This is a genomic window from Hymenobacter yonginensis (assembly GCF_027625995.1).
Taxonomy (GTDB): Bacteria; Bacteroidota; Bacteroidia; order Cytophagales; family Hymenobacteraceae; genus Hymenobacter; species Hymenobacter yonginensis.
Window position 1 is genome coordinate 57,357 of record NZ_CP115396.1, and the last position, 55,776, is coordinate 113,132.

Consider the following 55,776-nt stretch of genomic DNA (forward strand, 5'->3'; position numbering starts at 1 on the left):
CCCCGATGGCAGCGACCGTAGCGTCGGCTACTTCCAGCACGAAGCGGGCGCGGTTTTCCAGGCTGCCCCCGTACTCGTCGGTGCGCTGGTTGCTGTGGGGGTTGAGGAACTGCTCGAGCAGGTAGCCGTTGGCAGCGTGCAGCTCCACGCCATCAAAACCAGCCTCAACAGCCAGCTTGGCCGCCTTCGCGAAATCCTGCACCAAGCCTTTTACTTCCTCGGTCGTGAGGGCGCGGGGCGTGGGCTGGGGCTGCATCTGCTGCTGGTCGGTCCACATGTCGCCGGCGGCGGCGATGGCTGAGGGAGCTACTACTTCGGTGCCTTCGGGCATGTTCAGGGGGTGCGATACCCGGCCGGTGTGCATAAACTGCACGAAAATCTTGCCGCCTTTGGCGTGCACGGCGTCGGTGGTCAGCTTCCAGCCAGCTACCTGCTCCTGGTTGAACAGGCCGGGAATGCGGGCGTAGCCCAAGCCGTTGGCCGAGGGCGAAGTGCCTTCGGTGATGATGAGGCCAGCCGTGGCACGCTGGGCGTAGTACTCGGCCACCAGCGAGCCGGGCACGTTGGCCAGCGAGCGGGCGCGCGTCATGGGCGCCATGGCGAGGTGGTTCTCAAGCGTGAGCGAGCCCAGCTGGGCCGAGGAAAGAAGTTTGGAAGCCATAGGGCGAAAAATCAATGTAGGTACATGAACTGCTCCTAAAGCGTTAACCAGTCGAAAAGGTTTTGCCAGGAGCAAAAGAATTGGTGAAGCCATCCGGCCGGCGCACAAAAAAGCCCCTGCCCGGGCGGGCAGAGGCTTCTTCAGCGGTTAACAGAAGCCAGAGGGAAACTAAGCGGCTTCGGCGAAGCGCTTGTTTACTTCGTCCCAGTTGATGGCGTTGTAGAAGGCGGCCACGTAGTCGGGGCGACGGTTCTGGTACTTGAGGTAGTAGGCGTGCTCCCACACGTCGAGGCCCAGCAGCGGCGTGCCTTTGATGCCGGTGTCGGGCATCAGCGGGTTGTCCTGGTTGGGCGTCGAGGAAATAGCCACCGAGCCGTCGGCCTGCTTGCACAGCCAGGCCCAGCCCGAGCCAAAGCGCATGGTAGCGGCCTTCGTGAATTCTTCCTTGAACTTCTCGTAGCTGCCGAATGCCTTGTTGATGGCTTCGCCTACGGCGCCGGTTGGCTCACCGCCGCCGTTCGGGCCGAGGATCTGCCAGAAGAAGGAGTGGTTCCAGTGGCCACCGCCGTTGTTGCGCACCGCGGCCGGAGCCGAGGCAATGTTCTGCATCAGGTCTTCGAGGCTCTTGCCTTCCAGCTCCGTGCCGGCTACGGCATTGTTGAGGTTGGTAACGTAAGCCTGATGGTGCTTGCTATGGTGGATTTCCATGGTCTGCGCATCAATGTGCGGCTCCAAGGCGGCGTAGTCGTAGGGCAGTTTGGGCAGTTCGAAAGCCATAATGCTAGGGGTTTTGGGGTGAAAAGGGGAGAGTTGAAAATCAGGCCGTCATGCTGAGCTTGCCGAAGCGTCTCTACCGCTGGTTAACTCAATCGTGAGAACGAAGCGGTAGAGATGCTTCGGCAAGCTCAGCATGACGTTCTTTGGTACGCGTACGACACTAAAACCGCCGCAGCCCGCATTGGGTTACGGCGGCGGCCAAAAGTAGCCTATTTCCGCTTTCGGGCGAAGAACTCGCGCATAAGGCTGCCGCACTCCTCGGCCAGCACGCCGGGCACCACCTCGGCTTTGGGGTGCAACAGCTGGCCGTGGCGACGGTAGCCGAATTTGGGCTCCTCGGCGCCGTACACCACGCGCCGCAGCTGGGCCCAGGCGGTGGCGCCGGCGCACATCACGCAGGGCTCCACGGTCACGTAGAGGGTGCAGTCGGTGAGGTATTTGTTGCCGAGGTGGTTGGCGGCGGCCGTCAGGGCCAGCATTTCGGCGTGGGCCGTCACGTCGCGCAGCTTCTCGGTCTGGTTGTAGGCCCGCGCAATAATCTGCCCATCGAGCACCACCACGGCCCCAATCGGAATTTCCTCCTCGTCAAACGCGTAGCGCGCCTGCTTCAGCGCCTCGCGCATGTAGTGGTCGTCGGAGTAGATGGAAAGGGGCATTCGGTGGAAATGAGAAAGAACGTCATGCAGAGGCGCAGCCGAAGCATCTCGCGTGCTGACGTTGTAATAGTAACTCAACGTCAGCACGCGAGATTCCTCGCTCCGCTCGGAATGACTTAGATTACTTCACTAGCGAGATGCTTCGGCTGCGCCTCTGCATGACGTTCTGGGTTACTTCATCACAATGCTGTTCATCACGGCGCGGGCGGTGGGCTGCCACTGCGGCTGCTCTTCGGCGGGGGCCACGAAGGTGAACACCGTGAGCTGGTCGCCGGTGATGGTGTACTGCACCATCTGGTAGCGGCGGATGGGAGCCAGGTTGCTGGTGCGGCGGGTGTCGGCCACCGTCGAGACGAACTCCAGGGCCACGAAGTCGCGCTTGTTGATGGTGCGGATGTCCTCGGACAGGAATTCCACCTTCGAGTACATGTTCTGGATGCTGGCCTTGTATATTTTGAGCAGCAGGGCGTAGTCGCGGCTGGTGAAGGTGCTGGGCTTCTGGGCCACGCTGAAATCGACGCGGCCGCTGCTGTTGCTGAACACGGCCAGCGGCTTGCGCGGCGAGGGGTACTTCACCGCAATGCCGTCGTCGGGCAGGGCCGAAAAGCCTTCAGGCACGCCCACCGTGAGGTTTTTGGTGATGGCGGTCTTCTTGAGTTTGGGCGCGGCAAAGGCGGCCAGCAGCAGCACCGCCAGCAGCAGCGGCGCCAAGCGCAGGAAACGAGCAGGGATTTTCATAGGGCGCAAAGGTACGACGGAACCCCCGCCGACGGCCGGCAGGGTACCAAAAGGCTCCGAAGTCACAACGACTCCGGAGCCAGAAAAAGGGGGATAAGCACTTGTCATTCCGACGTAGGAGGAATCTGAGTTAACGTCGTTGATACGGAGCTGACCCAGATTCCTCCTGCGTCGGAATGACAGTGCCTGCTAGCGGCGCTTCTTGGACACCGGCGCCGACGGATACTTGATGCGGACGCTCTTCCAGTACACGTAGTTGCCGGTTTTGGCCTCGATGAGGTAGGTGCCGGCCGGAATGCGGCCTAGGTCTACCGGCTCGCCGGTGTTGTTCTGCGGGTCAAGCGCCATGGTGTACACGGGCTGCTTTTTGTAGTTGGTCATCACCAGCGTGCCGGGCTTGGTGAACTGCTGCGTGAAGCTGAGCATGATGCTCTGGCCGCTGGAAGCCGGAAATACGTCGATGCCCGACAGCGTTTCCACGCGCTTGATGGGGCCATTCAGCACGACGGGCTCGGCGTCGGTCTTGGACTTGGTTTTAATCTCGGTCCCGTTGGCTTCGGATTTGGTTTTTACCTTGGTCTGGGCCTGGGCGGCCGAGAAGGAGAGGAGCGTGGCGGCCAGCGCGAGCAGTACAGGGCGTTTCATGGGAAGCAAAAAAAAGAGGAGTTGGAGCAGATGCAGAACGAGTATGGAGTGGCGGTTTGCATACTCCGTGCCGAACTTACTGCATCGGTACGCAAATGCCGCTGCAAGGGCTGAAATCAGCTGTTAACCCCAATTCAACCTGCCTTTTGTCACATGGCGGCCCACGAATTTCTCGCCTTCTCCTGATTTTACTGGTTACCTTCGCCCTTATTAGTATGGAGTATTAAGTACGGAGTAGTGAGGGTTTTTGCCCCCTGCCGCCAGTACCACACCGCTAGTCGGGTACTCGATACTATCTACTCAATACTCATTACCAGACAACATGCTCCGGACGCACACCTGCGGCGAACTTCGCCCCGAACACATTGGCCAAACCGTCACGCTCTGCGGCTGGGTGCAGCGCACCCGCGACAAAGGCGGCATTCTGTGGGTGGATCTGCGCGACCGGTACGGCCTCACGCAGTTGGCCCTGGAAGAAGGCGTGGAAACCGCCGAAGTGCGCGAGCAGGCCCGCCAGCTGGGCCGCGAGTTCGTGCTGTCGGTGACCGGCAAAGTGGCCGAGCGCCACTCCAAAAACGACAAAATGCCCACTGGCGGCATCGAAATCCGGGTGGAAAGCATCGAGGTGCTCAACCCCGCCAAGCTGCCGCCCTTCCTGATTGAGGACGACACCGACGGCGGCGACGACCTGCGGATGAAGTACCGCTACCTCGATTTGCGCCGCGCCCCCGTGCGCCAGAACCTGATGCTGCGCCACCGCGTGGCCCAGGCCACCCGCCGCTACCTCGACGGCCAGGAGTTCATCGAAGTGGAAACCCCGGTGCTCATCAAAAGCACGCCCGAAGGTGCCCGCGACTTCGTGGTGCCGTCCCGCATGAACCCCGGCGAGTTCTACGCCCTGCCCCAGAGCCCCCAGACCTTCAAGCAGCTGCTGATGGTGTCGGGCTTCGACCGGTATTTCCAGATTGTAAAGTGCTTCCGCGACGAGGACCTGCGCGCCGACCGCCAGCCTGAATTCACGCAGATTGACTGCGAAATGTCGTTTGTGGAGCAGGAAGATATCCTCAACACCTTCGAGGGGCTGGTGCAATACCTGTTCCGTGAGGTGAAGAGCCTGGAAATCGGCCAGCTACCCCGCATGACCTACGCCGATGCCATGCGCTACTACGGCAACGACAAGCCCGACACGCGCTTCGAGATGAAGTTTGTGGAGCTCAACGACGTGGCCAAGGGCCACAACTTCCCGGTGTTTGAGGCCGCCGGCCTGGTAGTGGGCATCTGCGCCACCGGCGCGGCCAGCTACACCCGCAAGCAGCTCGACGAGCTGACCGAGTACGTGAAGCGCCCGCAGATTGGCGCTACCGGCCTGGTGTACGCCCGCGTGGAAGCCGATGGCTCCGTAAAATCGTCGGTGGATAAGTTTTACTCCCAGGAGGCGCTGCAGCAGTGGAAAGCCGCCTTCAACGCTCAGCCCGGCGACCTGCTGCTCATCCTGGCCGGCGACCCAAACAAGACCCGCAAGGCCCTTTCGGAGCTGCGCCTGGAAATGGGCCAGCGCCTCGGCCTGCGCGACAAGGACACCTTCTCGGCGCTGTGGGTATTGGATTTCCCGCTGCTCGAGTACATCGAGGAGGAAGGCCGCTACTTCGCCATGCACCACCCCTTCACCTCGCCCAAGCCCGAGGACGTAGCACTGCTCGATAACCCCGATACCATTGGGGAAGTGCGCGCCAACGCTTACGACATGGTAATCAACGGTGTGGAAGTGGGCGGCGGCTCCATCCGCATCCACGACCGCGCGGTGCAGGCCCGCATGTTCAGCCTGCTGGGCTTCTCCGATGAAGAGGCCAAAGCGCAGTTCGGCTTCCTGCTCGACGCCTTCGAATACGGTGCGCCTCCGCACGGCGGCATTGCCTTCGGCTTCGACCGCCTCTGCAGCCTCTTCGGCGGCGCCGACTCTATCCGCGACTTCATCGCCTTCCCCAAAAACAACTCCGGCCGCGACGTCATGATTGACTCGCCCTCGCAGATTTCGGGCGCGCAGCTGAAGGAATTGAGCATCAAGACCGACGTGGTAGGGAAATAAGAAAGAGGTAGCCAGCAACCAAAAAAAGCGCCACTCCGGCTTGGAGTGGCGCTTTTGTTTGAGCAGCAAGGTGCAGGAAGCCTACAGCTTCACATCCTTCTTGTTGTCCTCCAGGTCCCGGTCTACTAGCTCGTGGTAGGGGTCGAGGGCGACGGAGGCGGGCTTTTTGTTCACGATGAACTGCAGCTGGTTTTTGCCGGCTACGAAGCGGCGCTTTTCCAGCACCAGCGGCGCGGCGGGCTGCTTGTCTTTGCCGGGCTCGGGGAAGACGGCCACGGGCAGGTAGTCGCGCAGGGGGGCGGGGCGCTGGTTGCCGAGGCTGTCGGCGTAGAGCTTGGCGCTTTGCACCGTCAGGTTCACCTGGTAGCGGCCGTCGGGGAGCTTTTTGGCGGTGGCGTCGGTCACGCGGTTGTCGTAGAGCGTGATGCGGTCGAACAGGTCGGTGAGCAGGTTCTGCAGCGAGTCGGGGGCGGCGCGGCGCAGGTAGCCGACAAACTCCGGCGAATTGGTGTAGGGCGGCTGCTGGTAGGCCACAGCCTGCACGTACTGCTTCAGGGCGCCGTTCAGCTTTGCTTCGCCGAGGTAGTCCTGCAGGGCGTACATGGTCACGGAGCCCTTGCCGTAGTGGATGTAGGTCTGGTTTTCGACCAGCGCCAGCGGCACTTCCTTCTTGCGCTCAACGGCCCGGCCGCCCAGATAGCGGTTCATGTCGATTTTCATCCAGCGCTCCATGGTAGACAAGCCGTAGCGCTTGCGGGCCACCATCAGGGCGCTGTACTCGGCCATGGCTTCGGCCATGAGGGTGCTGCCCTGCACGTTGCCCCCGATAACCTGGTGGGCCCACCACTGGTGCGCTACCTCGTGGGCCGTCACGTAGAACGGATAGTCGAGGCTTTCGGGGTCATTTTCATCCACTTTGGCAATGAAGCCGATGCTTTCCGAAAACGGCACCGTGTTGGCGAAGCTCTGCGCGAAGCTCTGGTAGCGCGGAAACTCTAGAATGCGCAGCTGCCGGTGCTGGTAGGGCGAGAAGTTGGCCGAGCAGTAGCTCAGGGCCTCTTTGGCGCCGGCGGCCATGCGCTTCAGGTTGTACTCGTGGCCGGGCTGGTAGTAGATTTCAATGGGCAGGGTGCGCCCGCCGGCGGTGTCAACCCACTTGTCGGTGTACTTCTGGTAGCGCGCCGACAGGAAGGTGTAGAAGTTGAGCATGGGCCGGTCCATCTTGTAGTGGAAGTAGCGGCGGCCGTCTTTAGTCCATTCTTTCTGCAGGTAGCCAGGGGCCATGGCCGTCTGGTCGGCGTCGGTGCTGACGGTGGTTTCAAACCGGATCCAGTCGGCGTCGTTACTGATGTAGGTGTTCTGGCGGGCCTTCAGGTCGTCGACGCGTGCCATGCGCGGCTTGGGCTGCAGGCCGTAGGTTTTGCGGTCTTTGTCGCTGCTCAGCTCGGCTTCTTCGCGGTAGCCCAGGCCCGGCAGGTAGCGGCTGTTGACGAACGTGCCGTTGTAGACGATATCGGTGTTGGAATCCGAGTTGGGGAAGCCGCACTCCTGGTACGCGAGGCGGAACGTGAGCGGCAGCGAGTCGCCGGGGGCCAGGGGCTGGGCCAGGCGGTAGAGGCGCAGCTGGAACGTGGTATCCTGCAGGGCCAGCGTGGCCTGTCCGGGGGCGCCCAGGCTGATGGCCTGCACGCGTGGGTTCAACTCGGCCGGCAAGCTTACCAGCACCGTATCGAGGGGCTGACTGTGCTTGTTGACCAGCATGTAGCGGCCCTCGAAGTGCACGGCGCGGGTGCCGGGGAAGATGTCGGTATTCACGCTCACGGCCACGATGCGCGGCTGGCGCACGTCCTTGAGGCGGCGGTAGAGCTGCTCGTAGCGCAGCTGCAGCTGCTCGTTCTGCTTGGCCGTGCGGTATTTGTTGAGCACGTTGGTGTTGTAGAAGATGTAGGCGCCGGCCCCGAGGCTGATGAGCAGGCCGGCGGCCAGGGTGGCGGTGCTGCCCGCGCCCCAGCGGCGGCGGGCTTCCCGCAGGCGGTTGCCGGCGTCGGTGCCGCGCACCCACAGCAGGTTACCGAGCAGCACAAACAGCAAAGCCACGCCCGCCCACAGCAGCTTGCTCCACCAGAAGGCCGGCAGGAAGTGGCCGTAGCCGTTCATGTCGGAGTAGGGGCCGGGGCCTGGGCCGCCGCCGTAGGCCAGCAGGCGGTGGCCCAGGCCGATGTCGGAGCGGAAGATGTTGGCCACGTAGTAGAGCACCACCACGAAAAAGCCCAGGTACTTGTTGTTGACGACCACCTGCGTGAGCATGGCCAGCACGCAGATCAGCAGCAGATACGGCAGCTGGTACAGAAACAGCGCCTGGAGGTAGAGCCCGATTTCGTAGTGGAAATAGCCTTTGAAGGTCTGAATCAGCAAACCCACTACCATCACCATCAGCAGCAGCACCACCTGCACCAGCCCCAGGGCGGCCAGCTTGCTCAGAAACGGCACCCACGAGGGCACCGGCACGGCGTCGGCAATCTGGGCCACGCGGGCTTCCCGCTCGCGCCACACCAGCTCACCGGAGTAGAAGATGATGATGGCCAGAAAGAACAGGAAAAACGAGCCGCTGGCCAGCGTCAGGACTTCGTGCGTGACGGGGTAGGTGGTGGTATCGAAGGTTTTGCCTACCTGCGACACCATGGCCAGCAGAAAAATCACGCCCGCGCCCACCAGCGCCGCGAAGTAGCGGTTGCGTACGATGCCCCGAAACTCCAGCTTGGTGAGACTCCACCACTGGCGCAGGTGCATGGCGCCGCTGAAATCCTGGTGCACCGTGGGCAGGCGCAGCGTAGCGCCGGCCGGAGCCAGCGCCGCTTCGGGCAAGGCCGCCGCGGTGGCTTTGCGGGTTTTCTTCGACACCTTCTCGGAGGCCAGGCTGGCAAACCGGAACCGCACGTAGCAGAATGCCAGCAGCCCGAACCCGATGGCCAGCCACACGGCGCGGTTGAGCAGCATAAACGAGCCGAGCGGCAGCAGCTGGGTGTTTTTCTCGGCGGCCGTCCAGTAGCGGGTGGTGAAGAACTGCGCGCCCAGCCCGAAGGCATCGAGGGCGGCGGCTAGGTATTCGTTTTTGAGGTCGGAGGTGTAGGCGCTGGAAATCAGATAGCCGATGAGCAGCGCCACAGCCCCGATGTAGGTGCTCAGGATGTTGCGCGTGAGCGTGGCCATGGTGAAGAAGATGGCCCCCGTAAACAGCAGGTTGGGCAACACAATCAGCACAAACGGCCACACGTAGCTGCCAGCCGGCGCCACGGCCAGAAACCGGTCGGGCTCCACGCCGGGCAGTATGCTACCCACGGCCGCGCCCACCAGAATGCCGCTGAACACCAGCACCGCAATCAGGTAGGAGCCCAGAAAGCGCCCGCCCAGGTAGCCCCACTTGCTGATGGGCTTGGTGTAGAACAGCGGGTGCGCCTGGTACTCGAAGTCGCGGTAGACGGGGTTACCCATCAGCGACGAGGCAATGATAATCCCGAACACGCTCAGCACGCTGATGATAAGGGTCAGTGAGTAGGGCGAGTTTATTTTCACCACCTGCCCGTCGCCGCCAAGCGCGATGCTGACACCGCCGCCAAACGCGCCGCCCGAAGCCGCCACCAGCAGCCCCGCCATTAAGGCCAGCAGCCCGAAGTAAATCCAGGTTGCGGGGCGCCGCAGCCGGTATTTCAGCTCAAAAAGAAGTATGGGAAGAAACATGTGTTTAGTAGTTAGAAGAGAGTGGTGAGTTGACTGAACGTCATGCAGAGGCGCAGCCGAAGCATCTCGCCCGAGTGGTAATTCTGTCATCCCGAGCAGCGCTGGGTATCTCGGCAGTGGGTAGCATCAGTTACCACACCTGCGAGATGCTTCGCTCCGCTCAGCATGACGGTTACCTGGGCATCGTCAGCACACTGCGAGATGCTGCGAGAAATAGCTGCCGCGCCGCTACTGCAAAGCCACTTTCAATTCTGAATTCTTGATTTCCGCGAAATACACGTCCTCCAGGTCGGGCTGCACGGCCTCGAATCCGCTGTCGGGGGCCGAGTCGGCCAGCACGTGCACCACGGTTTTGCCCGCGAACAGGCGCGAGCTGATGACGGTGTGGGCGGCCTGCAGGGCGGGCAGCTCGGTTTTCTCCACCAGCTTCTTCCAGACCTTGCCTTTTAGCTCGTTCATCACCGAGAGCGGGTCGCCGGTGAGCAGCACTTCGCCCTTGTTGATGATGGCCATGCTGCGGCACAGGTCGCTCACGTCTGACACAATGTGCGTGCTCAGAATCACAACGCGGTTTTCGCCAATTTCCGACAGCAGGTTGTGGAAGCGGTTGCGCTCGGCCGGGTCAAGGCCGGCCGTAGGCTCATCCACGATGATCAGGCGCGGGTTGCCGAGCAGGGCCTGGGCAATGCCGAAGCGCTGCTTCATGCCGCCGGAGTAGCCGCCCACGTGCTTTTTGCGCACCTCGTAGAGGTTGGTTTGCTGCAGCAGCGCCGCCACCGTTTCCTTGCGCTCCTTGCTGTTGCCGATGCCCTTGAGCACCGCGAAATGGTCGAGCAGCTCCTCGGCCGACACGCGCGGGTACACCCCAAACTCCTGCGGCAGGTAGCCCAGCACGCGGCGCACGGCCTCCTTGTCGCGCAGCACGTCAATGTCGTCGAGCCAGATGCTGCCCGTGTCGGCGTCCTGCAGCGTGGCAATGGTGCGCATCAGGCTGGATTTGCCGGCGCCGTTCGGGCCCAGCAGCCCAAACATGCCGTTGGGGATGGTGAGCGTGACGCCCTTGAGCGCCTGCGTGCCGTTGGGGTAGGTTTTGGTGAGGTTGCTGATGGTAAGCGCCATGGTGGAATAGGAAAGGAAGAGTGGAGAGTTCAGGCAGATGAATCGAAGGAAGGGCGCCGGCATTACAGCCGACCGCTAACCGGATGCCGAAACCACGGCAACGGTTGCCCGCTGTGGAGGGCTTCTGGCTCAAATATCTACAATCCCCTATTCTCAGTCCTGCTTTTTATGACGACCACGTTTTCTGCGTGACCAACGCCCGGTTTTTGCCTGCCAACGGCGTTGGTCATGTTTATGCGGGCCGGTGGGGGAGGGACCGTAGTTTTGCCCCATGACACTTTCTGTTTTTGTCCGCTCGCGGGCCCTGCGGCACGGGCTGGTCTGGGTGCTGGTGCTGGCGCTGATTGGGCTGCTGGCCGTGCTGGAGCCGGCCGGTGCACCCGAGAAGCTACGGCGCATGGCCGTGCTGCTGCCCGTAGCGGCTTTGGTGATTTATGCTCATTTCTGGGCGCTGCGGAACATGCTGGAGCAGCGCCACTATGCCTCCTATGCGGCTACTACCATCGGTATTCTGCTAAGCGGAGCCGCGCTGCTGGTGCTGCTCAACCAGCTGGCGCACGTGGTGCAGACGCGGCCCGGCGGCCACACCACGTTTGCCTATCTGCTGGGGCTGGCCGCGGGCAATCTGGTGCTGGCGACGGTGCTGGCCACGCTGCCGCACTACGTACGCCGCGGCGTGCTGAGCCACTACCAGATGCAGGAACTGCACGCCCGGCAGCTGGAAACCGAGCTGAGCTTGCTGAAAGCCCAGGTCAACCAGCACTTCCTGTTCAACACTCTCAACAACCTCTACGGCCTCAGCCTGGCCGCCCCCGACCAGATGCCGGAGGCCCTGCTGCAGCTGGCCGGCCTCATGCGCTACCAGCTCGACAGCTCCCGCCAGCACCTCGTGACCGTGGGCACCGAGGCCGAATACCTGGCCAACTACATCGGGCTGGAAAAGCTGCGCCTGCGGCAGAACACGCACGTTGACTTCACGGCAGACCTGCCGCACCCCGACCAGCCATTGGCCCCGCTGCTGCTGCTGCCGCTCGTAGAAAACTGCTTCAAGCACGCCATCGGCCCCAGCGGCGACAACACCATCCGCATCACGCTTAGCCAGACGCCCACCGGCCTCACCCTGCGCACCGAGAACAGCATTCCGCCCCACTTCAAGCCCACGCCCTCAGGCCTGGGGCTGCCGAATCTGCGGGCCCGGCTGGACCAGTTCTACCCCGGCCCGCGCCACCAGCTCACCCTCAACGCCACCGTCACCCACTACACCGCCGAGCTAAGGCTGCAGCTGTGAGGTTGAAAAAGAACGTCATGCAGAGCGCAGCCGGAGGCGAAGCATCTCGCCAGTGTGGTAAAGCCAAAATCACAGAACGATTGAGTTACCATTGCACGCGAGATGCTTCGCCTCCGGCTGCACTCTGCATGACGTTCTTTTGTCATCGTTTTTATCCCCGCCTAACCTATGAATGCTGCTGCCCCGCTGCGTTGCCTGCTCGTCGATGATGAGCCTTTGGCCCACACCGTGCTGCACGCCTACCTCGACCGGCTGCCCGGGCTGGCCACCTGGGCCGGCAGCTGCTACGGCGCCGTGGAGGCCCTGACGCTGCTGCGCACCACACCCGTTGACGTGCTTTTTCTGGACGTGGACATGCCCGAGCTGACCGGCCTGGAGCTGCTACGTGCCCTGCCGCAACCGCCGCAGGTGGTGCTGTGCACGGCCCACGCCACCCACGCGCTGGAAGCCTTCGACCTGGGCGTGGTGGACTACCTGCTGAAGCCCATCCGCTTCGAGCGGTTCGTGAAGACCGTCACCCGCCTGCACACGCTGCTGGCCGAACGCAGCCCGTCACCTACGCCAGCCGCCCCGGCTTCCCCGCCCGCTGCGGCTTCCCCGGCCCCCGACTCGTTTTTCCTGAAAACCGACGCCGGCACCGAACGGGTGCGGTTTTCGGAGCTGCTGTACGTGGAAGGCTACGGCAACTTCGTGAAATGCCACACGGCTGCGGGCCGCACGCTGCTCACGGCCGAAACCATGAAGCAGATGGAAAGCAGTCTGCCCGCCACCCAGTTCCTGCGCGTGCACAAGTCGTATCTGGTGAACATGACGTGCGTGGAGCGCCTGAGCGGCAACAGCCTGCACGTGGGCGGCCGCGAGGTGCCCGTAGGCAGCACGTTCCGCACCGACGTGCTCCGCCGCCTGCAGCTGCGCTGAGGGAAGGCGGAGCGGCAGTAGCGCGAACTTTGTAGTTCGCGCCCCCGCGCCGCTGAAACGGAAGCGTCCGAACGGCGCAGGTGCGCGAACTACAAAGGTCGCGCTACTATGCTGATTGGCAGGTTAAATGCAGAAAAGTACTGGCGTCGGTTCCGGGTAATTCGGTACATTCAGCCCACCTGGCTCGTCCCGACTTATGAAACGCCCCGCTGACTTCTGGCTTTTGCTATTTGGCCTGCTCGGCGTGCTCCTGCTGGCCGGTTTCGGCAGCCGGGCCCAATCCGCGTCTCTGCGGTTTCGCACCTTCACGGCCGCCGACGGGCTGGCCGAAAACAGCGTCTATAGCCTCGTGCAAGACCAGCGCGGCTTCCTGTGGGTGGGCACCCAGGACGGCCTCTGCCGCTACGACGGCGTCGGGTTTCGCACGTTCCGGGCCGATGCCCGCCGGCCCACCAGCCTGGCCAGCAACTTCGTGCTTTCGCTGTGCCTCGATCCGCAGGGGCAGGTGTGGGTGGGCACCGGCGGTGGCCTGTCGCGCTACAGCCCGCGCACCGGGCAGTTCCGCACCTACCGCGCCGAGCCCGGCGACTCCAGCGGCCTGACCAGCAACTTCATCCGGGTGGTGTACTGCGACCGGCAGGGGCGGGTGTGGGCCGGCTCCGAAGACGGCCTGCATCAGCTGAACCCTGCCGCGCGCCGTTTCGCCGTGTTCCGGCACGCGGCCGGGCCCGGCAGCAGCCTCCGGCGCAACTCCGTGCGGGCCCTCACCCAGGACCAGGCCGGCCAGCTGTGGGTGGGTACCGGCGAAGGCGTCGTCAGCCGCCTCGATAGTACCCGTCGCCTGCTGCTGCCCGACCCACGCCTGCCGGCCACGGGTGCCATCACCAGCCTCTGCCCCGACCGCCGCGGCGGGCTGTGGGTGGGCGCCGAGTCCGGGACGTTGGCCTACTTGCCCCCGGCCGGTGGGGCTGCCCGCTTTTTCCGGCCGGGCCCAGGAGCGAGCAACTTGCCGGCCGGCGGCATCCGTAGCCTGCTCACCGATCAGCAGAACACGCTGTGGGTGGGCACCAACGAAGGTCTATGCCGCTACGAGCCCGCCACCGGCACCTTTCGGCGCGCCGCGCACGAGCCGCTCAACCCATTCAGTCTGCCTGAAAACACGGTGCAGACTCTGCTGCAGGACCGCGCCGGGCTGTTGTGGGTGGGCACCGAAGCCGGCCTCAGTCAGACCGACCTGCGCGCCCGCGACTTTCGGCGGGTGCCCGCGCCTGCTGCACCTGCACCGGTGTGGGCCGTCACGTCGGATGCGGCGGGGCGCCTCTGGATTGGCACCGAAGACCAGGGCCTGCTGTGCTACGAGCCCAATACAGGCCGCTACCGCAGCTTCCGCCACAATCCGGCGCAGCCCGGCAGCCTGGCCCAGGACTTTGTGCGGGCGTTGAGCTTCGATGCCGCCGGCCACCTGTGGGTGGGCACCCAGAGCCAGGGCCTCGACTGCCTGGAGCCGGGCGGCACCGCGTTCCGCCACTACCGCCACGACCCCGCCAACCCCACCAGCCTCTCCGACGACTTCGTGCGCTCCGTGTACCAGGACCCCGCCGGGCAGCTGTGGGTGGGCACCGAGGGCGGCCTCAACCGCCTCAACGCCACTACCGGCCGCTTCACCACCTACCGCCACGACCCCGCCCGGGCCACCAGCCTGCCCAACAACTTTGTGCGCGTGACGCTGCAGGATGGCCGCGGCCGCCTGTGGGTGGGCACCGGCGGCGGCGGCCTCAGCTGCCTTGACCCCGCCACCGGCCGCTTCCGCACCTTCCGGGCCGATGGCCGCAACCCCCGCAGCCTGAGCAGCAACTTTGTGCGCTGTCTGCTGCTCGATGGGGCCGGCACGCTATGGGTGGGCACCGAAGGCGGCGGCTTCTGTCGCCTCGACGATGCCGAGCAGGGCAATTTCACCACTTTCCGCGAAGCCAGCGGCCTGCCCAACGATGTGGTGTATGGCATGCAGCACGACCGCCAGGGCCACCTGTGGCTGTCGACCAACAAGGGCATTGCGCGCTTCGACCCCAAAACCGGCCGGTTTTTCACGTTCGACGAGCGCGACGGCCTGCCCCAGGACGAGTTCAACGCCGGTGCCAGCCACCGCGGGGCCGATGGCCAGCTGTATTTCGGCGGGGCCAACGGCCTGGTGGCGTTTCTGCCCGCCGCCGTGCGCACCAACCCCGTGCCGCCGGCTGTGGTGCTCACCGAGCTGCGCAAGTTCAACCGCCCGGTGGAGCTGCCCGATACGTCCATCACGGAGCGGCGCGTGCTGCGCCTGGCCCCGCAGGACTACTTTTTCTCGCTGGAATTTGCGGCCCTTAACTTTCGCCAGCCCGACAAAAACCGCTACGCCTATCTGCTGGAAGGCTTCGACCAGGACTGGATTGAGGCCGGCCGCCGCCGCGAGGCCAACTACACCAACCTCGACCCCGGCACCTACACTTTCCGGGTGCGCGCCACCAACAACGACGGCGTCTGGAGCCCGCGCGGGGCCGCGCTCCGCATCATCGTCACGCCGCCCTGGTACCAGACGTGGTGGTTTCGGATCGGGCTGGGCTGGCTGGGGTTTGCGCTGCTGTTTGTGGCGTACCGGCTGCGGGTGGGGCACCTGCTCACGCTGGAGCGGGTGCGCCACAGCATCGCCCGCGACCTGCACGACGATATGGGCTCCACGCTCAGCAGCATTTCCATCCTGAGCCAGATTGCGCGCAACCACCAGCGCCAGCAGCGCCCCGAGCAGGCCGCGGCCCTGCTGGAGCAAATTGGCGACTCGTCGCGCCGCATGCTCGACGCCATGGACGACATCGTGTGGGCCATCAACCCCGCCCACGACGGCCTCGACGACGTGACGGCCCGCATGCGCAGCTTTGCCTCGGAGGTGCTGGAGGCGCGCGGCATCGAATTCACGTTTCGGGCCGAGCCTTCGGTGCAGGGCCTGAAGCTGGATATGCGCGCCCGCCGCGAGTTCTTCCTGCTTTTCAAGGAAGCCATAAACAACCTGGCCAAGTACGCGCAGTGCCAGCACGCCCGCATCCGGCTGGCCTACCAGCAGGGCCTGCTGCACCTCACCGTACAGGACGATGGCGTGGGCTTCGACCCCACCAGCCCCGCCCAGGGCAGCGGCAACGGCCTCACCAACATGCGCAGCCGAGCCGCCGCCCTGGCCGGCCACCTCACCATCGAAACCGCCCCCGGCAAAGGCACCACCCTGCACCTGAAAGTGCCGCTGAATGATTGATTTTTTGGTGGTGGGGTGATGAAGCCAGAACGTCATTCCGAGCGGAGCGAGGAATCTCGCCAGTATAGTACTCACCAGCAAACAGGCTCACCAAAAAAAACTCGTCTGTCTCCCCCTCTCCACGGGAGAGGGGGCCAGGAGGTGAGGCGAACGTCAGCACGCGAGATTCCTCGCTCCGCTCGGAATGACGTTCTTCTTTTACCTGTCACCTGTCACCTGTCACCTGTCACCTCATCACGATTCACCTCATCACCTCTTTTCACATCATCATGTAGGCGCATCTGGTGGCCACAACGTGTATATTAACCGAACTCTTACCACCTGCCGGCTCAGCGCCATGGAAAACAGCATCCGCGTTCTGATTTATGAAGACAATGCTGACCTACGCACCAGTCTGGGCCAATTGCTGGCCGGTTCGCCGGGGCTGACGCTGGCGGGCGCGCTCAGCAACTGCACCCAGGCCGAAGCCGACATGGAGCGCCTGCGGCCCGACGTGGTGCTCATGGACATCGACATGCCCGGCTGCACCGGCATTGAAGGCCTGCGCCGCATTAAGGCCGTAGCCCCGACCATCAACGTGGTGATGCTGACAGTGTTTGAGGAAAACGACCGGGTGTTTGCCGCCATCTGCGCCGGCGCCGACGGCTACCTGCTCAAGAAAACCCCGCCGGCGCGCATCATTGATGCCATCAGCGAGGTGCGGGCCGGGGGCGCCCCCATGACACCCGCCATTGCCCGGCAGGTGCTGCGCCTGTTCCCGAAAACGCCGCCCCGTCCCGTCTCCGACGAGTCGCCGGCCAACCTGAGCGCCCGCGAGCAGGAGATTCTGGGGCTGCTGGTGGAAGGCTATAGCTACAAGATGATTGCCGCCGACCGGGGCATCAGCATCGATACCGTCCGCTCGCACATCAAGAAAATCTACGAGAAGCTGCACGTGCGCTCCATGACCGAGGCCGTCAGCAAAGCCCTGCGCCAGGGCCTGACCTGAAACCAGCACCAACGGGCGGCTACATGATTGTGCGATTGACAACGGTGGCGGAAAAGCGCAATTTCAACCCGACCAACAACCCCGGCCCCGGTGTTTCCGCCGCAGGCATTCGGGGCTGGTTGGGTACCCAAATGCCTGCCAATATGCCACATACGCGTCCGCAGCTGCTTATTTGCCTGCTGGGTCTCTGGATCCGGCAGCGCCCGGCCCTGGCCTGACTCCGGGCCAGAGCTGAACCCAGACCCCACCGGCCAGCACTGCTGCCGCCCGGTGTGCTGCGGCCGATGCAGGCCGGCAGGTTCCCGTCGCCGACAGGTGCGCCGCTTCCCGGCGTCCTGCCGACGACGGCTCCGGAACACCGCAAAAATGGTGCATACGCGGCGGAAAAGCCTATATTCGGCATCCGTCTACTGTGTTATCCGCCTTGTGTATGCGTCTGCTCCGCGACCTGAAGCTCGATGAGGTATTTGTGCTCGACATCGAAACCGTGCCCTGCGTCGGCTGCCACGACGACCTGCACGACATGCTGAAGGAACTGTGGGAGCACAAATGCCACGCCCTGCGCCGCGAGAAAGGCTGGATTTCACACCACGACCATATTGCCCCGCTGCCCGACAACCTGCACGCCGCTACGCTGTTCGAGCAGGCCGGTATCTATGCTGAGTTTGGGCGGGTGGTGTGCATTTCGGTGGGCCGCTTCCGCTACACCCTCGACGGTGAGCTGCGCTTCAGCGTGAAGTCCTTCTATGGCCACGACGAGAAAGAGCTACTCCGGGAGTTCAGCGACGTTATCAGCCACCGGCCGCACTTCCGGCTGTGTGGGCACAATGGCAAGGAGTTCGATTTCCCGTATCTGTCGCGCCGCATGCTCATCAACGGCCTGGCGCTGCCGCCGCACCTCGATACGGCCGGCAAAAAGCCTTGGGAAGTGCCCCACCTCGACACCATGGAGCTGTGGAAGTTCGGCGACCGGAAGTCGTTTACGTCGCTGAGTCTGCTGGCCGCCATGTTCGGAATTCCCACGCCCAAAGACGACATCCAGGGCAAAGACGTAGCCCGCGTGTACTACGAAGACAACGACCTGCCGCGCATTGCGCGCTATTGCCAGAAAGACATCATCACCACGGCCCGCCTGCTGCTCCGCTTCCGCGGCGACGAACCCTTTCCGGACGAGGCCGTGCAGTACGCCGAAGACCCTGCCACCGCCCTGCGCCGCGCCTGAGTCGTTCGAAAACAGCTTGGTCCATTAGTCAAATACTGAAGCGTCCCGAACTGAAGCTGGCTGGCTCCGGCATGTTCAAACATTACTCTTTGTGTAAAATAAATCAAATAAATAATTGAAATATTATAATTAAGATTTATCTTTTGGGTGAAGAAGGCTTTAGCGGGTAGGAAAAGATGGAAAACACACTCAATCAAACGGTACTGGACGCCTTTACCGACCAGGTAACTGATGACCTTGGCAGCCGCAATCAAGTGGCGGGGGCAGCCATTCGTAATGGCCTTAGCCATACGGTGCCGTTCTCACTCTACACGCTGCTCAACCGTGTGGAAGGCCCTTACGGCCCGGAAATATTCTGGCAGCTCAGCCGCGAGGCCTACGATGCCCACGTAACGGAACACCTGCCGGCCCTCGACCAGACTGGGTGGCAGAAGCGGGGCGAAGACCTGCTGCACGATTTGTTGGGCGACTCTTATACCAGCGTTTTACAAGAACAGTCCGCTGCCACCAACCTAGCGCCCGGCGTAGCGGCCCAGCTTCTGGGCTGCAGTACGGTGGCAGTCCTGGGCGTGGCCGGCGAGCATGCCCGCGAGCATAGCCTCGATCCGGTGGCGCTGGCCCTGTGGCTGCGGCAGGAGAAAGACCCGCTGCGGCGGGCGCTGCTCTCAGTGCCGCAGGCAGCTCCGGCGGGTGGCCTGGAAAAGCTGCCGATAGCACCGCCTGATCTGGCACCATATCCTGCCGCTGCCGCCTGGGCTACGGCGCCGGCCGGGCCAGCAGCAGGCCCCACCGCCCGCTGGCAGTGGGGCCTGCTGCTGCTGCTGGCGGTATTGCTGGGCTACCTATTCGGGCACGACCGGCTGGGCGCGCCTGCTGCGTCACTTGCCACTCCGGCTGCTGCAGTAACGCCAACACGGCCCGCGCCTTCTGCTGACACCAAACAGCCCGGCCGCTACGACGACGCCAGCGGCAACTATATCTACGACACCGGCCAGCCCATCATTCTGCGCCTGGCCGACGGCACTACCCAGAAAGTAGGGGCTAATTCCACTGAAAACCGCCTGTTTACCTTCCTCGCCGACCCCGCCATTCAGGTGGACTCCGTGAACCGCACCAAGGGCTGGATCAATTTCGACCGGGTGTACTTCGAGCCCGGTGCTACCACGCTCACCGACGAATCGTTCTTGCAGCTGCGTAATGTGGCCAGCATCCTCAAGACCTTCCCGACCTCGGTGGTGAAAATTGGAGGCTACACCGATAGCACCGGCAACCCGCTCAAAAACTTCCAGCTCAGCGAGGAGCGGGCCAAAACGGCCATGCTGGCCATGGCCGGCATGGGCATCGATATGAACCGGATTCAGGCCAAAGGCTATGGCGGCAAGTACTTCATCACGCCCAACACCACGCCCGAAGGCCGGGCCCTCAACCGCCGCATCAGCATCCGGGTGATTAAGAAGTGAGTATGGAGCGGTGGGTATTGAGTACTTAGTATGAAGTGCTGACCAAGTTCTTACTACTCAATACCAAGTACTCAACTCTTACTACTTAATAGTGCCGGGCGGGGTACGTTTGGCGGCTTCTGACTGGGCTAGCTCCAACGCCTTTCCTAGCACTGGGTCGCGCTGTTGCTGCATAGCAGATAGGGTGTTTTCTACCGTTACATCGGGCTGCACGCCCACGTCTTCCAGCAGCTGGCCGGTGGGCGTGGTGTAGCGCTGGTTCGACAGAGTTACCTCCAGGCCGTTGGCCAGCCGCAGGCTGTGCATATCGGAGAGCATACCTTTGGTGGCGGTGCCTATCTGCGTCACCTGGGGCAAACTGGTGAGGGCAATAGTCAGGTCCTCGGCGGCGCTGGCGGTCTGATCGGAGGTGAGCAGGATGACCGGGCCGGTGAAGCGCGGGCCGGCGGCGGGCGTTACATACACGGGCTGCGGCTCTGTGAACCGGTCGTAGCCGCCTGGCTGGCGCAGGGCTTTGTAGCTGGTCAGGACCCGTTCAGAGGCAAAATGGCCCGCCAATTCTACGCCGCTGTGGCCCCCACCGTCGTCGCGGACGTCCAGCAGCAGCACCTGGCAGCCACTCAGCTGCTTCAGCGCCTGCGAGAACAGCTTCTCCAGCCGCTGCTGGTCCTTCTTCTCCTGCGCGTCGGTGCCGATGGCTCCGCTGATATCGGCGAAGTTGCGGGTGAGGTGCAGGTAGCCTAGGTTGCCGCTGCGGCTGACGTAGAGCGGCTGTTTGCCTTTGAAATCAGGGCCGAGCCCTTTTAACGGGCCGAAGCCGGCTGCCTGCAACTGCTGCGTGGCCACCCGCCAGAAATCGGGTTGCACGGTCTTGAAGGTCTGCTTGAACGAGTTGCGGCGGCTTTCGCCCTTGAACAGGATGGTTTCGCCCCGGCTGATGGTGATGTGCCCATCGTGCAGCGGCGCCACCATGCGGCTGAGTATCTGCACCAGGGAATCCTGCGGCGTTTGGGCCGTGATACGGGGACGGTAGGCGCGGTAGGTAGCGTCCCAATCAACCTGCTTGAGCGGGAAAAAGGCGTACTGGTCGCGGAAGCCCTGCCAGAACTGCTCGAAGCTTTGCTCAGGTAAGCTGGAAGCGGCGGGCTGTTGGGCCGGAGCCGCAAAGGGGAACAACAGGCAAAGCAGAAAGCAAATGCGTTTCATAGCACAGATAAGAGCAGATGTGCGTGCAAGTAAAGCAAGTTGCCGGCAACTGTTCGTAGCGCAGTGCAGTGTGAAAACGGTGTAGAGACGCGACCCTTCGCGTCTCGTCGTTGAACGATGGGGAGTGCACGGACGCAATAACATCAGCAATGATGAGACGCAAAATATTGCGTCTCTACAACTCACGACGGAATATTCACCCGCATCACTGCGGAGGTAGCAATAAAAAAAGCGTCTCCGTCAGAGAGACAGAGACGCTTTTGCAGCTTATGGAAGCGTGGTGGCTTACAGCGCACCGGCCACCAGACCGGGCAGCACGCCCAGCAGCACCGTGAGGGCCGCCAGCAGCAGCAGCGCGCCAGCCTGGAACGTAGTCACGGGCACGGCTTCGGCGGTGGTGGCGTCGGTGTCGCGCATGTACATGGCAATGATGGGGCGCAGATAGTAATAGATGCTCACCATCGACATCACCACGGCAAATACCACGAGGCCGATGTAGCCATTCTCCACGGCGGCCGAAAACACGAAAAATTTACCGAAGAAACCACCCGTGAGCGGAATACCGGCCAGGCTCAGCATAGCTACCGTGAGTGAGAAAGCCAGCAGCGGGTTGGTTTTAGCCAGGCCGTTGAGGCCGTCGTAATCCTCGCGCTGGCGGGCATCAGCTACCAGCTTCAGTACTCCGAAGGCTGCCACCGTGGCTACCGAGTAAGCCAAAGAGTAGAACAGGATGCCGTTAGCCGAAGCACCTTCCAGCTGCCCGTTGAAGGCTACCAGGGCAATCAGTAGGTAGCCCGCGTGCGATACGCTGGAGTAGGCCAGCATGCGCTTGGCGCTGGTCTGGGCTACGGCGCCCACGTTGCCGATGAGCAGAGTGAGCACGCACATGGCGGTGAGGGTAGGCAGCCAGATGCCTTGGGCGTTGGCAGCCGGGAAGGCCTGCACCAGCAGCTTCAGGAAAGCGGCAAAACCAGCCGTCTTCACGATGGTGCTCATGAAGGCCGTAAAGAACGTAGGCGTACCCTCGTACACGTCGGGCGTCCAGAAGTGGAACGGGGCGGCCGAAACCTTGAAACCCATGCCAATGAACATCAGCAGCATGCCAATGTAGAGCATCGGGTGCAGCGTCTCGAAGCCGGGGGCGGGGTTCTGCACGGCGAAGCTGATTTTGCTCAGCTCGAAGGTGCCGGTAGCCCCGTACACCAGCGCCACGCCGAACAGCAGAATGCCAGTGAAGAACGCGCCCATCAGGAAATACTTGAGGGCGGCTTCGTTGGAGCGCAGGTTGCGCTTATCGGAACCGGCCAGCACGTACATGGCCACGCTCAGAATTTCGATGCCCAGGAACAGCATCAGCAGGTGGTTGTAGCTCACCAGCATGATAGCCCCTACCAGCGAAAACAGCAGCAGCGAGTAGTATTCAGCCAGGTTCGGCTCGCCGTCGAGCACGTACTTCTGGGAGAAGGGAATCAGCACCAGCGCCGTCAGCAGCACAATGCCCGTGAAAGCCACCGAGAAGTTGTCGATGGTGAGCATGCCGTTGAAGAACGACTGCGTGCTGCCCCAGTCGAGGAAGTTCACCGTCAGCACCCCGCCCAGGATGAGCATCATCACGGGCAGCAGCAGCCGGTTGGAGCGACGGAACCCGAGAAACAGGTTACCCAGGCCCAGAACGGAAAGTAGAATGATGGAATTCATTAGCAGAGAATGTAGTTGCCACGGGCTTGGCCGCAGACCACTAGCCGTTTAGCGTTTAACTACCTCGTTCAGAATGTTCATCACGCTGCCTTCCGACAGGTGCAGGAACGTGTTGGGGAACAGGCCAATCCAGAATACCAGCACGATGAGCGGCACCAGCAGGGCCAGCTCCGAGCCGGTGAGGTCGGTGAAGGTTTCGGTGAACGAGGAATCGGGGCCGAGCATCACGCGCTGGAACATGCGCAGCAGGTACACCGCGCCCAGAATGATGGTCACGCCGGCTACGGCACCCATCCAGTGGTTGAACTGGTACACGCCGCCCAGCAGCAGGAACTCGCCTACGAAGCCATTGGTGAGCGGCAGCGCCACCGTGCCCAGCAGCAGCACCAGGAAGCACACCGTCAGCACGGGCGCTTTACGGGTGAGGCCGCCCAGGTCGGCGATGTTGCGGGTGCCGGTACGGCGCTCAATGGCGTCGGCAATGAAGAACATACCTACCACGTTCACGCCGTGAGCCAGCATCTGAATGCTGGCACCCTGCAGACCCATCTGGGTGAGCGAGAACACGCCGGCAATCATCAAACCCACGTGGGATAGAGAGGAATAAGCAATCAGGCGCTTCACGTCCTGCTGACGGATGGCGATGATGGCGCCGTAGATGATGCCGATGATGGCCAGAATCAGTACCAAGTTCTGCCAGTAGTCAACGCCCATCGGTACCACCGGCAGCAGCCAGCGCATGCAGCCGTAGATACCCATTTTCAGCATAATGCCCGAGAGCAGCATGGTGGCCGGTGCCGGAGCCTCGGTGTAGGTGTCGGGCTGCCAGGTGTGGAAGGGGAAGATGGGCATCTTCACGGCGAAGGCCGCGAAAATCAGCCAGAACACCCACATCTGCGTATCGGCAGTCAGGTTCAGAGCGTAGAACGAGGCCAGGGCCGAGTTGTGAGCTGAGAGGCCGTCGGCCGAAGGACCAGTCTGGAAGTAGAGGTACACGAAGCCGGCCAGCATGAACAGCGAGCCGATGATGGTGTACAGGAAGAACTTGAACGTGACGCGCGCCCGGTTCACGCCGCCCCACACGCCAGCCAGGAAGTAAATTGGAATCAGGGCCACTTCCCACATGAAGTAGAACAGGAAGGCATCCTGGGCCGTGAACACGCCAATCAGACCGGTTTGCATGAACAGCACCAACGCGTAGAACACCGACTCATTCTCGAAGTTGCGGCGGAAGGCGCTCAACAGAATCACCGGCACCAGCACGGCCGTCAGCAGCACCAGCAAGAGGCTCAGCCCGTCCATGCCCACCGCGAAGTGGATGCCCGCCGAGGGAATCCAGTTCAGGTCGAAGCTGAATTGGCCGGAATTGTTGGCGTTGAACGTGAGGGCCGCGTAGGCCGCCAGCGCAAATTCAACCAGGGCCGCGCCCAGCGCCGGAACCCGGGCCGCACGGCCTTTGAAGAAGTGCAGCAGCAGGGCGGCCGCCACGGGCCAGAGTAGAAGAAGGACAGTCAGCATGCGTTATCTGGATGCGGATGAAGCCGGTGAAAAAGTCCGGTCCGGCCGTCAGTAGAATTAGAATTTCCCGAAGTTCAGCGCCATCACCAGCACGATACCTACCACCATCAGGATAAGGTAGGTTTCCACGGAGCCGGTTTGCACGTAGCGCAGGAGCTGGCCCCCGCCCATGGTCAGGCGGCCGAAGCCGTTCACAATGGGGTCGATGATGCCGTTTTCCACGTAGCGGAACAGGCCGCGCGAGAGCCACATGACGGGGCGCACGAACAGGGCGTTGTACAGCTCGTCGATGTAGTACTTATGGTAAATTAGGTTTTCAAGGAAGCCGCGCGACTCGCCGTCTTCCACTGGGCGCACCCCGCGGCTCACGTACTGCACGTAGGCCAGAATGATGCCCAGCACGCCTGCACCCACCGAGAGGCCGATGAGCATAAGCTCGGTGGCGTGGTCGGCGTGCACGCCGAAGGCAGCCGGGTTCAGCTGCTTGGAGTAAGTGAACAGCGGCGCGAGGTAGTTGGCCAGGTAGGCGTTTTCCTCACCCAGAAAGAAGGGGGCGTTCATGAAACCACCTACGGCGGCCAGAATAGCCAGCACGATGAGCGGCAGCGTCATGGAAGCCGGCGACTCGTGCAGGTGGTGCTTCTGCTCCTCGGTGCCGCGGAACTCGCCGAAGAAGGTGAGGAACAGCAGGCGGAACATATAGAAAGCCGTCAGGAAGGCCGTGAACAGGCCCACCGCGTACAGCACCTTGCTGTGCTCGAAGGCGTGCAGCAGGATTTCATCTTTTGAGAAGAAGCCCGAGAAGGGCGGGATGCCGGCAATGGCCAGGCAGCCTACGAAGAAGGTGATGAACGTAATGGGCAGTGACTTGCGCAGGCCGCCCATGCGGCGCATGTCCTGCTCGTTGCTCATGGCGTGAATCACGGAGCCCGCGCCCAGGAACATCAGCGCCTTGAAGAAAGCGTGCGTCAGGACGTGGAACAGGCTGGTGCTGTAGCCCATCACGCCCAGGGCCAGGAACATGTAGCCCAGCTGCGAAACGGTGGAGTAGGCCAGCACCTTCTTGATGTCGTTTTGGGCCAGGCCGATGGTGGCGGCAAACAGGGCCGTAGCCGCGCCGATGATGGCAATGACTTCGAGCGTATCGGGGGCCAGCGTGAACAGCACGTTGGCGCGCAGAATCATGTAGATACCGGCCGTTACCATGGTGGCGGCGTGAATCAGGGCCGAAACCGGGGTGGGGCCGGCCATGGCGTCGGGCAGCCAGGTGTAGAGTGGCAGCTGGGCCGATTTACCGGTAGCACCCACGAACAGCAGCAGCGTAATGGCCGTTACCACGCCCGTGCCAATCTGCAGGGTGCTGGCTTTCTGGAACACCTCGGCGTACTGCACCGAGTCGAAGGTCAGGTAAATCAGGAAGATGCCCAGCAGGAAGCCCAGGTCACCGACGCGGTTGATGATGAAGGCTTTCTTGGCGGCGTTGTTGTAGGCGGTGTTCTTGTTCCAGAAGCCGATGAGCAGATAGGAGCAGAGCCCCACGCCTTCCCAGCCGATGAACAGAATCACGAAGTTGGCGCCCAGCACCAGCACCAGCATGCTGAACACGAACAGGTTCAGGAAGCTGAAAAATTTGCCCACGTTCTCGTCGTGGTGCATGTAGCCGATGCTGTACACGTGAATCAGGAAACCCACGCCCGTCACGAGCAGCAGCATAATCAGGCTGAGCTGGTCGATCTGATAGCTGAAGGGAATCTGCATCGAGCCGACCGAAATCCAGTCGAACAGCGTGACGGTGTACTGGTACTGGAAGTTCAGGAACAGGAACACCGAAATGGCGAACGAGCCCAGCACCGCCAGGCTGCTGATGGCGCCGGCCACCGTGCCCGAAAGCTTCCGGTTGAGTAGCCCGTTAATCAAAAAGCCCAAAAACGGCAGCAGCGGAATAAGCACGTACAAAAACGTGGAGTACGGCGCGCCGGCAGCGGGGATTACAGTTTCTTGCATAAGTCAGGGACTTGGGGACTCAGGGATTTAGAGACTTGGACTGGTCAATGCCAAGTCCTCAAGTCCCTGTGTCCCTAAGGCCCTTACCTAGAATTTCAGGCGGTTGAGCAGATTAACGTCGGTGTTTTGCAGGTTCCGGTAGATCATCACGATAATGGCCAGGCCCACGGCCACTTCGGCGGCGGCCACGGCCATGATGAAGAACACGAAAATCTGCCCGTTGGGGTCGGCGCGGTAGGCCGAGAAGGCCGTCAGCAGCACGTTCACGGCGTTTAGCATCAGCTCCACGCACATGAAAATGATGATGGCGTTGCGCCGGGTAAGTACGCCCAGCACCCCGATGGAAAACAAAGCGGCGGCAAAGAAGACGTAGTACTGAAGCGGAACCGTTTGGATAACCTCGGGTATGTTCGGGTTCATGCGGAAGGGCTGACGGCGAAAAAGGATGCCTTACTTCAAGGAATGAGGTCAGGACAACTAGCCGGCAAAGGTATCCTGAAAATTGGAAAACGCCACCCTTTAAATTGACCTGTATGGTCATAGGCGGGCGCGAAGATTAGCTGCGCAGGTTGGCTACGGACCGGCATTTGCACCTTTTTGTGAATAGGTGCGGCGGTGCCCGCAGGCAAACCGTACTTTAGCATTTCCGCAACCCTACTCTTTCACCTATGAGTATTACCATTGGCAGCTTAGCTGAGCTGCAGCAGTACGAAGGCCAGGACCTCGGCACTACGCCCTGGCATATTATCACGCAGGAGCAAATCAACCAGTTTGCCGCCGCCACCCTCGATTTCCAGTGGATTCATACCGACCCCCAGCGCGCCGCCACCGAGTCGCCGTTCGGGGGCACCATTGCCCACGGCTACCTCACGCTGTCGTTGCTGCCCTACTTCTGGCACCAGCTGGTGCAGGTGGAAAACCTGAAAATGCAGGTGAACTACGAAATCAGTGAGTTCCGCTTCAACCAGGCAGTGGTAGTGGGCAGCGCCGTGCGCCTGCACGCCAAGCTGCTGGCCGTAAAAGACCTACGCGGTATTGCCAAAGCCAATATTGGCGTAACGATGGAAATCGAAGGCCAAAAAAAGCCTGCATACACCGGCGTTATTACGTTTCTGTACCACTTTTTGTAGGAGGAATTTTCCGATCAAACGTGTCATTCCGAGCGGAGCGAGGAATCTGGGTACAAACCGTTGTGGCGAGTTATCCAGATTCCTCGCTCCGCTCGGAATGACACGTTTAGACCAGCCCGATAAAATTTCCGCTCGCCAGTAAAGTATCTTCCGGCCTTCCACGTCTGTGTCAGCAGAATGGAAACCTTAGCTCTACCACTCGACGCTGCACGCATGACGGCCGGCCACCAGGACCTGCAGATACAGGAAGCCGTGCGCACCCAACGGAAGCGGCTGCTGGCGTTTATCCGCCGCCGCATCCCTAACGAGGCCGAGGCCGAAGACGTGCTGCAGGACGTGTTTGCCGAACTGGTGGAAAGCTACCGGCTGATGAAGCCCGTGGAGCAGGCCGCCGCCTGGCTGTTCCGGGTGGCCCGCAACAAAATCACCGACCTCTACCGCCGCAAAAAGCCCGTTTCGCTGGAAAACGAAATGGCCGCCTTTGCCGCCGACGGCGACGAAAACACCCTGCTGCTGGCCGACATCCTGCCCGCCGTAGACGACGCGCCCGAAAACCGCCTGCTGCGCGAAACCCTCATGGAAGCCCTCAGCGACGCCCTGGCCGAACTGCCCGCCGCCCAGCGCCAGGTCTTCATCTGGCACGAGCTGGAAGACAAAACCTTCCGCGAAATGGAGGAGGAAACCGGCGTCCCGCTCAAAACCCTGATTTCGCGCAAGCACTATGCCGTGCAGCATCTGCGCAAACGCCTCCGCACGCTCTATACCGAGTTGTTTACGGACTAACCAGTACGTCATGCTGAGCATGCCGAAGCATCTCGCGTGCTGACGTTGCAATGCTATTCTTACATCAGCACGCGAGATGCTTCGGCATGCTCAGCATGACACGCTTTTTTAACACCCAATTCCCATGAACCGCTCCTTCCGCCTGTTACACGGCCTCAAAATACTGCTCCTGATTACGCTGTTCCTGGCCGTGGCCGGCTACGTAACCATGCGCCTCTGGAACTGGCTGCTGCCCGACCTGTTCAACCTGCCCCTCATCAGCATCTGGCAGGCGCTGGGGCTGCTGGTGCTTTCGCGCATTCTGTTCGGGGGCTGGGGCGGCCGCGGCCACCGCGCCGGCTGGGCCCGCAAGCGCCGCCAATGGAAGCAGCAGATGGAAACCCGCCTGGAATGCCTCACACCCGAGGAAAAGGAGAAGTTCCGCCAGAAAATGGAAGGCGTCTGCACCGGCCCCGCCTGGATGCGCCGCCCCAGCCCGGAAACGGAGTAGGCGGTTTTGGATACGCAGCAAAGCAGCAGCGGCACCTGAGGAATCAGGTGCCGCTGCTGCTTTCACTCGATGATAAGGCCTAGTTGCTCATCAAACTGTGCTTGTTCCTCTTTGGTCATTCTATTGCGCATAAGCCGAATTGAATACCCTCCTATTAGCTTGCCAGCTTTCGTGTAGTTCCAATCGGTAATTGAGTCCTTGTGAATTGCTACTTGCTGGCCAAATTTTACTGCGGTAGTAAAGTCAGGCTCATTGTCTATGACTCCGAAAATAGAATCTCCACTGGCTTTCACATCTGTTAACCAGATATGCTCATTGGTGCCATCTGGAATCGGAAAGGCTGCCTTAACACCAAAATTGTAAGTAGTCGTATCGCCACTGGATAGAGCAGTCAAAAACTGATTTACTGTCTTACGGCTTTTGTGCATCGCTTCAGCCATTTCCGGGTCATCGGATTTGGCGAAATACATTTGCTTACTGGCATCCCAACCAGTTTCATTATCAGCAGACTGACAATTATTTAAAAGAAAAGCGGCCATCCCGAGAATCACTGCGTGATGTCTCGAAGATGGCCGCCGCTTAGCTAGGATCTTCACCTGAACTTCCGTTAGAAATTCCGCTCGCCTACTTCGCGCTTACCGAGCATTACAGCACCCACCATGGCTACCAGGAACAGCACGGAGGCCAACTCGAAGGGCAGCAGGTAATCGGTGTAGAGCTTCATGCCCAACTGGTCCACCATACCGATCTGCGAGTTGAACGCGGTGCCGGCTGCTACGCCGGTGGGCGTTACGTCTTTCAGGGCGGCTACGAGGATGAGCAGGAGGGAACCTCCGGCTACGGCCGCGGCAATCTTGGCCAGGGCCGGCTTGTGCGGCTCCGTGTCTACGTTCAGGTTCAGGAACATAATCACGAACAGGAACAGCACCATGATGGCACCGGCGTACACGATGATGTTCACGGCCGCCAGAAACTGCGCATTCAGCAGCAGGTAGTGCCCCGACAGCGAGAAGAACGTCAGAATCAGGAACAGCACGCTGTGCACCGGGTTTTTGGCAAACACCACCCCCAGCGCGCTCAGTAGCGCCACGAAGGTCAGAAAGAGGAAGATTGGGGACATGGAGAAGTGTATTTTGTCATTCCGAGCGGAGCGAGGAATCTGAATGGAACTGCTGAACAGAATAACTCAGATTCCTTGCTCTGCTCGGAATGACACGAGAATCATTACGCCTGCTGCAGCTTGCCGCGCAACGTGGTAGCCTGGTCGGCCGTGAGCTGGATGCCGCGCACGGAACGCTCGTCCGGCGATACGGGCTCCACTAGGCGGTCCTTGCCGTAGATGAACTCGTCCCGCTCGTAACGTGGCGGAGCCATCTTGTCGGGCTGGAGGTAGACGGCGGCTTTAGGGCAGGCTTCCTCGCAGAGGCCGCAGAAGATGCACCGCAGCATGTTGATTTCGTAGCTGATGGCGTACTTCTCCTCGCGGTAGAGGCCTTCTTCGCCCTTTTTCCGCTCGCCGGCCACCATCGTAATGGCTTCGGCGGGGCAGGCTACGGCACACAGGCCGCAGGCCGTGCACCGCTCCCGGCCCTGCTCGTCGCGCTTGAGCACGTGCAGGCCGCGGAACGTGTTGGAGAAGGGCCGCACCTCCTCGGGGTAGCGCACGGTGGCCTTCTTCATGAAGAAGTGGCGCATCGTGATGCTCAAACCCTGGAAGATGGCCGGCAGGTACGCCCGCTCGGCCAGCGTCATCGGCTTCTTTTCTAGCTTCTTGGCTCGGTTGGTGAGTTGCATATAGTCAGTTACGAAAACTGTCGGAATGATGGGCCGTCATGCAGAGCGCAGCGAAGCATCTCGCATGCGCCGCTAGCTGGTAGCACAACGTCAGCACGCGAGATGCTTCGCTGCGCTCTGCATAACAGACGCGGGTAATTGAAGGTACTTAAATCACCCCGAACAGGATGAGGCCACCGGTGAGGATGATGTTGAAGACGGCCAGCGGGATGAGGATGGTCCAGCCCAGACGCATCAGCTGATCGTAGCGGAAGCGCGGCAAAGTCCAGCGAATCCACATGAAGAAGAAGATGAAGGCGAAAATCTTCAGGAACAGGCCCACGGTACCCAGCAGCGTAATCAGGTTCTGGGCCGAAGCCAGCTCCCAGCCCTGGTTGCTCACGAACCAATCGCGCAGCTCGTACTGGAAGGGGAAGTTGAAGCCGCCGAAGTACAGCACGCTCATCACGGCCGACACCACGAAGATGTTCACATACTCCGAGAACAGGTACAAACCCAGCTTCATCGACGAATACTCGGTGTGGTAGCCGCCCACCAGCTCAGTTTCGCACTCGGGAAGGTCGAAGGGCGTGCGGTTGGTTTCGGCAAAGGCGCACACCAGGAAGATGATGAAGCCCAGCGGCTGTTTCACGATGTTCCAGACGTGCCACTCACCGGCTGCCGACTGCTGCAGCGTGATTTCGCGCAAGCTCAGCGTGCCCGAAATCATCAGCACGGCAATCAGGGCCATGCCCATGGCCAGCTCGTAGCTGATGTTCTGCGAAGCGGCGCGGATGGCGCCCAGCAGCGAGAACTTGTTGTTGGAGGCCCAGCCGCCAATCATCACGCCGTACACGCCCAGCGACACCACGCCGAACACCCACAGCATACCGATATTTACCTCAATGCCCTGCAGGAAGAACAGGTTGTTGCCGAAGTTCATGATGTTGCCGAACGGAATAACCGCCGACGACATCAGGGCCGTAATCATGGCCAGGCAGGGGCCGAACACGAACAGCGCCTTGTTGGCACCGCCGGGGAAGAATTCTTCCTTCGTGAACATCTTCACGGCATCGGCCAGCGGCTGCGCCAGGCCGTAGGGACCGGCGCGGTCGGGGCCCACACGGTCCTGCAGGAATGCGGCAATTACGCGTTCCGCGTAGGTGCAATACGTCGCAATCAGCAGCGAAAGCGCGAATACGACGAAGATGACAATGGATTGCCAGCCTAGTGCGGGTAGTTCAATCATATTATTTTGAGGTGTTAGCCTTAAGGACGTCTGTCATGCTGAGCTTGCCGAAGCATCTCTACCGGAGGTAATCAGTTAGTCCTGCAACGAAGCGGTAGAGATGCTTCGGCAAGCTCAGCATGACGTGCTGGGGTTAGCTACCGAGTTTCAGCGGTGGATTCTTTTCCAGGTCGCGCTGGGTGCTGGCGGGCAGGTCGGCTACTACCGATTGGTTGAGGACCGGCAACTCGTAGTGGTTGGCCGAAATAACCGAAGAACGGTCGATGTGGGCGGGGCCCTCGATGGTCCAGTCGGAAGTTTCCTTCTTCTCGAAGCGGCACTCGTTGCAGATCCACTCCTTCACTTCGCCGTACTGGTCCTTGCGGGCCGTGGTGCGCAGCACGTCGTTGCCTTTGTACCAGAGCACCACGTTGCCGGAGCACTTGGGGCAGTCACGGTGGGCATTCACGGGCTTCGTGAACCACACCCGAGACTTGAAGCGGAACGTCTTATCGGTGAGGGCGCCTACCGGGCACACGTCGATGACGTTGCCGGAGAAGTCGTTGTCGATGATGTTCTCGATGTAGGTGCCGATTTCGGCGGCGTCGCCGCGGCCTAGTACACCGTGCACGCGGTTGTCGGTAATCTGGTTGGCCGTGTACACGCAGCGGTAGCACAGGATGCAGCGCGTCATGTGCAGCTGAATCAGCGGGCCGATGTCGATTTTCTCGAAGGTGCGGCGCTCTTCCTGGTAGCGGGTGGTGCTCACGCCGTGCTCGAAGGCGAAGTTCTGCAGATCACACTCGCCGGCCTGGTCGCACACGGGGCAATCCAGGGGGTGGTTGATGAGCAGCATCTCCACGATGCCCTTGCGCACGTCCAGCACCTGCGGGTTGGTGGTGTTTTCCACCACCATGCCATCCTGCACCGGCGTTACGCACGAGGCCACCAGCTTGGGCATGGGGCGCGGGTCTTTGGCCGAGCCGGCCGCCACACGGACGAGGCAGGCGCGGCATTTACCGCCCGAGCCTTTCAGCGGGGTGTAGTAGCACATGGCCGGGGGCACGATGCTGCCGCCAATCTGGCGGGCCGCATTCAGGATGGTGGTTCCGTCCGGAACTTCCACCTCGATGCCGTCGAAAGTAATTTTAGCCATTGAAGTTATGTCGTCTTTAGGTCGTCATGCTGAGCGTAGCGCAGCGAAGTCGAAGCATCTCTACCGCAGTGGTAATTCAAATAACTCAACGAAGCGGTAGAGATGCTTCGGCAAGCGGACGCCAGATGAGGCATGACGTTCAGTTATACCAGCACAGTTCCGGCCCGGTACACCGCGCCGGGCTGGGCGGCTTCCTTGGCGTGGGTCACGTGCCACTCAAACTCGTGGCGGAAGTGGCGCACGGCGGCGGCAACGGGCCAGGCGGCAGCTTCACCGAGGGGGCAGATGGTATTGCCCTCGATTTGCTTGGCCACGCTCACCAGCAGGTCGATGTCCTCCATGTGGCCGTGGCCGTGCTCGAGGCGGTGCAGCACCTTCTCCATCCAGCCCGTACCCTCGCGGCAGGGCGAGCATTGCCCGCACGACTCGTGGTGGTAGAAGCGGCTGAAGTTCCAGGTGTTGCGCACGATGCAGGTCGTCTCGTCCATGGCAATAAAGCCACCCGAGCCCAGCATGGTGCCCGTCACGAAGCCGCCGTCGCTCAGCGACTCGTAGGTCATCAGGCGGTTTTCACCGGCGGCGGTTTTCAGGATCAGCTCCTTAGGCAGAATCGGCACCGACGAGCCACCGGCTACCACGGCCTTCAGGTCGCGGCCTTTCCAGATGCCGCCGCAGTACTCATCGGAGTAGATGAATTCCTCGACGGGCAAGCCCAGCTCAATTTCGTAGATGCCGGGCTTGTTGAGGTGGCCGCAGGCCGAAATCAGCTTGGTGCCGGTGCTCCGGCCCACCCCGATTTTGGCGTACTCGTCGCCGCCCTCGTTCACAATCACCGGCACGGCCGCAATGGATTCTACGTTGTTCACCACCGTGGGGCGGGCGTAGAGGCCCTGCACAGCCGGGAATGGGGGCTTATTGCGCGGGTTGCCGCGCTTGCCCTCCAGGCTTTCCAGCAGCGCGGTTTCCTCCCCGCAGATGTAGGCGCCACCGCCGGGGTGCACGTGCAGGTCCAGGTCGTAGCCCGAGCCCAGGATGTTTTTGCCCAGGAAACCGGCCGCGTAGGCCTCAGCAATGGCTTTTTCCAGGATGCGCAGCACGTACAACAACTCGCCGCGGATGTAGATGTACGAGGTGTTGGCGCCCAGCGCGTACGAGCTCGTAATCATGCCCTCGATGAGCAGGTGGGGCAGCTTCGACATCAGCTGGCGGTCCTTGAAGGTGCCCGGCTCCGATTCGTCGGCGTTGCAGACGAGGTAGCGCGGCACGCCCTCGGGCTTGGCCAGGAAGCTCCACTTCATGCCCGTGGGGAAGCCTGCGCCGCCGCGGCCCCGCAGGCCCGACTTCTTCACTTCTTCCACCACCTCATCGGGCGTCATCGTTTTCAGGGCCTTCTCCACCGAGCGGTAACCGCCGTGCTTGCGGTACACCTCCAGGGTGTCGATGCCTTCAACGTTAATATGTTCGGTCAGCAGTTTGCGTCCCATAGGTTCAGAGCTGAAAGACGTTAGTTGTTGGCCACTGCGTTCGGGAGGCCGGTTTCTTCCCAGGGCAGGGCGGGGCGGTGCACCTGGTTGCGCAACTCCGTGAGCATGGCGTCCACGGCTTCCGGGGTATCAAGCTGCTCGTAGTATTTCTCGCGGACCTGCACGATGGGGGCGAAGCCGCAGGCGGCCAGGCACTCCACTTCCTTCAGGGTGAACAGGCCATCTTCCGAAGCCGGACCGCCTACTTTGGCGCCCGTGATGCGCTCCAGATGGGCCGTCAACTCGTCGGAGCCGCGCAGCATGCAGGGGCCCGTGCGGCAGATTTCCAGCACGTGCTTGCCAACTGGCTTGAGGTTGAACATGGTGTAGAACGACGACACCTCGTACACCTCAATCGGGGCCACGCCCAGCACTTCGGCCACCAGATACTGCACTTCGGGGCTCACCCAGCCGCCAAATTCGGCCTGGGCAATGTGCAGCACCGGCAGCATGGCCGATTTGCGGCGCTCCTCCGGGTATTGCTTGCAGATGCGCGCAATTTCAGCCTGAGCGGCTTCGGAGAATTGCGGCTTGGTAGCAGTCGATTCCATATCAGTTGTATTCAGCAAAAAACTACGCGTCGAGCTCCCCGGCAATTACGTTCATCGACGACAGCGTCACGATGGCGTCGGAGAGGGTCTGGCCCACCACCATTTCGGTGTAGGCCTGGTAGTAGATGAAGCAGGGCCGGCGGAAGTGCAGGCGGTAGGGCGTGCGGCCGCCGTCGGACACGAGGTAGAAGCCCAACTCGCCGTTGCCGCCTTCCACCGAGTGGTAAACCTCGCCCACGGGAGCGTCAATCTCGCCCATCACAATCTTGAAGTGATAGATGAGGGCTTCCATGTTCTGGTACACGGCCTGCTTGGGCGGCAGGTAGAAGTGCGGCGCATCGGCGTGGTAGGGGCCTGCGGGCAGATTTTCCAGCGCCTGCGTGATGATGCGCAGGCTCTGCCAGATTTCCTCGTTGCGCACCATAAACCGGTCGTAGGTGTCGCCCTTGGTGCCCACCGGAATTTCAAACTCGAAGTCCTGGTAGCTGGAGTAGGGGTTCATCACCCGCACGTCGTAATCGACGCCGGCGGCGCGCAGGTTGGGGCCGGTGAAGCCGTAGTTGAGGGCGCGCTCGGCCGAAATGCCGCCCACGTCCACCACGCGGTCCATGAAGATGCGGTTGCGGTTGAACATCTTCTCGAACTCCGCCATCACGGCCGGGAAGGTCTTCAGCCAGGCGCGCAGCTTGGCAATGGCCACGTCGGAGAAGTCGCGCTCCATGCCGCCTACACGGCCCATGTTGGTGGTGAGGCGGGCGCCGCTTACTTCTTCGTAAATCTCGTACACCTTCTCCCGCTCATCCATGAGGTAGAGGAAGCCGGTGAAAGCGCCCGTATCCACGCCCAGAATGCCGTTGCAGATCAGGTGGTCGGTGATGCGGGCCAGTTCCATCAGGATAACCCGAATGTACTGGGCGCGCTTCGGAACTTCCACGCCGAGCAGCTTTTCCACCGTCATGTGCCAGCCCATGTTGTTGATGGGCGACGAACAGTAGTTCATGCGGTCCGTCAGGGGCGTAATCTGGTAGAAGGGCCGGCGCTCGGCAATCTTCTCGAAGGCGCGGTGGATGTAGCCGATAGTGGGCACACCCGCCACAATCCGCTCGCCGTCCATCTGCAGAATGTTCTGGAAGATGCCGTGGGTAGCGGGGTGCGTGGGGCCCAGGTTCAGCGTGGTGAGCTCCTGGTTGAAGTCGTTGACGGTCGGGGCCAGCGGGTTCAGCCGCGGCTCCTGCTCCCGGGCCGACTCAATGATTTTATGGGTGCCTTCCAGCGTGTCGTTTACTGCCATCTGGTTTGGTGCTTAGTGCTCAGTGCTTCGTGCTTAGTAATCAGGTCTGATTTTGTTGCCTATGCACCAAGCACAAGGCACTAAGCACTAAAAAACTATCGTCCGAAGAACAGGTCGGTTTTGTCTTCGCGGGTGCCGTCTTCCAGGGCGTATTCCTTGCGCATCGGGTGGTAGTCCATGTCCTCCACGTTGAGGATGCGCATGAGGTTGGGGTGGCCGGGGAAGATGATGCCGTAGAAATCGAAGGCCTCGCGCTCCATCCAGTTGGCGGTGGCGTAGAGGTCGGTCAGGGTCGGGGCAACCGGGTCGGCAATCGGGAAGAAGATCTTCAGCCGCAACCGGATGTTCTGGGTGAGGCTGTGCAGGTGGTACACCATGCCGAGTTCCTGACCGGGCCGGTCGGGGAAATGCATGCCGCACATCGTGGTCAGGAAGTTGAGCTGCAACTCCTCGTCCTTCTGCAGGCTTTCAATGATGTCGTGAATCCGCTCCCGGGTGGTGGTGGCGGTCAGCAGGCCGTAGGGCTCCTCCACATCGGTGAAGGCGTCGGCCCCGAACAGGCGGTGCAGCAGAGCCAGCAGCTGCGCGTTTTTCTGCGCGGCCGGGTCCTGGGCGGCAGCCTGTTCCTGAGCCGGGATGGATTCGTTCTGGTCAGCCATTTCTGAGTACTTAGTATTGAGTATTTGGTATTGAGTATTGAGCTGCCGACTATGAAAAGTCTAGCTACTCAATACCCAATACTTACTACTTACTTGATGTTGTACGACGCCAGCAGGGCCTGATACTCGGGCGAGTTGCGGCGGCGGAAGGATTCGTTTTTGGCCAGGTCCTGAATGCGCATCAGGCCGTCGAGCACCTGCTCGGGGCGGGGTGGGCAGCCGGGCACGTACACGTCCACCGGAATGATCCGGTCGATGCCCTGGAGCACGGAGTAGGTGTCAAAGATACCGCCCGAGGAGGCGCAGGCACCCATGGCCAGCACCCAGCGGGGCTCGGCCATCTGCTCGTACACCTGCTTCACGATGGGCGCCATCTTCTTGGCGATGGTGCCCATCACCATCAGCAGGTCGGCCTGCCGGGGCGAGAAGCTGGGACGCTCCGAGCCGAAGCGGGAGATGTCGTAGCGGGAGCCCATGGTGGCCATGAACTCGATGCCGCAGCAGGAGGTGGCGAAGGGCAGCGGCCAGAGTGAGTTGGCGCGGGCAATGCCCACCACTTTCTCCAGGGAGGTAGCAAAGAAGCCGGCGCCTTCGAGGCCGTCGGGCGCGTCTACCGTTTTGATTTCAGGAACTCGGGTATCCATGAGAGCAAGTCAGATTTGGGAAGCGGCGACGCTTCAGAAAGGCAACATCCGGCCGGGGCCAAAGGTTGCCGCCACCAGGGCTTAACGGGCTTCGTTCCAGCGTAGAACGCCTTTTTTGATAACGTAGGCGAAGCCAGCCATCAGCAAAGCCAGGAATACAATCATCTCGTAGAAGCCGGTGGTGCCCAGCTGGCGGAAGTTCACGGCCCAGGGGTACATGAAGATGACTTCCACGTCGAAGAGCACGAACAGGATAGCCGTGAGGAAGTATTTCACCGAAATCGGGGTGCGGGCGTTGCCCACCGACTCGATGCCGCACTCGAAGGCTTCATCCTTCACCACGCTCTTGCGGCGCGGGCCCAGCAGGTGAGACGTAATCATGGCGAAGGCCACGAAGGCCACGGCCAGCACAAACTGCACCACGATGGGCAGGAAATCCTGGGGCTGATATTGGGTCGGAACGGCGAGAAGCATAGGCTGCGACAAATAAACGCCGCGTAGAAACGGCATGGGAGGCAAAGGTAGGACCTAGCCGGTTGGGAACAAAGGTGAAATAGGAGGGTAGGGGAAAGGCGTATATTCACTCTATCCGCTAGATTCAGACGATGAAACCATTCTACGAGTCATTTGTGCCTGGGCAGCTGTATTCGGTACCCGAGTTCTTGGCGTTGGGACAGCAGGGCGAAGACCGGCACGAATTCTACGACGGGCAGGTCTGGCCTTTTCCGGCTGATACGCTGCGGCACAACCTGCTGGTGCAGAACTGCTCACTTCCTCTGTTTGTACAACGTAAACAATTTGGCCTCGACGTATTCAGTACCGGCATGATGCTGGAAGTGCTACCCGGTCGCTACTACACTTATCCCGACGTAATGCTATTAGATACCGCGCCGTATTCTGGCCAAGAATGCGTGTTGCAAAACCCACTGGTACTTATCGAAGTGCTGGACCCGCTGTGGGCAGAGTGTGACCAGGCATGGAAGTGCGCCCACTACCGCCACCTCGACTCGCTCCAACAGTATGTCCTGGTTTCACAAACGCAGCAGTTCGTGGAATCCTACCGGCGCACAGCGGCGGGAGAGTGGCGCTACGAGGCGTCTATAAAACCGGATGATATGTTGGTTATTGCTGATACTGGCTTGCAGTTGACGTTGCGGGAAATCTACGATGAGGTGGCAGTGCCGCTGTTGCAGCCGCAGCTTCCGGATATTCGCGAAACAATAAAATAACAGCCTAATGAGCGACCATAGCATTGCAATTGTACCACAGGTATCCAGTTACCCTAACAGAGTGGCGAAGGCAAAGGAACTGCTAAACTGGCTGGTTGAAGATGATATAGTTAAGCCTACGCTTACATCCTGTGTTTTAGGATTTGATGGGGGTTACGCAATATCAGGGGGTGCTGAGAAAGTAATTGGGTCGGCCAATAGACATACTTTTAGTTTAGATGTAAATGGACTTGAGATTATCACTGAAAGACACATCTTCGATACTGGTGGTAATGGAATAGAAGAAATTTACTGTCCGGCCTGTCAACAAAATCTGGCAGAAGAGGACTTGGGTTTTCTTGAGAACTGGTATGAGGGCAATCTAAATGACGTAGCTTGTCCAGTTTGCGACACTACGAATAGCATCCATCAGTTTCGGTTTACGCCTCAGTGGGGCTTCAGTGACTTGGGCTTCAAATTCTGGAACTGGCCTGACTTAACCGACGATTTTGTAAGCAAGTTTCAACAGAAGTTGGGTGTCAATGTCTCTGTCATTTATCAACGTATATGAATGCAAAAGGCCGCCCCGGTTTCACGGAGCGGCCTTTTGCATTCAAAACCAATCGGCCTACAGGCCCTTGTCCCGGTTCAGATCCTCCTTGGGCTCGGAGCCCAGGAAGGGGTAGCGGTAGTCTGTCACGGGCACGAAGGTTTCCTTGATGGCGCGCGGCGACACCCAACGCAGCAGGTTCAGCATGGAGCCGGCCTTGTCGTTGGTGCCGGAGGCGCGGGCGCCGCCGAAGGGCTGCTGGCCGACTACGGCGCCGGTGGGCTTGTCATTGATATAGAAGTTGCCGGCCGCGTGCACCAGCTTCTTCGAGGCGTGGTCGATGGCGTAGCGGTCCTGGGAGAAGATGGCGCCAGTGAGGGCGTAGGGCGAGGTCGTGTCTACCAGCTCCAGCACTTCTTCGAACTTGTCGGCGTCGTAGATGTGCACCGTTACCACGGGGCCGAACAGCTCCTCGCACATGGTCACGTACTTGGGGTCTTTGGTTACGATGACGGTGGGCTCGATGAAGTAGCCCTTCGACTTGTCGTAGCCGCCGCCGGCCACGATTTCGGCGTTGGCATCGGCCTTGGCGCCGTCGATGTACTTGGCCAGCTTATCGAAGGATTTCTCGTCGATAACGGCGTTGATGAAGTTGGAGAAGTCCTCCACGTCGCCCATCCGGAACGAGGCCAGGTCTTCCTTCACGTAGCCCAGGATTTCGTCGGCCAGGTTCGAGGGCAGGTACACCCGCGAGGCGGCCGAGCACTTCTGGCCCTGGTACTCAAACGCGCCCCGGCTGATGCCGACGGCCACGGCCTTAGCGTGGGCCGAGGGGTGGGCCAGGATGAAGTCCTTACCGCCGGTTTCACCCACGATGCGCGGGTAGCTCTTGTAGGAGGCAATGTTCTGGCCGATGGTCTTCCAGATGTTCTGGAACACGCCGGTGGAGCCGGTGAAGTGGATGCCGGCAAAGTCACGGTGCTTGAAGATGACCTCGCCAGCGGTGGGGCCGTCCACGTACACCAGGTTGATAACGCCGTCGGGCACGCCGGCTTCCTTAAACAGCTCCATCAGCACCTGGGCCGAGTAGATCTGGGTGTTGGCGGGCTTCCACACCACCACGTTGCCCATCATGGCCACCGAGGCGGGCAGGTTAGCGGCAATGGAGGTGAAGTTGAAAGGCGTGAGGGCAAACACGAAGCCTTCCAGCGGGCGGTGCTCCAGGCGGTTCCACATACCGGGCAGGCTCTCGGGCTGCTGCTGGTATATCTGCTGCATGAAGTGCACGTTGAACCGAAAAAAGTCGATCAGCTCACAGGCCGCGTCGATTTCGGCCTGAAAGGCGTTCTTGCTCTGGCCCAGCATGGTGGCCGCGTTGATGCGCGCCCGGTAGGGGCCGGCCAGCAGGTCGGCGGCTTTCAGGAAGATAGCGGCGCGGTGCTCCCAAGGCATTTCGGCCCACAGCGGGCGGGCGGCCAGAGCCGCGTCGATGGCCTGCGCTACGTGCGAGGCGTCGCCTTCGTGGAACTGGCCCAGCACGTGCTGGTGGTCGTGGGGCGGGGTAATATTCTGCTTCTTGCCGGTGCGGATTTCCTGGCCGCCGATGTGCATCGGAATGTCGCGCTGCTGCTGCTTGAGCTCCTTGAGGGTCTTGAGCAACTCAATACGCTCCGGCGAGTTGGGTGCGTAGCCCTTCACGGGCTCGTTGATCGGGGGCGGGACGTTGAAAAAGCCGTTGGCCATAATGAAGTGCTGGTTTGGCGTGATGGGTGGTGGGGAAGAGCAAAGGTAGAAAGCCCGGTCTTATTCGCGGTGGTACTGGCGCACGGAGTCCTGCTGTAGCTGCATCCAGTTGCTGTTATCGGTAACTACCCAATGGCCAGTCATCTTCTTTAGCTCATCGAGCTTTTTTCGACGGCGGTTTATCAGGTAGGCGGCGGGTAGCTGGGGTGCTGAAGGAGTGTATTGCAGCACGATGGTGTCGCCCATCAGCCGGAACTGGCCTTCTGCCTCAGCAGCGGGCAAGGATAAATGAAAGCCACCGTCTTTATATAGGTCCAAAGCCCAGATTCCGGCGAAGTTGTCAGAATAACCCGCTAAGATCCTTGGACGAACCGGAGTTGGCCAAAGCAGATAGGTGAGCAGAAAAAAAACACCGAGGAATAAGAGCTTTTTTCTCATACTCGAATAATAGCGTCAAAGTAATGGATGCTCAACGTGCCAGGGTGCATTAAAGGCAGTCGGGGCTACTCCGAGTTGCTGTAGTATATCATACAACTGCGCCTCGTCATTGGCATAGTAGGCCGCACTGCTCACGATGGCGAAATCCTCGTCTCCAGCTTCCGCATACTTCGCTAGAAGTGCCGTGTCAAACTCATTATCCGTGATGTAATAAAGGTGTGGCGGATGCGCGATTATACTACAAGTATTGATATTGGAATGAATGGCTACCCAACGTCTGAAGCCTGGCGCGGAAGAGGATGCTTCAGCAGCAATAGGTTGCCGAAGCATCTCAATACGATTCCAGACTTTGATTGGAATGCGTTCCATTACCAAAGTGTGTAATAAGCCTACAGACGCTGCAGCAGCGCCCGCACCTGCCATTCCAGGTCGGCAACGGAGCCCGTGTTGTGCAGGGTGAAGTCGAAATGGGTGTAGTGGTCGAGGGCGGTTTCGGAGGGGTGGTCGTCGTCGCGGGTGCCGTCGCCGCGCTGGTGGAGCGGGTCGCCTTCCACGCGCACCATCAAGCCGCCGCGGCTGCGGATGAGGTCGGCTTCATTGGGAAAGCGCACGTCCGGAATCAGGGTGTGCTGCTCGGCCGGTAGCTGCGAGAAAAACGCCTGCACCCAGATATCGGGCTCCCAGAGGCGCAGTGCTAATCCGACCTGCTGGAGCATCTCGCCGCGGGTGCGGCCGAAGGCAGGCAGCTTCTCGGCCTTTCCTTGCTGGGAGAAATACGGGGCCGTGCCCTCGCCGGCCAGTGCCGCACACACGGCTTTGATGGGCTCGCCCACCGAGCGGATATGCCAGCGCTGCTGGGGTTGCAACTGCTGCATGAGGCGGGCCACCGTGTCTTTACCACTGCCGCGCCGCCCCGAAAAACCGATTAGTCGTGTCATCGGGGGCAAAGGTATACTGCCTGTCATTCCGACGCAGGAGGAATCTGGGTGAAGGTATTGAGACAAGCTCACTCAGATTCCTCCTGCGTCGGAATGACAGGTGGCTACAGAATCTCCTTCAGCTCGCTCAGGGAGCTGATTTCGTAGGTAATCTGGTTGAAGTGGCGGCGTTTGGCGGGATTGAAGTACACCTGGTCGAGGCCGGCGTTGTAGGCTCCTAGCACGTCGCACTCCAGGTTGTCGCCAATCATGAGGCTTTCTGCGGCGTTAGCACCGGCGCGCTCCAGCGCGTGCTCGAAAATGCGGGTATCGGGCTTGAGGTGGCCGCAGCACTCCGACGTCACGATTTCCTCGAAATACTCTGTGAGCTGGGACGCATCGAGCTTGAGGTACTGGATGTCGCGGAAGCCATTGGTGATGAGGTGCAGGCGGTAGCCTTTGTCGCGCAGGTAATCCAGCACCTCGTAGGTGTACGGAAACACGGCCTTTTTCAGGGGCAGCAGGTCGGTGAACTGCTCCGAGATGCCCGCCGGCGAGTCTTCCTCCCGCAGCCCCAGTTGCACGAAGGTGCGCGGGAAGCGGGTGGCGCGCAACTGCTGCTGGTTGATTTTGCCGCCCTGGTACAGCCGCCACAGGCCGTGGTTGATATCAGAATACTCCTTAATAAACTTCTCCACCGACACCCCGTGCCGGCCGATGTTGTGCTCAGCGAACAGGTGGCGCAGGGTTTCATCGGCGTTGGTTTCAAAGTCCCACAGCGTATGGTCGAGGTCGAAGAAGAGGTGACGGTATTTCACTGGTGATGCGTAAGGAAGGTGATGAGGTGAATAGGGGAGGGGAGAACGTCATGCAGAGGCGCAGCCGAAGCATCTCGTTCGGATAGTAAGCAATAGCACCACAACGTCAGCGCGCGAGATGCTTCGCTCCGCTCTGCATGACGTTTAGGGAAATCAGTCGACCTGCAGCCGTTCCACAATCCGGCCTTCGCCCAGGTGCTCGTGCACGATGTCGGCGGCGTCTTTGGGACGGACGTTTCCGTACACGGTGCCTTCGGGGTGGATGATAAGGGCGGCGCCGGGGCCTTTCTTGCACTGCTTGCAGAGGTCGAGACAGTTGCAGGTTTGCACCCGCACTTTGCGCTTCTCGCCGCCGCTGAGCAGCTTTTTCAGGCCCTGCTTCTTGAGTTCGGATTTCAGGGCTTTCACGACATCCTTGCCCACCTCATCCTTCTGGGCAGTGCAAACAAACAGGCGGGTAACGGGCGCAACAGATTTCACTGGCAACAAATAGAAACGAAAAGATACCTCCCGAAAGTCCCGGGAAAAAATCAGCGTAAATATCTGCGCCACTCAGTGATTCCCGGTCCAGCGGCGGTTTTGCAGCTTATACGCGGCCAGCTCCCGGTTCGACCAGAGCGTCTGGTAAATCTTCTGGTCGTGTTGCAGCTGCTGGTCGCGCTCCATGTAGCCGAGTAGCTGCTGCACGAAGTCCAGGCCTTCATCTTTCAGATAATAGAATACCCAGTTGTCGAGGCGGCGGAAGCTGACCAGGCCGGCATTTTTGAGGAACGCTAATTGCCGGGAGGTTTTGGTCTGGGTGAAGTCCAGCACCTGTTCCAGGTCGGAGATGCACATTTCCTGGTTGCGCCAGAGCAGATGCAGAATTCGCACGCGGCTTTCGTCGCCGAAAGCTTTGAATAGTTGCTGGCCGAATGCAACGCTGAAGTGTTTGAGGCGCATCTTTAGACGAAGAAGTAGCAAAAGTGAACCGGAACCGGCCGGCGCGAATTTACCTCAAACCCGGTAGCGGCCCCCAAAAGTGCCGTATACTTGTAGTCTGTAATACCCTGTATGTCTGTAGTAGTTCGATTTTCTTTGCGGCTGGCCGCCTGTGTGCTGGTAATGCTGGCCTGCTGGCTGCTGCCGACTGCCGCCCGGGCCCAGGGCCAGCAGCGCGTGGTGCAGTTCACGGGCATCGTGGCCACCGGCGACTCGCTGCTGGGTGTGCCCGGCGCCACCGTGTTTGTGCCCAAAGCCGGCCGTGGCACCGCCACCAACGCCTACGGCTACTTCTCGCTGCCCGTGCTGGCCGGCGACAGCATTATCATCCGCAGCCTGGGCTACCGCAACCAGTACGTGGTGATTCCGCCCGACTACCCGCGCCAGAGCTACTCCGTGATTGTGCAGCTGCGCGAAGACGTGACCGTGCTGCCGGAGGTACGCATCTTCCCTTACGCCACCGAAAAGGCCTTCAAGGAAGCCTTCCTGGCCTTGCGCCTGCCCAAGGAGCGGGGTTCCAGCTCCGCCGAAAACCTCAACCAGGACATTCTGCGCCGCATCTTCAACAACGCCCCCGTCACGAGCATGGGCAACTACCGCCAGACCATGCAGATGCAGCAGCTGGAGCAACAGCGCCGCATGGGCATGGGCCCTTCGCAGTATTCCAACAACCCACTGCTCAATCCTTTCAGCTGGCTGCAGCTGATAAAGCAGGTGAAAGACGGTGAGTTCAAGAAGAAGGAAGGCGTCGATTACTAAGTTGGATGGAAAGCCCGTCCTGCCGAGCGGAGCGAATCACTTAGCCAGTCTAACTTCCCAAGCAAACACAAAGCCCCTGACGTCCGCACGGACGTCAGGGGCTTTGTGCTTCGTCAGGGCATAATGCTTTGGCTAGGTTGAATGCCGGGTGCTGCTCGCCACGACAGTGCCTGCTTCAACCCTATGACCCAATATTCAGTACAGCCACTGTTTGACCTTCGACTTTGCTATGGATACCAACCTGCCGCGTACTTCCCAACCTCGTATCGTGATTATCGGCTGCGGCTTTGCCGGGCTGCGGCTGGTCAAGGACCTGGCCGACGCGCCCGTGCAGGTGGTAGTCATTGACCGTAACAACTACCACAACTTCCAGCCCCTGCTCTACCAGGTAGCAACCGGGGCGCTGGAGGCCGACAGCATTGCCTACCCCATCCGCAAGATTTTCGCGGGTCAGCAGAACTTCTTCTACCGCATGGCCGACGTGCAGCGCGTAGACCCGGCCACCAACACGCTCACCACCAACATCGGCGACATCCGCTACGACCACTTGGTGGTGGCCACCGGCTCGCTCACCAATTTCTTCGGTCTCACCAGCATCGAGCAGAATGCCATGCAGATCAAGAGCGTGCCCAATGCCCTGAACCTGCGCAGCTACCTGTTTCAGAACTTCGAGAAGGCCATTCTCACCGAAGACCCCGCCCGCCGACAGGCCCTCATGAACGTGGTGGTGGTGGGCGGCGGCCCCACCGGCGTAGAAATCTGTGGCTCCCTGGCCGAGATGCGCAAGGACGTGCTGCCCAAGGACTACCCTGAACTCGACCTCAAGCAGATGGAAATCTACCTCGTGGAATCGGGCGGGGAGGTGCTGGGGCCGATGAGCAAGGACTCGCAGGTGCAGGCCAAGGGCTATCTGGAGGAAATGGGCATCCACGTGCGCCTCAACACCCAGGCCAAGCACTTCGAGGACGGCAAACTATACTACTCCGACACCGAATTTATCCGCACCGAAAACCTGATCTGGGCCGCCGGCGTGAACGGGGCGGCGCTGGAAGGTCTGCCCGAAGCCGCTGTAGCCCGCAACAAGCGTGTGAACGTGGACACGGTGAACCGCGTGCTGGGCTTCCAGAACGTGTACGCCATCGGCGACGTGGCCAACCTGGTGACGGAAGAAATGCCGCGCGGCTACCCGATGCTGGCGCCCGTGGCTATTCAGCAGGCCGAGCAGCTGGCCGACAACTTCAAACGGCTGCTGCGCGGCGAAACCCTCAAGCCGTTCAAGTACACCAACAAGGGCAGCATGGCCATTGTGGGCCGCAACCGCGCCGTGGTAGACCTGCCCGGCGACAAACACTTCGGCGGCTTCTTCGGGTGGCTCACCTGGCTATTTGTGCACCTGATGACGCTGGTGGGCTTCCGCAACAAAGTCGTGACGCTGGTGGGCTGGGCCATCAGCTACTTCAGTTCCGACAAGGCCCTGCGCCTCATCATCCGCCCCTACAAGCGCAACGACTTCAAAGCCGACAAAGGCCTGGCCACCGCCATCCACAACGCCGCCACGCCCCAATACAACCCCTCCGTACCCGCCCCCAACGCCCCGGTAGTGGGCGGCTAAAGAAAACGCAACGCAAAAATCCGTTTCGCGCCGAGCGAAGCGAGTAACCAGGTCTGCGCCAGTTGGCACCGTTCCGGCTACTTGCTTCACTCGTCGCGAAACGGATTTTTGCGTTACGCTGGCTGCAGCACCGCCAGCAGCTCCCGCACCTGGGCCGTGAGGCGGGCGGGCTCGTCGGTGTCGAGCAGGCGGGCATCGAGGCCGACGCAGGTGGCGCCGGCGGTTTTCCACTCCGTGAGGCTTTCGACGGTTGGCTGGATGCCGCCCGTGACCATGATAGGCACCTGGGGCAGCGGGCCGCGCAGAATGCCGAGGTAGGCGGGCGTGAGGTAAGCCGAGGGGAACAGCTTTACCAAGGTAGCGCCCAGGCGGTGGGCCTCATACACCTCGTTCAGCGTCTGGGCGCCTGGCAGCCAAGCCAGGTTGTAGCTGCGGCACACGGCGGCCACATCGGGGCTGCACACGGGCTGGATGATGAAGTCGGCGCCGGCCTCAATGAAGCGGCCGGCTTCCTCGGCCGTGAAGATGGTGCCCGCGCCCAGTAGCAGATCCGGGAAATCGGTTTCCACGAAACGCTGCAGCCGCTCGAAAATTTCCGGCGCCTGGGGGCCGCGGTTGGTGAACTCAAACAGCCGTACGCCGGCCGCGTGGCAGGCCGCCAGCACCCGCCGGGCGTAGTCTTCCTGAGCGTGGTAGAACACCGGAATCAGCGGGTGCTGGCGGGCTTGCGTGAGGGCGTGGGCGGCGGTAAAGCGGGGCATTTATGGTGGAATAATGGGTTGGTGGAGTGACGGATTGTCATCCTGAGCTTGCGAAGGATCTTGTTACGGTAGAACGGCCCGTTGGTACGGTAATCGTTCAGGTACAAGAAGGTCCTTCGCAGGCTCAGCATGACAATCCGCCACTCCACCAACTCATTATCCACCAGCTAAATGGCAAACTCGCTCAGCGCGCGGTAGACGTCATACACGTTTTTGTCGCCGCGGAAGGTTTTGCTGATGGGCTCGGTCTGGCCGCGCACCCAAATTTTTAGTTCGGCGTCGAGGTCGAAGTGGCCGGTGGTTTCCATCGAGAACCGCTCGATGCTGCGGTAGGGTAGGCTCAGGTACTCGCGCTTCTTGCCCGTTACGCCCTGCTTGTCTACCATGATCAGGCGCTTGGTGGTCAACACCATCAGGTCGCGCAGCACGGCGTAGGAGTTGCGCACGGTTTCGCCGGGCGAGAGCAGCTGGCTCAGCTCCAACTGAATTTCCTGGGCATCAGTTTCAGAAGCATTGCCCAGCAGGCCGTCGAGAAGTCCCATGAGAGTAGTGAAAAGTTGGAGTGGAAGATGGCGGTAAGCTAAAGAAAAGAGCCGGACTACGCTGTAGGCCGGCTCTTTTGCTATGTTCCTGAATAGGAAGAATGCGGAGGCTTAGTTGGTGCCGCCCGTGCTGCTGCCAGCGGGCTTCTGCTCCATCTTCTGCATTGAAGTCTGCTGCTGCTGCATGGGGTTGGGCTGCGTGCGCTGCTGCTGCTCAAACAGCTCGAAGCGGGAAGGAGCTGCCTGTTGCGGCCAGGCGTTGTTGCTCAGGTCGATGTCGGCGGTTTCCAGATTGGGGTCCAGCACAAAGCTCACCACGGGCTTTTCGGTGATGAACACCTTGGTTACCTCGGCGTTGTTTTTGCGCCAGATTTCGGCCGGAATCGTCATCTTTTCCTGTTTGCCGTCCTGGTAGGTCATCTGCACGATAACAGGCATCGTGAGGCCGCCCAGGTTCTTGAGGCTCACTTCGTAGAAGTTCAGGCCGGCGTTCAGGCGCTGCTGCTGCTCGGCACTCAGGCCTTTCACCATTTGCTGGTAGCGCTGCTTGTCGGCGTCGGTGGTGGCCAGCGGGTCGTAGGTGTTGTAGAAGTCCTTCAGCTCGGGCTTCTCGTCCACGAGGGTGCGCTTGATGTCCTGCAGGTTGCGCTGCTGCGACAGAGTTTGGGGCGCTTTGTTGATCATCTCACGCTTGCGCGCGTTTTCGATTTCCGGGTTCTTGGAGTCCACCGAGTACCACTTCACGCCCGTAATGGCCAGGTCGGAGGCGTCGGTGGTGTAGAACCAGCCGCGCCAGAACCAGTCGAGGTCGGTGCCGGAGGCGTCTTCCATGGTGCGGAAGAAGTCAGCGGGCGTGGGGTGCTTGTAGGCCCAGCGGCGGGCGTACTCCTTGAAGGCGTAGTCGAACAGCTCGCGGCCCAGAATGGTCTCGCGCAGGATGTTAAGGCCGGTAGCGGGCTTGGCGTAGGCGTTCGGCCCAAACTGCAGCACCGACTCCGAGTTGGTCATAATCGGGGTCTGCAGGTTTTTGCCGGTGCGCATGTAGTCCACAATGTTCTTGGGCTCGCCGCGGCGCGACGGGTAGTTCCGCTCCCATTCCTGCTCCGTGAGGTACTGCGTGAACGTGTTCAGGCCCTCGTCCATCCAGCTCCACTGGCGCTCATCCGAGTTAATGATCATCGGGAAGAAGTTGTGGCCCACCTCGTGAATAATCACCGAAATCATCCCGTATTTCCGGTCGGCCGAGTAGGTGCCGTCCTTCTCGGGGCGGCCGCCGTTGAAGCACAGCATCGGGTACTCCATGCCGCCCACCGGGCCGTGCACCGAAATAGCCACCGGATATTCGTAGTCGATGGTGTACTTGGAGTAGGTTTTGATGGTGTGCGCCACCACTTCTGTCGAGTACTTGCCCCACAGCGGGTTACCCTCCTTGGGGTAGTAGCTCATGCACATCACCGGCTTGCCTTTCTGCATGATGCCCATGGCATCCCAGATGAACTTGCGCGAGCTGGCCCAGGCAAAGTCGCGCACGTCCTTGGCGGCGTAGGTCCAGGTTTTGGTGCCTTTGGCGCGGCCGGTTTCGGCCTTTTCGGCTTCCTGCTGGCTCACGATGAGCACCGGCGTCTTGGCCGTTTTGGCTTTCTCGAGGCGCTGGCGCTGGGCGCTGGTCAGCACTTCGTTGGGGTTCTGCAGCACGCCGGTAGCGCCCACCACGTGGTCGGCGGGGGCGGTGATGCTCACGCGGTAGTCGCCGAAGGGCAGGGCGAATTCGCCGTTGCCGAGGAACTGCTTGTGCTGCCAGCCCTGGTTATCGGAGTACACAGCCATGCGTGGGTAGAACTGCGCAATTTCGTAGAGGTAGTTTTTGTCCTCGGCGAAATACTCGTAGCCGCTGCGCTGGTTGATTTTCAGCTGGTCGTTGATGTTGTAGCTCCACGAAATGCTGAACGTGACGGCCTGCTTAGGCCGCAGCGGCGTGGGCAGGTCCACGCGCATCATGGTGTGGTTGATGACGTAGGGCAGCGCCTTGCCGCCCTTCATCTTCACCTCCGAAATCTTGAACCCGCCCTCAAACTCGCTGCGCTGCAGATACTCCATCGCCTGGAACGGCATCCGGTCCTGGATCTGGCCCACCTGCGTGGCCGTGGTGATGGAGTTTTTGTCGAGGATGTTCTGGTCGAGCTGCACCCAGAGGTAGGTCAGCACGTCGGGCGAGAGGTTGGTGTAGGTGATGTCCTCGGAGCCCGTAATGGCCTGCTTCTCATCATCCAGCTTCACGCGGATATTGTAGTCGGCGCGCTGCTGCCAATAGTCGGTGCCGGGGGCGCCGGAGGCGGTGCGGTAGGAGTTGGGTGTGGGCAGCAGCGTTTCGAGCTGCGCAAATTTGTCGGTGCCCGAGTTGGTGTTTTGGGCCAGGGCCGGTGCTGCCAGCAGCAAGGCAAGCCCCGCCACCGGCAGGAAAGGTTTCAGCATAGTAGTCAAGCGCGGAAAAAGCAGAAAGCGAAGAAGGTAAATTTAGGCAAAATCAACGGCAGATTCGGCAAGGACGCCGCGGGCGGGCCAGTGTTGCACAAGGCGGCGTGGTGGGCTTGTGGATTGATGGATTGGTAATGCATAACCCACCACTCCACCAACCTGCCAGCCCACCACTCAACCCACCAATAGCACCAGCGCAATACCCATGGCCGCCCCACTGACCACCAGCAGCCAGTCGCGGCGCTGCACCCCAAAGCCGCGCAGCAGCAGCAGCCCCAGCAGCAAAATCAGGCTTACAATCAGCAGCTGGCCCAGCTCCACGCCCACATTGAAGGCCAGCAGCTCCAGCACCGGCCGGCTCTGTTGGCCCAGCAGCTCGCGCAGGTAGCTGGAAAAGCCCAGGCCATGAATCAGGCCGAATACCAGAGCCAGCAGGTTGGGCAGGGCCAGCACGGCGGGCTCGGGCCGGCTCACGCGGGCTAGGCGCGACTCGGTGCGGCCGGCTCGCGCCAGGTTCACGGCGCAGGTCAGCAGAATGGTTATCGGAATCAGCTTTTCCACCAGGCCGGAGCTGAAGCTCACGATCTGCAGCGTGGCCAGCGCCAGCGTAAGCGAATGGCCCAGCGTGAAGCTGGTAACCAACGCCAGCAGACGCCGCCAGTCGGCCAGCACGTAGGGGGCGCACAGCGCCAGCAGGAACACGAGGTGGTCGTAAGCCCGCAGGTTGAAAATGTGGAAGAAGCCGAGCTGAAGGTAGGTCTGAAACAGAGACGCCATGCCGCAAAGCTACACGAGTAGCTGAATATGGGCTATTTGCAACGACAGGCAAACAGGCCACCGCCGCTACAGCCCAATGGCAGAGTAGCAACGCTGGCCTGTAGGTAAGCGTGGTTGGGAAAAGGAATCAGGAAGCGAGGCAGGCGAAACAGCTTGGTCGGACACCTCCATCCCCGGCAGCGGGGGAATCCGGCAATGGAGGTGTCAGACAACGGGCAGGGGAAACCCAGAATTTATCTTAATTGTAATGTATTTAATAATTATTTGTAAATATATAAGAATTAATCGAGCGTGCAATACCTGCGCGCCGAAATTTTATCAGTTGGATTCACACGCCGTCAACCGGCCCCAATAACCGCGCTGGCGCAGGCACCAGCACGCCCTGCGGCAACTTCCCGACGGCGCGGCTACGCCTTTCTCCGGGCCGCTTGTGCAACGCCGGGGCCAGGGAGGCAGGAGTTTAGGGTGGGGCAGTAGTTTCTCAGGCAAAGTAGGATTTCAGTGCGGGCCGAATGGTATATTGCGGCATAGATTCGGTTTTATCACCTCTGCATTTATGTTATTTCGAGTATTGTGCATCAGCGCTCTGCTGCTGCCCTGCCTAGCGAAGGCCCAGGCCCCCATCAACCTGCCTTCCGAAACCTTCAAGCAGCAGCTGCGCAACCAGTACCTGCGCAACGACACCGCTCAGGCCATCATCAGCCTGTACAGCAAGCGCCAGGCGGGCGGCGTGAGCTGGATGGTGGGCGGCGCGCTGGCCGGGCTGCGGCTGGCTACCAGCGGCGGCCGCGAAGTAGCAAGCGGCCCCGGCTACACAGTTTCCCAGGAGGCACCTTCGGCCGGCGTGGTGCTGCTGGCGACGCTGCCGTTTGTGGGCTATGGCTTGGGCAAGCTGCTGCACTACGGCAACACCAACCTGGCTGCCCAACTCACGGCCTACGGGGCCGGGCAGCCGCTGCCGCGCAGCCTGCGCCGCAAGCTCAAGCCGCGCTTCTTCAGCACGCCCATCATTCAGTACACGCCGGTACCCGTCGCGCCGGCCAAGTAACGCTATGCGCGCTTTTCTACTCCTGTTGCTGCTGCTGGCTGGTGTGGCCGGTTATGCCCAGCAAGCACCCGCCGCACTATCCGGCGTTGCGCCCGTTGCTACCGCGCCTGCCGCCGCCACCCCTGCCGACTCCGGCGCGGTGCTGCTGTTCAACGGCTGGTACCTGCCCCGCTACGCCCCCAAAGCCACCGAGGCCGACACCACCGGGGCGCTGCTGAGCTTGTTCCGGAAACGCCGTTACGCCGGCTGGCTCTACACGCTGCCCTTCATTGCGGGCATGACGCTGGCCCTGCCCATTTCCTCCACCGACCGCTACGGCCAGACCACCGTGGCCGACGAAGCCATTTCGCCACCGCTGGGCGTGGCCCTGCTGGCGGGTACGGTGGTGGGCTTCATCACCCACGCCAGCAAGTTCAACAAAGCCCACTTGGTAGCCGTGGACAAAGCCTACGCGGCCGGCCAGCCCATTCCGGCCAAATACCGCAGCCAGCTCAACGCCAGCCATTTTCAGGAAGCCGCCTATCTGCGCGAGGCCTTGCGCCAGCAAATGGAGCGTGAGCAACTGCAGCGTCAGGCTGCGGAAGCTACTAACTAACGCTGGGGCAGCTCTGGTCTTCACTTCGCATAACCAAGAACCTGTTTGTGCGGCGTCAGGAGCGCTCCAGTATCGAAACAAAAAGCCGCGCCGATAAAGAATTAATTCTCCTATTTACCCTTTTCTACATGATTGCATACTTATTTCGAACCTGCGCTTTCACTGGCTTATTAGCACTCAGCGCTTTTTCATCGTTTGCCCAAACTACTCAACCAGTAGATTCATCTAAAGCCGTACAACGCTTATTTGACAAACGGCGCACCGGCAGCACCATTCTGGCATTGCCAGGTGGTTACTTTTTTGGCTACGGCGCCGTGGCTACTGCCCGAGGAATTGACGGCGCCCCAACTACGCTGGGATTAGGTGTAGTACTGTCGGCCGTTGCCATTGCGAAAAACGCGCGGTTTAGCAAAGCAAAGGAAGAAGCCATCCTGAGTGCTTATCAACAAGGCAAGCCTATTCCGAAGAATATCCTACGTCGTCTTAAGAAGAAACACTTTAACGCCTAGCCTTAACACACAAAAAGCCCCGCCGGCATAGTGCCGGCGGGGCTTTTTTATGACCGTCAGGCTCCCCTCTCCCTGAGGAGAGGGGCCAGGGGGGAGGTTACCCCACCGCCGGCATCTCCACGTTGTTGAAGCGGATGCCGCCGTCTTCCAGTACGGCTTCCACCACCGCGTCCTTGCTCACGCGGCCCGAGAGAATGTCTTTCGAAAGCTCGTTGAGCACCAGGCGCTGGATGACGCGCTTGAGCGGCCGGGCCCCGAAGGTGGGGTCGAAGCCCTGCTCACCGAGGAAGTCCAGCACTTCGTCGGAGGCGGCCAGGCGGATGCCGGCCTCTTCCAGGCGCTGCTGAATCTGGCGGAACTGGATGTCCACGATCTTGCGGATTTCCTTGCGCTTGAGCGGCTGGAACATCACGATTTCGTCGATGCGGTTCAGGAACTCGGGGCGCATGTGCTGCTTGAGGCGGTCCACCACTTCCTCGCGGGTGCGGTCCACCACTTCGTCGTGGTTGTACTCGTTCAGCTCCTTGAAATTCTGCTGAATGATGTCGGCCCCCGTGTTCGAGGTCATGATGATGATGGTGTTCTTGAAGTTCGCCACCCGGCCCTTGTTGTCGGTGAGGCGGCCGTCGTCGAGCACCTGCAGCAGGATGTTGAACACGTCGGGGTGGGCTTTTTCGATTTCATCGAGCAGCACCACCGAGTAGGGCTTGCGGCGCACGGCCTCGGTCAGCTGGCCGCCTTCGTCGTAGCCCACGTAGCCGGGAGGCGCCCCAATCAGGCGCGACACGGCGTGGCGCTCCTGAAACTCGCTCATATCGATGCGCACCATGGCGTTTTCATCGTTGAACAGGTACTCGGCCAGGGCCTTGGCCAGCTCGGTTTTGCCCACACCGGTCGTGCCCAGGAAAATAAACGAGCCGATGGGCCGTTTGGGGTCCTGCAGCCCGGCCCGGGAGCGGCGCACGGCGTCGGAAATGGCCGCAATGGCTTCCGATTGGCCGGCCACGCGCTTGCCTAGCTCGGCCTCCAGGTTCAGCAGTTTTTCGCGGTCCGACTGCAGCATCTTGCTCACCGGAATGCCGGTCCATTTGGCCACCACGTCGGCAATGTCCTCCTGGGTCACCACCTCCTGCAGCATCGAGCCGCCTTCCTTGCCTTTGTCGGCTTCGGCCAGGGCCTGCAGCTCCTTCAGCTTGGCTTCGGCTTCCTGAATTTTGCCGTAGCGCAGCTCGGCCACGCGGCCGTAGTCGCCCTGGCGCTCGGCCTGGTCGGCTTCCAGCTTGTAGCGCTCAATGTTCTCCTTTTCGGTCTGGATGCTGGTGAGGGCCGATTTCTCGTTTTCCCACTGGGCCTTCAGGTCGTCGCGGCGGGCCGAGAGGTCGGCAATGTCCTTGTTGAGCACGGCTTCCCGGTCGTGGTTTTCCTCGCGGCGGATGGCCTCGCGCTCAATTTCCAGCTGCATGATGCGACGCTGCACCTCGTCCAGCTCTACGGGCATGGAGTTCAGCTCGATGCGCAGCTTGGCGGCGGCCTCGTCCATCAGGTCGATGGCCTTATCGGGCAGAAACCGGTCGGTGATGTAGCGCGAACTAAGCTCTACGGCGGCAATAACGGCGTCGTCGGTGATGCGCACGCCGTGGTGCAGCTCGTACTTCTCTTTGATGCCGCGCATGATGCTGATGGCGTCCTCCACGGTGGGCTCGTCTACCATCACGGCCTGGAAGCGGCGCTCCAGGGCCTTGTCCTTCTCAATGTACTTCTGGTACTCCTTGAGCGTGGTGGCCCCGATGGCGTGCAGCTCGCCGCGGGCCAAAGCCGGCTTCAGCAGGTTGGCCGCGTCCATGGCGCCCTCGCCGCCCGCGCCGGCCCCGATGAGCGTGTGCATCTCGTCAATGAACAGGATAATCTGCCCATCCGAGTCGGTTACTTCCTTGATGACGGCCTTGAGGCGCTCCTCAAACTCGCCCTTGTACTTGGCCCCGGCAATGAGCAGACCCATGTCGAGGCTCATAATCACCTTGTCGCGCAGGTTTTCGGGCACGTCGCCGGCCACGATGCGCTGGGCCAGGCCCTCCACAATGGCGGTTTTGCCCACGCCCGGCTCGCCTAGCAGCACGGGGTTGTTCTTGGTGCGCCGGCTCAGAATCTGGAGCACCCGGCGGATTTCCTCGTCGCGGCCAATCACCGGGTCCATCTTGCCGGTGCGCACCTGCTCGTTGAGGTTGCGGGCGTAGCGGTTGAGGCTTTGGTACTGGTCCTCGGCCGACTGCGACGTGACCTTGCGGCCCCCGCGCAGCTCCAGAATGGCCGCTTTCAGGTCTTTCTCGTTGAAGCCGGCGTCCTTCATCAGGGTCGCCACGGCATCCTTACCACTGAGCAGCCCCAGCAGCAGGTGCTCCACCGACACGTATTCGTCCTGAAACTCCTTGAGGTAGCCGGTGGCGCGCTGCAGAGCGGCGGCGGTTTCGTTGGCGAGGTAGGGCGAGCCGCCGCTCACCTTGGGGTAGGCGGCCACCAGGGCATCGAGGCGGGGCGTGAGAATGTTGAGGTTGGCCCCCAGCTTCTTGGCCACAAACGACAGCACGTTCTCGTCGCTCTGGAACAGGCCCTTCAGCAGATGGCCGGTTTCAATGGCTTGCTGCTGGTTGGCGCCGGCAATTTCGGTGGCCTTCTGTACGGCCTCCTGCGCCTTGATGGTATAGTTATTAAAGTTCATGGTTGGCTTTCGTCGTAGGGTGAGACTTCGCAGTGGAAGGTTCTACGAGGAAGCTAGCAAACGGGGTGCGAGGATGGTTTTGCTGACTTTTTGGCTG

At 61.0% G+C, this 55,776-nt stretch carries 52 protein-coding genes (1 of these 52 cut by a window edge); 17 read left to right on the top strand and 35 right to left on the bottom strand.

Annotated features, from left to right (window positions below; all coding sequences use genetic code 11):
• From O9Z63_RS00240 to O9Z63_RS00260, 5 genes are all read right to left on the bottom strand, one after another.
• Window positions 1-661, bottom strand: the 5' portion of a protein-coding gene (locus O9Z63_RS00240) for an alkene reductase (protein WP_270127234.1). 425 nt of this gene lie to the left of the window's left edge; only the first 661 of its 1,086 coding nucleotides appear in the window; the start codon lies at window positions 659-661; the stop codon falls past the left edge of the window.
• 168 nt (window positions 662-829) lie between these two features.
• Window positions 830-1,438 carry a superoxide dismutase gene (locus tag O9Z63_RS00245; RefSeq protein ID WP_270127235.1) on the bottom strand — a complete coding sequence of 203 codons (609 nt, stop codon included), beginning with the start codon at window positions 1,436-1,438 and terminating at the stop codon, window positions 830-832.
• Window positions 1,439-1,647: 209 nt separating this feature from the next.
• Window positions 1,648-2,094, bottom strand: a complete 447-nt coding sequence (locus O9Z63_RS00250) for a nucleoside deaminase (RefSeq protein WP_270127236.1) — start codon at window positions 2,092-2,094, stop codon at window positions 1,648-1,650.
• A gap of 171 nt (window positions 2,095-2,265) precedes the next feature.
• On the bottom strand, window positions 2,266-2,832 hold the full coding sequence (locus tag O9Z63_RS00255; RefSeq protein ID WP_270127237.1) for a hypothetical protein: 567 nt from the start codon (window positions 2,830-2,832) through the stop codon (window positions 2,266-2,268).
• Window positions 2,833-3,021: 189 nt separating this feature from the next.
• Window positions 3,022-3,477 (bottom strand): hypothetical protein, encoded by a 456-nt coding sequence (locus O9Z63_RS00260; RefSeq protein WP_270127238.1) that lies wholly within the window; start codon window positions 3,475-3,477, stop codon window positions 3,022-3,024.
• A gap of 322 nt (window positions 3,478-3,799) precedes the next feature.
• Here O9Z63_RS00260 and aspS point away from each other — a divergent pair, with 322 nt between their 5' ends.
• Window positions 3,800-5,563: an aspartate--tRNA ligase gene (gene aspS, locus O9Z63_RS00265; protein WP_270127239.1), complete on the top strand. Its 1,764-nt coding sequence runs from the start codon at window positions 3,800-3,802 to the stop codon at window positions 5,561-5,563.
• A gap of 81 nt (window positions 5,564-5,644) precedes the next feature.
• Here the strand turns inward: aspS and O9Z63_RS00270 are convergent, their stop codons facing one another.
• A complete protein-coding gene (locus O9Z63_RS00270) occupies window positions 5,645-9,301 on the bottom strand; it encodes an ABC transporter permease/M1 family aminopeptidase (protein WP_270127240.1) in 3,657 nt (1,218 codons plus the stop codon).
• 228 nt (window positions 9,302-9,529) lie between these two features.
• A complete protein-coding gene (locus O9Z63_RS00275; RefSeq protein WP_270127241.1) occupies window positions 9,530-10,420 on the bottom strand; it encodes an ABC transporter ATP-binding protein in 891 nt (296 codons plus the stop codon).
• A gap of 271 nt (window positions 10,421-10,691) precedes the next feature.
• Here O9Z63_RS00275 and O9Z63_RS00280 point away from each other — a divergent pair, with 271 nt between their 5' ends.
• The 6 genes from O9Z63_RS00280 (at window position 10,692) to O9Z63_RS00305 (ending at window position 19,576) form a co-directional block, all read left to right on the top strand.
• Window positions 10,692-11,708: a sensor histidine kinase gene (locus O9Z63_RS00280; RefSeq protein ID WP_270127243.1), complete on the top strand. Its 1,017-nt coding sequence runs from the start codon at window positions 10,692-10,694 to the stop codon at window positions 11,706-11,708.
• Between the two features lie 168 nt (window positions 11,709-11,876).
• Complete coding sequence (locus O9Z63_RS00285) at window positions 11,877-12,626, top strand: LytR/AlgR family response regulator transcription factor (RefSeq protein WP_270127244.1); 750 nt, start codon at window positions 11,877-11,879, stop codon at window positions 12,624-12,626.
• Between the two features lie 196 nt (window positions 12,627-12,822).
• A complete protein-coding gene (locus tag O9Z63_RS00290) occupies window positions 12,823-15,906 on the top strand; it encodes a sensor histidine kinase (protein ID WP_270127245.1) in 3,084 nt (1,027 codons plus the stop codon).
• A 337-nt stretch (window positions 15,907-16,243) separates the two neighbouring features.
• The gene (locus tag O9Z63_RS00295) at window positions 16,244-16,894 is read left to right on the top strand and encodes a response regulator (RefSeq protein ID WP_044014284.1); all 651 of its coding nucleotides are present in this window, start codon (window positions 16,244-16,246) and stop codon (window positions 16,892-16,894) included.
• 430 nt (window positions 16,895-17,324) lie between these two features.
• Window positions 17,325-18,116, top strand: coding sequence for a 3'-5' exonuclease (locus O9Z63_RS00300; protein WP_270127246.1), 792 nt, complete (start codon window positions 17,325-17,327; stop codon window positions 18,114-18,116).
• Window positions 18,117-18,292: 176 nt separating this feature from the next.
• Window positions 18,293-19,576, top strand: coding sequence for an OmpA family protein (locus O9Z63_RS00305; protein ID WP_270127247.1), 1,284 nt, complete (start codon window positions 18,293-18,295; stop codon window positions 19,574-19,576).
• Window positions 19,577-19,657: 81 nt separating this feature from the next.
• On the opposite strand, the gene O9Z63_RS00310 is transcribed toward O9Z63_RS00305, so the two are convergent.
• The 5 genes from O9Z63_RS00310 to nuoK all read right to left on the bottom strand — a co-directional run bounded on the left by O9Z63_RS00310 (window position 19,658) and on the right by nuoK (window position 26,422).
• Entirely contained in the window at window positions 19,658-20,782 is a 1,125-nt protein-coding gene (locus O9Z63_RS00310) for a S41 family peptidase (protein ID WP_270127248.1), read from the bottom strand.
• A 285-nt stretch (window positions 20,783-21,067) separates the two neighbouring features.
• The gene (locus O9Z63_RS00315) at window positions 21,068-22,480 is read right to left on the bottom strand and encodes an NADH-quinone oxidoreductase subunit N (RefSeq protein WP_270127249.1); all 1,413 of its coding nucleotides are present in this window, start codon (window positions 22,478-22,480) and stop codon (window positions 21,068-21,070) included.
• A gap of 48 nt (window positions 22,481-22,528) precedes the next feature.
• The gene (locus O9Z63_RS00320) at window positions 22,529-23,998 is read right to left on the bottom strand and encodes a complex I subunit 4 family protein (protein WP_270127250.1); all 1,470 of its coding nucleotides are present in this window, start codon (window positions 23,996-23,998) and stop codon (window positions 22,529-22,531) included.
• Window positions 23,999-24,055: 57 nt separating this feature from the next.
• The gene (gene nuoL / locus O9Z63_RS00325; protein ID WP_270127251.1) at window positions 24,056-26,002 is read right to left on the bottom strand and encodes an NADH-quinone oxidoreductase subunit L; all 1,947 of its coding nucleotides are present in this window, start codon (window positions 26,000-26,002) and stop codon (window positions 24,056-24,058) included.
• A gap of 87 nt (window positions 26,003-26,089) precedes the next feature.
• Window positions 26,090-26,422: an NADH-quinone oxidoreductase subunit NuoK gene (gene nuoK / locus O9Z63_RS00330; protein WP_125421892.1), complete on the bottom strand. Its 333-nt coding sequence runs from the start codon at window positions 26,420-26,422 to the stop codon at window positions 26,090-26,092.
• A 248-nt stretch (window positions 26,423-26,670) separates the two neighbouring features.
• Here nuoK and O9Z63_RS00335 point away from each other — a divergent pair, with 248 nt between their 5' ends.
• From O9Z63_RS00335 to O9Z63_RS00345, 3 genes are all read left to right on the top strand, one after another.
• Window positions 26,671-27,132, top strand: a complete 462-nt coding sequence (locus tag O9Z63_RS00335; RefSeq protein WP_270127252.1) for a MaoC family dehydratase — start codon at window positions 26,671-26,673, stop codon at window positions 27,130-27,132.
• Window positions 27,133-27,309: 177 nt separating this feature from the next.
• Window positions 27,310-27,915, top strand: a complete 606-nt coding sequence (locus O9Z63_RS00340; RefSeq protein WP_270127254.1) for an RNA polymerase sigma factor — start codon at window positions 27,310-27,312, stop codon at window positions 27,913-27,915.
• Between the two features lie 124 nt (window positions 27,916-28,039).
• On the top strand, window positions 28,040-28,405 hold the full coding sequence (locus O9Z63_RS00345) for a hypothetical protein (RefSeq protein ID WP_270127256.1): 366 nt from the start codon (window positions 28,040-28,042) through the stop codon (window positions 28,403-28,405).
• A gap of 62 nt (window positions 28,406-28,467) precedes the next feature.
• Here O9Z63_RS00345 and O9Z63_RS00350 read toward each other — a convergent pair whose 3' ends face one another.
• The 11 genes from O9Z63_RS00350 to O9Z63_RS00400 all read right to left on the bottom strand — a co-directional run bounded on the left by O9Z63_RS00350 (window position 28,468) and on the right by O9Z63_RS00400 (window position 37,704).
• Entirely contained in the window at window positions 28,468-28,944 is a 477-nt protein-coding gene (locus O9Z63_RS00350) for a YegJ family protein (RefSeq protein WP_270127257.1), read from the bottom strand.
• 68 nt (window positions 28,945-29,012) lie between these two features.
• Window positions 29,013-29,525 carry an NADH-quinone oxidoreductase subunit J family protein gene (locus O9Z63_RS00355; RefSeq protein WP_190784932.1) on the bottom strand — a complete coding sequence of 171 codons (513 nt, stop codon included), beginning with the start codon at window positions 29,523-29,525 and terminating at the stop codon, window positions 29,013-29,015.
• Between the two features lie 104 nt (window positions 29,526-29,629).
• Window positions 29,630-30,199, bottom strand: coding sequence for a NuoI/complex I 23 kDa subunit family protein (locus O9Z63_RS00360; RefSeq protein ID WP_190784931.1), 570 nt, complete (start codon window positions 30,197-30,199; stop codon window positions 29,630-29,632).
• Between the two features lie 148 nt (window positions 30,200-30,347).
• A complete protein-coding gene (nuoH, locus tag O9Z63_RS00365) occupies window positions 30,348-31,424 on the bottom strand; it encodes an NADH-quinone oxidoreductase subunit NuoH (RefSeq protein ID WP_270129294.1) in 1,077 nt (358 codons plus the stop codon).
• A 136-nt stretch (window positions 31,425-31,560) separates the two neighbouring features.
• Complete coding sequence (locus O9Z63_RS00370; protein WP_270127258.1) at window positions 31,561-32,562, bottom strand: 2Fe-2S iron-sulfur cluster-binding protein; 1,002 nt, start codon at window positions 32,560-32,562, stop codon at window positions 31,561-31,563.
• Between the two features lie 143 nt (window positions 32,563-32,705).
• Window positions 32,706-34,046: an NADH-quinone oxidoreductase subunit NuoF gene (gene nuoF / locus O9Z63_RS00375; protein WP_270127259.1), complete on the bottom strand. Its 1,341-nt coding sequence runs from the start codon at window positions 34,044-34,046 to the stop codon at window positions 32,706-32,708.
• Window positions 34,047-34,066: 20 nt separating this feature from the next.
• Complete coding sequence (locus O9Z63_RS00380; protein WP_270127261.1) at window positions 34,067-34,636, bottom strand: NADH-quinone oxidoreductase subunit NuoE family protein; 570 nt, start codon at window positions 34,634-34,636, stop codon at window positions 34,067-34,069.
• 22 nt (window positions 34,637-34,658) lie between these two features.
• A complete protein-coding gene (locus O9Z63_RS00385; protein ID WP_044000930.1) occupies window positions 34,659-35,927 on the bottom strand; it encodes an NADH-quinone oxidoreductase subunit D in 1,269 nt (422 codons plus the stop codon).
• Window positions 35,928-36,022: 95 nt separating this feature from the next.
• Window positions 36,023-36,586 (bottom strand): NADH-quinone oxidoreductase subunit C, encoded by a 564-nt coding sequence (locus tag O9Z63_RS00390; RefSeq protein ID WP_270127263.1) that lies wholly within the window; start codon window positions 36,584-36,586, stop codon window positions 36,023-36,025.
• 89 nt (window positions 36,587-36,675) lie between these two features.
• Window positions 36,676-37,230, bottom strand: coding sequence for an NADH-quinone oxidoreductase subunit B (locus O9Z63_RS00395; RefSeq protein ID WP_044000931.1), 555 nt, complete (start codon window positions 37,228-37,230; stop codon window positions 36,676-36,678).
• A gap of 81 nt (window positions 37,231-37,311) precedes the next feature.
• A complete protein-coding gene (locus O9Z63_RS00400; protein WP_044000932.1) occupies window positions 37,312-37,704 on the bottom strand; it encodes an NADH-quinone oxidoreductase subunit A in 393 nt (130 codons plus the stop codon).
• A 131-nt stretch (window positions 37,705-37,835) separates the two neighbouring features.
• Here O9Z63_RS00400 and O9Z63_RS00405 point away from each other — a divergent pair, with 131 nt between their 5' ends.
• Both O9Z63_RS00405 and O9Z63_RS00410 read left to right on the top strand, forming a co-directional pair.
• Entirely contained in the window at window positions 37,836-38,459 is a 624-nt protein-coding gene (locus O9Z63_RS00405) for a Uma2 family endonuclease (protein WP_270127264.1), read from the top strand.
• 7 nt (window positions 38,460-38,466) lie between these two features.
• Window positions 38,467-39,009, top strand: a complete 543-nt coding sequence (locus O9Z63_RS00410; RefSeq protein WP_270127265.1) for a hypothetical protein — start codon at window positions 38,467-38,469, stop codon at window positions 39,007-39,009.
• Between the two features lie 57 nt (window positions 39,010-39,066).
• Here the strand turns inward: O9Z63_RS00410 and pruA are convergent, their stop codons facing one another.
• The 7 genes from pruA to O9Z63_RS00445 all read right to left on the bottom strand — a co-directional run bounded on the left by pruA (window position 39,067) and on the right by O9Z63_RS00445 (window position 43,846).
• The gene (pruA, locus tag O9Z63_RS00415; protein ID WP_270127266.1) at window positions 39,067-40,731 is read right to left on the bottom strand and encodes an L-glutamate gamma-semialdehyde dehydrogenase; all 1,665 of its coding nucleotides are present in this window, start codon (window positions 40,729-40,731) and stop codon (window positions 39,067-39,069) included.
• A gap of 60 nt (window positions 40,732-40,791) precedes the next feature.
• Window positions 40,792-41,169, bottom strand: a complete 378-nt coding sequence (locus tag O9Z63_RS00420; protein WP_270127267.1) for a hypothetical protein — start codon at window positions 41,167-41,169, stop codon at window positions 40,792-40,794.
• A 15-nt stretch (window positions 41,170-41,184) separates the two neighbouring features.
• Window positions 41,185-41,538 (bottom strand): hypothetical protein, encoded by a 354-nt coding sequence (locus O9Z63_RS00425; protein WP_270127268.1) that lies wholly within the window; start codon window positions 41,536-41,538, stop codon window positions 41,185-41,187.
• Between the two features lie 20 nt (window positions 41,539-41,558).
• Complete coding sequence (locus tag O9Z63_RS00430; RefSeq protein ID WP_270127269.1) at window positions 41,559-42,107, bottom strand: hypothetical protein; 549 nt, start codon at window positions 42,105-42,107, stop codon at window positions 41,559-41,561.
• 104 nt (window positions 42,108-42,211) lie between these two features.
• Window positions 42,212-42,904, bottom strand: coding sequence for a YjjG family noncanonical pyrimidine nucleotidase (locus O9Z63_RS00435; RefSeq protein WP_270127270.1), 693 nt, complete (start codon window positions 42,902-42,904; stop codon window positions 42,212-42,214).
• A gap of 153 nt (window positions 42,905-43,057) precedes the next feature.
• On the bottom strand, window positions 43,058-43,384 hold the full coding sequence (locus O9Z63_RS00440) for a (2Fe-2S) ferredoxin domain-containing protein (RefSeq protein WP_270127271.1): 327 nt from the start codon (window positions 43,382-43,384) through the stop codon (window positions 43,058-43,060).
• A gap of 72 nt (window positions 43,385-43,456) precedes the next feature.
• Window positions 43,457-43,846, bottom strand: coding sequence for an ArsR/SmtB family transcription factor (locus tag O9Z63_RS00445; protein WP_270127273.1), 390 nt, complete (start codon window positions 43,844-43,846; stop codon window positions 43,457-43,459).
• A gap of 111 nt (window positions 43,847-43,957) precedes the next feature.
• Between O9Z63_RS00445 and O9Z63_RS00450 the strand changes: the two genes are divergently transcribed.
• Window positions 43,958-44,644, top strand: a complete 687-nt coding sequence (locus O9Z63_RS00450) for a carboxypeptidase-like regulatory domain-containing protein (protein ID WP_270127274.1) — start codon at window positions 43,958-43,960, stop codon at window positions 44,642-44,644.
• A 229-nt stretch (window positions 44,645-44,873) separates the two neighbouring features.
• Window positions 44,874-46,256 carry an NAD(P)/FAD-dependent oxidoreductase gene (locus O9Z63_RS00455; RefSeq protein WP_270127275.1) on the top strand — a complete coding sequence of 461 codons (1,383 nt, stop codon included), beginning with the start codon at window positions 44,874-44,876 and terminating at the stop codon, window positions 46,254-46,256.
• A gap of 113 nt (window positions 46,257-46,369) precedes the next feature.
• On the opposite strand, the gene O9Z63_RS00460 is transcribed toward O9Z63_RS00455, so the two are convergent.
• The 4 genes from O9Z63_RS00460 to O9Z63_RS00475 form a co-directional block, all read right to left on the bottom strand.
• Entirely contained in the window at window positions 46,370-47,017 is a 648-nt protein-coding gene (locus tag O9Z63_RS00460) for a beta/alpha barrel domain-containing protein (protein WP_270127276.1), read from the bottom strand.
• Between the two features lie 167 nt (window positions 47,018-47,184).
• On the bottom strand, window positions 47,185-47,559 hold the full coding sequence (locus O9Z63_RS00465) for a PH domain-containing protein (RefSeq protein WP_270127277.1): 375 nt from the start codon (window positions 47,557-47,559) through the stop codon (window positions 47,185-47,187).
• Between the two features lie 111 nt (window positions 47,560-47,670).
• The gene (locus O9Z63_RS00470) at window positions 47,671-50,031 is read right to left on the bottom strand and encodes a M1 family metallopeptidase (RefSeq protein WP_270127278.1); all 2,361 of its coding nucleotides are present in this window, start codon (window positions 50,029-50,031) and stop codon (window positions 47,671-47,673) included.
• Between the two features lie 177 nt (window positions 50,032-50,208).
• Window positions 50,209-50,811 carry a HupE/UreJ family protein gene (locus O9Z63_RS00475; RefSeq protein ID WP_270127279.1) on the bottom strand — a complete coding sequence of 201 codons (603 nt, stop codon included), beginning with the start codon at window positions 50,809-50,811 and terminating at the stop codon, window positions 50,209-50,211.
• Window positions 50,812-51,367: 556 nt separating this feature from the next.
• Between O9Z63_RS00475 and O9Z63_RS00480 the strand changes: the two genes are divergently transcribed.
• The 3 genes from O9Z63_RS00480 to O9Z63_RS00490 all read left to right on the top strand — a co-directional run bounded on the left by O9Z63_RS00480 (window position 51,368) and on the right by O9Z63_RS00490 (window position 52,963).
• Window positions 51,368-51,859, top strand: coding sequence for a hypothetical protein (locus tag O9Z63_RS00480; protein WP_270127280.1), 492 nt, complete (start codon window positions 51,368-51,370; stop codon window positions 51,857-51,859).
• A gap of 4 nt (window positions 51,860-51,863) precedes the next feature.
• The gene (locus tag O9Z63_RS00485) at window positions 51,864-52,454 is read left to right on the top strand and encodes a hypothetical protein (protein ID WP_270127281.1); all 591 of its coding nucleotides are present in this window, start codon (window positions 51,864-51,866) and stop codon (window positions 52,452-52,454) included.
• Window positions 52,455-52,582: 128 nt separating this feature from the next.
• Window positions 52,583-52,963 carry a hypothetical protein gene (locus O9Z63_RS00490; RefSeq protein WP_270127282.1) on the top strand — a complete coding sequence of 127 codons (381 nt, stop codon included), beginning with the start codon at window positions 52,583-52,585 and terminating at the stop codon, window positions 52,961-52,963.
• 97 nt (window positions 52,964-53,060) lie between these two features.
• On the opposite strand, the gene clpB is transcribed toward O9Z63_RS00490, so the two are convergent.
• Window positions 53,061-55,679 carry an ATP-dependent chaperone ClpB gene (gene clpB, locus O9Z63_RS00495; RefSeq protein ID WP_270127283.1) on the bottom strand — a complete coding sequence of 873 codons (2,619 nt, stop codon included), beginning with the start codon at window positions 55,677-55,679 and terminating at the stop codon, window positions 53,061-53,063.
• Window positions 55,680-55,776 lie beyond the last annotated feature (97 nt).

What these genes read in the sequence shown, in the direction of transcription:
- O9Z63_RS00335 (WP_270127252.1), top strand. Translation starts at nt 26,671, where the DNA reads ATGAGTATTACCATTGGCAGCTTAGCTGAGCTGCAGCAGTACGAAGGC.
- O9Z63_RS00490 (WP_270127282.1), top strand. Translation starts at nt 52,583, where the DNA reads ATGATTGCATACTTATTTCGAACCTGCGCTTTCACTGGCTTATTAGCA.
- O9Z63_RS00460 (WP_270127276.1), bottom strand. Translation starts at nt 47,017, where the DNA reads ATGCCCCGCTTTACCGCCGCCCACGCCCTCACGCAAGCCCGCCAGCAC.
- O9Z63_RS00480 (WP_270127280.1), top strand. Translation starts at nt 51,368, where the DNA reads ATGTTATTTCGAGTATTGTGCATCAGCGCTCTGCTGCTGCCCTGCCTA.
- O9Z63_RS00445 (WP_270127273.1), bottom strand. Translation starts at nt 43,846, where the DNA reads ATGCGCCTCAAACACTTCAGCGTTGCATTCGGCCAGCAACTATTCAAA.
- O9Z63_RS00390 (WP_270127263.1), bottom strand. Translation starts at nt 36,586, where the DNA reads ATGGCTGACCAGAACGAATCCATCCCGGCTCAGGAACAGGCTGCCGCC.
- O9Z63_RS00485 (WP_270127281.1), top strand. Translation starts at nt 51,864, where the DNA reads ATGCGCGCTTTTCTACTCCTGTTGCTGCTGCTGGCTGGTGTGGCCGGT.
- O9Z63_RS00270 (WP_270127240.1), bottom strand. Translation starts at nt 9,301, where the DNA reads ATGTTTCTTCCCATACTTCTTTTTGAGCTGAAATACCGGCTGCGGCGC.
- O9Z63_RS00385 (WP_044000930.1), bottom strand. Translation starts at nt 35,927, where the DNA reads ATGGCAGTAAACGACACGCTGGAAGGCACCCATAAAATCATTGAGTCG.
- O9Z63_RS00250 (WP_270127236.1), bottom strand. Translation starts at nt 2,094, where the DNA reads ATGCCCCTTTCCATCTACTCCGACGACCACTACATGCGCGAGGCGCTG.
- nuoK (WP_125421892.1), bottom strand. Translation starts at nt 26,422, where the DNA reads ATGAACCCGAACATACCCGAGGTTATCCAAACGGTTCCGCTTCAGTAC.
- O9Z63_RS00320 (WP_270127250.1), bottom strand. Translation starts at nt 23,998, where the DNA reads ATGCTGACTGTCCTTCTTCTACTCTGGCCCGTGGCGGCCGCCCTGCTG.
- O9Z63_RS00450 (WP_270127274.1), top strand. Translation starts at nt 43,958, where the DNA reads ATGTCTGTAGTAGTTCGATTTTCTTTGCGGCTGGCCGCCTGTGTGCTG.
- O9Z63_RS00305 (WP_270127247.1), top strand. Translation starts at nt 18,293, where the DNA reads ATGGAAAACACACTCAATCAAACGGTACTGGACGCCTTTACCGACCAG.
- O9Z63_RS00280 (WP_270127243.1), top strand. Translation starts at nt 10,692, where the DNA reads ATGACACTTTCTGTTTTTGTCCGCTCGCGGGCCCTGCGGCACGGGCTG.
- O9Z63_RS00285 (WP_270127244.1), top strand. Translation starts at nt 11,877, where the DNA reads ATGAATGCTGCTGCCCCGCTGCGTTGCCTGCTCGTCGATGATGAGCCT.
- O9Z63_RS00355 (WP_190784932.1), bottom strand. Translation starts at nt 29,525, where the DNA reads ATGTCCCCAATCTTCCTCTTTCTGACCTTCGTGGCGCTACTGAGCGCG.
- O9Z63_RS00340 (WP_270127254.1), top strand. Translation starts at nt 27,310, where the DNA reads ATGGAAACCTTAGCTCTACCACTCGACGCTGCACGCATGACGGCCGGC.
- O9Z63_RS00290 (WP_270127245.1), top strand. Translation starts at nt 12,823, where the DNA reads ATGAAACGCCCCGCTGACTTCTGGCTTTTGCTATTTGGCCTGCTCGGC.
- O9Z63_RS00295 (WP_044014284.1), top strand. Translation starts at nt 16,244, where the DNA reads ATGGAAAACAGCATCCGCGTTCTGATTTATGAAGACAATGCTGACCTA.
- O9Z63_RS00420 (WP_270127267.1), bottom strand. Translation starts at nt 41,169, where the DNA reads ATGAGAAAAAAGCTCTTATTCCTCGGTGTTTTTTTTCTGCTCACCTAT.
- O9Z63_RS00475 (WP_270127279.1), bottom strand. Translation starts at nt 50,811, where the DNA reads ATGGCGTCTCTGTTTCAGACCTACCTTCAGCTCGGCTTCTTCCACATT.
- O9Z63_RS00310 (WP_270127248.1), bottom strand. Translation starts at nt 20,782, where the DNA reads ATGAAACGCATTTGCTTTCTGCTTTGCCTGTTGTTCCCCTTTGCGGCT.
- O9Z63_RS00345 (WP_270127256.1), top strand. Translation starts at nt 28,040, where the DNA reads ATGAACCGCTCCTTCCGCCTGTTACACGGCCTCAAAATACTGCTCCTG.
- pruA (WP_270127266.1), bottom strand. Translation starts at nt 40,731, where the DNA reads ATGGCCAACGGCTTTTTCAACGTCCCGCCCCCGATCAACGAGCCCGTG.
- nuoL (WP_270127251.1), bottom strand. Translation starts at nt 26,002, where the DNA reads ATGCAAGAAACTGTAATCCCCGCTGCCGGCGCGCCGTACTCCACGTTT.
- O9Z63_RS00430 (WP_270127269.1), bottom strand. Translation starts at nt 42,107, where the DNA reads ATGACACGACTAATCGGTTTTTCGGGGCGGCGCGGCAGTGGTAAAGAC.
- O9Z63_RS00465 (WP_270127277.1), bottom strand. Translation starts at nt 47,559, where the DNA reads ATGGGACTTCTCGACGGCCTGCTGGGCAATGCTTCTGAAACTGATGCC.
- O9Z63_RS00400 (WP_044000932.1), bottom strand. Translation starts at nt 37,704, where the DNA reads ATGCTTCTCGCCGTTCCGACCCAATATCAGCCCCAGGATTTCCTGCCC.
- O9Z63_RS00245 (WP_270127235.1), bottom strand. Translation starts at nt 1,438, where the DNA reads ATGGCTTTCGAACTGCCCAAACTGCCCTACGACTACGCCGCCTTGGAG.
- O9Z63_RS00315 (WP_270127249.1), bottom strand. Translation starts at nt 22,480, where the DNA reads ATGAATTCCATCATTCTACTTTCCGTTCTGGGCCTGGGTAACCTGTTT.
- O9Z63_RS00370 (WP_270127258.1), bottom strand. Translation starts at nt 32,562, where the DNA reads ATGGCTAAAATTACTTTCGACGGCATCGAGGTGGAAGTTCCGGACGGA.
- nuoF (WP_270127259.1), bottom strand. Translation starts at nt 34,046, where the DNA reads ATGGGACGCAAACTGCTGACCGAACATATTAACGTTGAAGGCATCGAC.
- O9Z63_RS00300 (WP_270127246.1), top strand. Translation starts at nt 17,325, where the DNA reads ATGCGTCTGCTCCGCGACCTGAAGCTCGATGAGGTATTTGTGCTCGAC.
- O9Z63_RS00425 (WP_270127268.1), bottom strand. Translation starts at nt 41,538, where the DNA reads ATGGAACGCATTCCAATCAAAGTCTGGAATCGTATTGAGATGCTTCGG.
- O9Z63_RS00410 (WP_270127265.1), top strand. Translation starts at nt 38,467, where the DNA reads ATGAGCGACCATAGCATTGCAATTGTACCACAGGTATCCAGTTACCCT.
- O9Z63_RS00350 (WP_270127257.1), bottom strand. Translation starts at nt 28,944, where the DNA reads ATGGCCGCTTTTCTTTTAAATAATTGTCAGTCTGCTGATAATGAAACT.
- O9Z63_RS00455 (WP_270127275.1), top strand. Translation starts at nt 44,874, where the DNA reads ATGGATACCAACCTGCCGCGTACTTCCCAACCTCGTATCGTGATTATC.
- O9Z63_RS00380 (WP_270127261.1), bottom strand. Translation starts at nt 34,636, where the DNA reads ATGGAATCGACTGCTACCAAGCCGCAATTCTCCGAAGCCGCTCAGGCT.
- O9Z63_RS00255 (WP_270127237.1), bottom strand. Translation starts at nt 2,832, where the DNA reads ATGAAAATCCCTGCTCGTTTCCTGCGCTTGGCGCCGCTGCTGCTGGCG.
- aspS (WP_270127239.1), top strand. Translation starts at nt 3,800, where the DNA reads ATGCTCCGGACGCACACCTGCGGCGAACTTCGCCCCGAACACATTGGC.
- O9Z63_RS00275 (WP_270127241.1), bottom strand. Translation starts at nt 10,420, where the DNA reads ATGGCGCTTACCATCAGCAACCTCACCAAAACCTACCCCAACGGCACG.
- clpB (WP_270127283.1), bottom strand. Translation starts at nt 55,679, where the DNA reads ATGAACTTTAATAACTATACCATCAAGGCGCAGGAGGCCGTACAGAAG.
- O9Z63_RS00395 (WP_044000931.1), bottom strand. Translation starts at nt 37,230, where the DNA reads ATGGATACCCGAGTTCCTGAAATCAAAACGGTAGACGCGCCCGACGGC.
- O9Z63_RS00405 (WP_270127264.1), top strand. Translation starts at nt 37,836, where the DNA reads ATGAAACCATTCTACGAGTCATTTGTGCCTGGGCAGCTGTATTCGGTA.
- O9Z63_RS00260 (WP_270127238.1), bottom strand. Translation starts at nt 3,477, where the DNA reads ATGAAACGCCCTGTACTGCTCGCGCTGGCCGCCACGCTCCTCTCCTTC.
- O9Z63_RS00470 (WP_270127278.1), bottom strand. Translation starts at nt 50,031, where the DNA reads ATGCTGAAACCTTTCCTGCCGGTGGCGGGGCTTGCCTTGCTGCTGGCA.
- O9Z63_RS00360 (WP_190784931.1), bottom strand. Translation starts at nt 30,199, where the DNA reads ATGCAACTCACCAACCGAGCCAAGAAGCTAGAAAAGAAGCCGATGACG.